The sequence below is a fragment of the Pseudomonas sp. GW458-11-26-14-LB4 genome (genome assembly GCF_059423925.1).
Map to the genome: position 1 here is coordinate 82069 of NZ_JBWKYU010000015.1, position 56808 is coordinate 138876.

A 56808-nucleotide genomic window follows, 5' to 3' on the forward strand; every position below is an offset into this window, starting at 1 on the left:
CCCCATATTCCGAAAGGCGCCAGATTTAACAGTCTGGCGCCTTTTTTGTTTTACGGTTTCGGATTTTGGCGGCTGCAGGTTTCGGGTCGCAGGGCAGGGTGCTTCGTCGTATCAATGTTGCTCGATGATGCTGCACTGCCCGTCGGCCTTGCTTGCGAGGTCGGCTGTCAGGGAGATGATTCAACCGCCTCTATATATAGAAGAGGTTGGCGCAGAGCCCTGGCTTGAATTGGCTGTATTTGCTAACAGGGCGAGGCGCAACCGTTTGTCCCCGCCTTCAAATGGCCTGCTGTTTTTTTACCCGTTTTCAGTAGGGTGACTTCTTGAGTTTGACCTACTAGAATGCTTGCCCTTGATTCTTGGGTCGGAAACGGCCGGCTAACGTCTGTGCAACGAGGAATATCCATGCAAGTTTCTGTTGAAAATACTACTGCTCTTGAGCGCCGCATGAGCATCACCGTGCCGGCTGAGCGCATCGAGACTCAGGTCAACAAGCGTCTGCAGCAGACTGCCCAAAAGGCCAAGATTGCTGGCTTCCGTCCAGGCAAAGTGCCAATGAGCGAAATCAAGCGCCGTTTCGGTGCTGATGCGCGCCAGGAAGCGATCGGCGACGTGATCCAGTCCTCCTTCTACGAAGCTGTGGTTGAGCAGAAGCTGAACCCGGCCGGTTCGCCGTCGATCGAGCCTAAGTCGCTCGAAGCTGGCAAGGACCTGGAATACGTAGCCGTATTCGAAGTGTTCCCCGAGTTCACCGTTGCCGGCTTCGAAGGCATCACCGTCGAGCGCCTGAGCGCTGACGTGGCTGACGCCGATCTGGACAAGATGCTGGACATCCTGCGCAAGCAGAACACCCGTTTTGAAGTAGCCGATCGCGCTGCCCAGAACGAAGACCAGCTGAACATCGATTTCGTTGGCAAGGTTGACGGCGAAGTGTTCGCTGGCGGTTCCGCCAAGGGCACTCAGCTGGTACTGGGTTCCGGCCGCATGATCCCTGGCTTCGAAGAAGGCCTGGTTGGTGCTAAAGCCGGCGAAGAGCGCGTTCTGAACCTGACCTTCCCAGAGGACTATCAGAACCTGGACCTGGCTGGCAAAACCGCCGAGTTCACCGTGACTGTAAATACCGTTTCCGAGCCAAAACTGCCTGAGCTGAACGAAGAGTTCTTCGCTCAATTCGGCATCAAGGAAAGCGGCATCGACGGTTTCCGCACCGAAGTTCGCAAGAACATGGAGCGTGAACTGCGTCAGGCGATCAAATCCAAGGTCAAGAATCAGGTAATGGACGGTCTGCTGGCCACCAACCCGATCGAAGTGCCTAAGGCTCTGCTGTCCAACGAAGTTGATCGTCTGCGCGTGCAGGCTGTTCAGCAGTTCGGTGGCAACATCAAGCCAGACCAACTGCCGGCCGAGCTGTTCGAAGAACAAGCCAAGCGTCGCGTTGTACTGGGTCTGATCGTTGCTGAAGTGGTCAAGCAGTTCGACCTGAAGCCAGACGAAGCCCGCGTTCGCGAAATGATTCAGGAAATGGCTTCGGCTTACCAAGAGCCTGAGCAGGTCGTGTCCTGGTACTACAAGAACGAGCAGCAACTGAACGAAGTCCGTTCGGTTGTGCTGGAAGAACAAGTTGTGGATACTGTTCTGCAGAAAGCTAGCGTGACCGACAAATCGGTCTCTTACGAAGAAGCGGTCAAGCCGGTAGAAGCTCCAAAAGCCGACTGATTGTTTTTGCGTTAGAAGCACACACCATAAGCCAGCCTTCGAGCTGGCTTATGCGTATTCAAGACATGACTATTTGGGAGTGACTGCAGAGCATGTTCCGTAATTCCTATATTCAGCAGAACTCTGATATCCAGGCCGCCGGCGGCCTGGTCCCGATGGTTGTCGAGCAATCTGCTCGTGGCGAGCGCGCCTATGACATCTACTCGCGTCTTCTCAAGGAACGAGTGATCTTTCTGGTGGGTCCTGTAGAGGACTACATGGCCAACCTGATTTGCGCGCAATTGCTGTTCCTTGAAGCGGAAAACCCGGACAAGGACATCCATCTTTACATCAACTCCCCGGGCGGTTCGGTGACAGCGGGCATGTCGATCTACGACACCATGCAGTTCATCAAGCCAAACGTATCGACTACCTGTATCGGTCAGGCGTGCAGCATGGGCGCATTCCTGCTGACGGCCGGTGCACCTGGCAAGCGTTTCTGCCTGCCGAACTCGCGCGTGATGATTCACCAGCCACTGGGCGGTTTCCAGGGCCAGGCATCGGACATCGAAATCCATGCCAAGGAAATCCTCTTCATCCGCGAGCGTCTGAACACGCTGATGGCCAAGCACAGCGGCCGTACGCTTGAAGAAATCGAGCGCGACACCAACCGCGACAACTTCATGAGTGCAGAAGCTGCGAAGGAATACGGTCTGATCGACGAAGTGATCAACCAGCGCCCAGCTTAAAAATAAGCAGCTCAAAATAGGCTTGGTCGGCGCGTCTGATCAGCGGCGGGCTTGAAAAAGCCCGCAATAGCCTTCATCTTGTGTTGCAAGCCTATCGGATTTGGATCGAACGAATGACTGACACCCGCAACGGCGAGGACAACGGCAAGCTGCTCTATTGCTCCTTCTGTGGCAAAAGCCAGCATGAAGTGCGCAAATTGATTGCCGGCCCCTCGGTCTTTATCTGCGACGAGTGCGTCGACCTGTGCAATGACATCATCCGCGAGGAGGTGCAGGAAGCACAGGCCGAAAGCAGCGCGCATAAATTGCCTTCGCCTAAAGAAATCAGCGGCATCCTTGATCAGTATGTAATTGGTCAGGAACGTGCCAAAAAGGTTCTGGCAGTAGCGGTGTACAACCACTACAAGCGTCTGAACCAGCGTGACAAAAAGGCTGACGACGTCGAACTCGGCAAGAGCAACATCCTGCTGATCGGCCCGACAGGCTCCGGTAAAACCCTGCTGGCCGAAACCCTGGCCCGCTTGCTGAACGTTCCGTTCACCATCGCCGACGCAACCACCCTCACCGAGGCGGGTTATGTGGGTGAAGACGTCGAGAACATCATTCAGAAGCTGCTGCAGAAGTGTGATTACGACGTAGAGAAAGCCCAGATGGGCATTGTCTACATCGACGAAATCGACAAGATTTCCCGCAAGTCCGACAACCCGTCGATTACCCGGGACGTTTCCGGGGAAGGCGTGCAGCAGGCCTTGCTCAAACTGATCGAAGGCACGGTCGCTTCGGTTCCGCCGCAAGGTGGCCGCAAGCATCCGCAGCAGGAATTCCTTCAGGTTGATACCCGCAACATCCTGTTCATCTGCGGTGGCGCATTCTCCGGTCTGGAGAAGGTCATTCAGAACCGTTCCACCAAGGGTGGCATCGGTTTCAACGCAGAAGTGCGCAGCAAGGAAGAAGGCAAGAAAGTCGGTGAGTCCCTGCGTGAAGTCGAGCCTGACGACCTGGTCAAGTTCGGTCTGATCCCGGAATTCGTCGGTCGTCTGCCGGTCCTCGCGACGCTGGACGAGCTGGATGAGGCTGCGCTGATGCAGATTCTCACCGAGCCGAAAAATGCCCTGACCAAACAGTATGCCAAGCTGTTCGAGATGGAAGGCGTGGATCTGGAGTTCCGTTCCGACGCGCTGAAATCGGTCGCCAAGCGTGCCCTGGAACGTAAAACCGGTGCCCGTGGCCTGCGTTCGATTCTCGAAGGTGTGCTGCTCGACACGATGTATGAAATCCCCTCGCAGTCCGAGGTGAGCAAAGTCGTGATCGATGAAAGCGTGATCGAAGGCAAGTCCAAGCCACTGTATATCTACGAAAACAGTGAGCCGGCTGCCAAGGCTGCACCTGACGCGTAAGCGCCCGGTCTGCCGGTACAAAGAAGGGGCCTTCGGGCCTCTTTTTTTTTATGTCGTTTTTTACATCCGCTTTGCGCTTGTTTTTTTTCAAGGCAGCCCCCATCTTGGTTTCAAGCTTAATTCCATCTGATTACGGCCATATGGCCGCCGTAGAGGCGAAATCATGAAGACCACCATCGAATTGCCTCTCCTGCCATTGCGTGATGTCGTTGTGTATCCGCACATGGTTATCCCGCTGTTCGTGGGGCGCGAGAAATCCATCGAAGCCCTCGAGGCCGCGATGACGGGCGACAAGCAGATCCTGCTGCTGGCCCAGAGAAACCCGGCTGACGACGATCCCGGTGAAGAAGCTCTCTATCGCGTAGGTACCATCGCCACTGTTCTGCAGCTGCTCAAGCTGCCTGACGGCACCGTCAAGGTTCTGGTCGAGGGCGAGCAGCGTGGCGCTGTCGAGCGCTTCAGCGAAGTCGATGGCCACTGCCGTGCCGAAGTCTCGCTGATCGAGGAAGTCGACGCCGCCGAGCGCGAATCCGAAGTGTTCGTGCGCAGCCTGCTGTCGCAGTTCGAACAATATGTGCAGTTGGGCAAGAAAGTCCCGGCTGAAGTCCTGTCGTCGCTCAACAGCATCGACGAGCCTGGCCGCCTGGTAGACACCATGGCCGCGCACATGGCGCTGAAGATCGAGCAGAAGCAGGAAATCCTCGAAATCATCGATTTGTCGGCCCGGGTCGAGCACGTTCTGGCCTTGCTGGACGCCGAGATCGACCTGCTGCAAGTCGAAAAACGCATTCGTGGCCGCGTCAAAAAGCAAATGGAGCGCAGTCAGCGCGAGTACTACCTGAACGAGCAGATGAAGGCCATTCAGAAGGAGCTCGGCGACAGCGACGAAGGCCACAACGAAATCGAAGACCTGAAAAAGCGTATCGACGCTGCCGGTCTGCCGAAAGATGCTCTGGCCAAGGCCACTGCCGAGCTGAACAAGCTCAAGCAGATGTCGCCGATGTCTGCCGAAGCCACCGTGGTGCGCTCGTACATCGACTGGCTGGTTCAGGTGCCGTGGAAGGCTCAGAGCAAGGTGCGTCTGGACCTGGCCCGTGCCGAAGACATTCTCGACGCCGATCACTACGGCCTCGAAGAGGTCAAGGAACGCATCCTTGAATACCTCGCCGTGCAGAAGCGCGTGAAGAAAATCCGTGGCCCGGTGTTGTGCCTGGTCGGTCCTCCGGGCGTGGGTAAAACCTCGCTGGCCGAGTCGATCGCCCATGCCACCAACCGCAAATTCGTGCGCATGGCCCTCGGTGGCGTGCGTGATGAAGCGGAAATCCGTGGTCACCGTCGGACTTACATCGGTTCGATGCCAGGAAGATTGATTCAAAAGATGACAAAAGTGGGTGTGCGCAACCCGCTGTTCCTGCTCGATGAAATCGACAAAATGGGCAGCGACATGCGTGGCGACCCGGCGTCGGCGTTGCTGGAAGTGCTCGATCCTGAGCAGAACCACAACTTCAACGACCACTATCTGGAAGTCGATTACGACCTTTCGGATGTGATGTTCCTGTGCACCTCGAACTCGATGAACATTCCGCCGGCGCTGCTGGACCGGATGGAAGTGATCCGTCTGCCGGGTTACACCGAAGACGAGAAGATCAACATTGCGGTCAAGTACCTGTCGCCGAAGCAGATTGCAGCCAACGGCCTGAAGAAGGGCGAGCTGGAATTCGACGAAGAAGCGATCCGCGACATCATCCGTTACTACACCCGCGAAGCCGGTGTGCGTGGCCTCGAGCGGCAGATTGCCAAGGTCTGCCGCAAGGCGGTCAAAGAGCACGCACTGGAAAAACGCTTCTCGGTAAAAGTGACAGCTGATCTGCTGGAGCATTTCCTCGGCGTTCGCAAGTTCCGATACGGTCTGGCCGAGCAACAGGATCAGATCGGTCAAGTGACCGGCCTGGCCTGGACTCAGGTGGGCGGCGAACTGCTGACCATCGAAGCCGCCGTAGTGCCGGGTAAAGGTCAACTGATCAAGACCGGTTCGCTGGGTGACGTAATGGTCGAATCGATCACTGCGGCCCTGACCGTGGTGCGCAGCCGTGCCAAGAGCCTGGGCATTCCGCTGGACTTCCACGAGAAGCGTGACACGCACATCCACATGCCGGAAGGCGCTACGCCGAAAGACGGCCCGAGCGCCGGTGTAGGCATGTGTACTGCGCTGGTGTCGGCTTTGACGGGTATTCCTGTGCGCGCCGATGTTGCCATGACCGGCGAGATCACCCTGCGTGGTCAAGTCCTTGCCATTGGCGGTCTGAAGGAAAAACTGCTGGCCGCTCACCGTGGCGGAATCAAGACAGTGATTATTCCGGAAGAGAACGTGCGCGATCTGAAGGAGATTCCTGACAATATCAAGCAGGATCTGCAGATCAAACCGGTTAAATGGATTGACGAGGTCCTGCAAATTGCGCTGCAATACGCGCCGGAGCCCTTGCCGGATGTGGCTCCGGAGATAGTTGCCAAGGACGAAAAACGTGAGTCTGACTCTAAGGAAAGAATTAGCACGCATTAATACGCTTTTGCCTGGGGGGCTTCCTTGACAGCTTTTTAGAGCCCTTGTTATAAAGCGGCTCTTAAGTGTCTGTAGGCCATTCAGCACTCGTTTTTGCTTTCACCAAAAAACTTAGAATCATACTCAAATAGATATAAGGGGACTTAGAGTGAACAAGTCGGAACTGATTGATGCTATCGCTGCATCCGCTGATATCCCGAAAGCTGCTGCTGGCCGTGCGCTGGACGCTGTAATCGAATCCGTCACTGGCGCTCTCAAGGCTGGCGACTCCGTTGTTCTGGTTGGTTTCGGTACTTTCTCCGTGACTGATCGTCCAGCTCGCATTGGTCGTAACCCACAGACCGGCAAGACTCTGGAAATCGCGGCAGCCAAAAAGCCAGGTTTCAAAGCCGGTAAAGCCCTGAAAGAAGCCGTCAACTAAGTTTGATTCAGGTTTTTACCCATCCGGGTCGGGGTCATGCCTGACTTGGCAGCGGAGCGGTAGAGCAGGCGGTTGGAATAGCTGCCTGTCACACCGGGATCGAGGGTTCGAGCCCTGTCCGCTCCGCCAGTTACGAGAAGGCGCATCCTCGGATGCGCCTTTCTTCTATCCGGATTCTACCCACGCTCCACGGTTGCCTAATTTTGAAGTTCAACCGTTTCTGGGGGACGCATGCTGCAGAATATCAGGGACAATTCACAAGGCTGGATTGCCAAGACCATTATCGGAGTCATCGTTGCACTGATGGCTCTGACCGGTTTCGACGCCATTTTCCAGGCCACGACTCACAAGAATGAGGCGGCCAAGGTCAACGGTGAAGAAATCAGCCAGAACGAGCTGAGCCAGGCGGTGGATATGCAACGCCGTCAGCTGATGCAACAACTGGGCAAGGACTTCGACGCTTCCTTGCTGGACGAAAAAATGCTGCGCGAATCGGCCCTCAAGGGTCTGATCGATCGCAAGCTGCTGCTGCAAGGCGCAGAACAATCGAAATTCGCTTTCTCCGAAGCGGCCCTGGATCAAGTGATCCTGCAGACGCCTGAATTTCAGGTCGACGGCAAGTTCAGCTCCGACCGTTTCGATCAGGTGATCCGTCAACTGGGCTACAGCCGCATGCAGTTCCGCCAGATGCTGGCTCAGGAAATGCTGATCGGCCAACTGCGCGCCGGTGTGGCAGGCAGCGGTTTCGTGACCGATGCTCAGGTGCTGGCCTTCGCCCGTCTGGAAAAACAGACCCGCGATTTCGCCACGCTGAACATCAAGGCTGACCCTTCGGCCGTGAAGCTGACCGATGACGAGGTCAAGGCTTACTACGACGAGCACGCCAAGGAATTCATGACCCCGGATCAAGTGGTCATCGATTACCTGGAGCTGAAGAAGGCTTCGTTCTTCGATCAGGTCGCCGTCAAGGACGAAGACCTGCAGGCGGCGTATCAGAAAGAGATCGCCAACCTGTCGGAACAGCGTCGTGCGGCGCACATTCTGATCGAAGTCAACGACAAGACTACCGAAGCTCAGGCCAAGGCGAAGATCGAAGAAGTCCAGGCGCGTCTGGCCAAGGGCGAGAAATTCGAAGCGCTGGCCAAGGAGTTCTCGCAGGATCCGGGTTCGGCCAACAACGGCGGTGACCTGGGTTATGCCGGTCCTGGCGTTTACGATGCAGCCTTCGAGAAAGCCCTGTACTCGCTGAACAAGGATCAGGTGTCCGAGCCGGTTCGCACCGACTTCGGTTTCCATCTGATCAAGCTGCTGGGTATCGAGGCGCCTGAAGTGCCGACGCTGGCCAGCCTGAAAGACAAGCTGACCCGCGAGCTGAAAACCCAGCAAGTCGAGCAGCGTTTCGTCGAGGCGACCAAGCAACTGGAAGACTCTTCGTTCGAAGCATCCGACCTGGCCCAGCCAGCGCAGGATCTGAAACTGACCGTGCACACCTCCAAGCCGTTCGGCCGTGAAGGTGGCGAAGGCGTTGCAGCCAACCGTGCTGTAGTGACTGCCGCGTTCAGCACCGAAGTGCTGGAAGAGGGTGCCAACAGCACAGCTATCGAGCTGGATCCGGAAACCGTGATCGTGCTGCGCGCCAAGGAGCACCTGAAGCCTGCTCAATTGCCGCTGGAAAGCGTGGCCACCGCCATTCGCGCCCAGTTGACCAAAGAGCACGCCAGCGCGGCTGCCAAGACCAAGGCGGAGCAACTGATCGCCAGTCTGCGTGATGGCAAGACCCCGCTGGACAAGGCGGTGGACGGTCAGAGCTGGAAAGTTACCGAAGCAGCAAACCGCGCTCAGGAAGGCGTTGATCCGGCGGTGCTGCAAGCGTTGTTCCGCATGCCGAAACCGGCCGCGAAGGACAAGCCGACCTTCACCAGCGTAACGCTGGCGGACGGCAGCCTGACCATCGTGCGCCTGAACGGCGTGAACGAAGCAGCGGCTCCGACCGATGAAGAGAAAGCGCAATACCGTCGCTTCCTCGCATCGCGTGTGGGCCAGCAAGACTTCGCGGCGTACCGCAAACAGCTGGAAGCCGAAGCCGACATCAAGCGTTTCTGATGCCTGGCTGAGCCGCAAGACCCGAGCCCCGGATGCAAATCCGGGGCTTTTTTATGCACGCTATCCGGCGTTCGGGAAACCATGGCTCCGGGCATTGGTGGTCGCATACAGAGTCAGCAGCAACAGACCCGCGACAATCCACGGGTAACTCCCGACGCCCAGGTTGTTCAGCAGCAGACCGCCCGCAAGCCCGCCGCCGGCAATGCCGACATTCCATAGAGTCACCAGCATCGATTGCGCGGTATCGGCAGCCTCCTTGGCAGTTTTCGCCAGGGCTGTCTGCAACAGCGAGGGCATCGCGCCGAACGCCAGACCCCAGACGGCGGTGGCGGTGTAGACCACGCCCGGCGATTCGCGCCACAGGCCCAGTGCGATCGCTGACAGCAGGAACAGCATTGCACTGACCAGCGCCAACTGACGCAGCCAGCGATCAATCAGACTGCCGACGATCCACAGGCTCAGTACTGACGCCAGGCCGAATACCAGCAACACTCGGTCGATTTCTCCGCCAAGTCCCGATGGCTCCAGAAATGGCGCGATGTAGGTGTACAGCAGGTTGTGCGCGACGACGTAGGACAAGGTTACAAACAACACGGATCGCACGCCCGGCAGGGTAAACACCTGGCGCAGTGGCAGGCGTTTGCCGGCGCGTTCACCGGCGAAGTCCGGTACTTGCCAACGCACCCAGATCACCAGCAGCACGGTCAGCCCGGTCATGATCGCGAAGCTCAGGCGCCAGCCGACCGCCGTGCCCAGCAGCGTCCCGGCCGGAATGCCCAGCGACAGCGCAAGGGGTGCCCCGAGCATGGCCACCGTAATGGCCCGGCCTTGCAAGTGGGGTGCGACCATCCGGCTTGCGTAGCCGGCCAGCAACGCCCACAGCAGCCCCGCGAATACGCCCGCGATCAAGCGTGCAATCAGGGTCAGCCAGTACAGCTCCGACAGCGCAGTGATGCTGTTGGCAATGGCGAACCCACCAATGGCCGACAGCAGCAGCGGGCGTCGACGCCAACCCCGGGTGGCAATGGTGAGTGGAATGGCCGCCAGCATCGAACCAATGGCGTACAGCGTGACCAGTTGCCCGATCAGGGCCTGAGAGACATCAAGCCCCGCGCTCATCTGTGGCAACAGGCCGGCGGGCATCGCCTCGGTCAGCACGGTGATAAATCCGGCGGTGGCCAGTGCGAGCAATGCACCCAGCGGTAATCGTTCTGCGGGCTCGACGGTGCCGGCGAGCGTGGGGGAAGTGAGTGGCGCATCGTTCATGGGCGGGTTTCCATTTTGCCAAAGGAGACGAAGGCCATAGGGTAGGGCGCTGCACATTCGGGAAAAACAGGTTAGGGTTCCGAACATCTCGGACAAGAATGTCGTGAATCAGGGAGGGATAAATGGACAGCCTGGGCAGTATTTCGGTGTTCGTGCAGGTGGCGGAAACCCGCAGTTTTACCGAGGCCGTTCGCTTGCAGGGCGTGTCTTCGTCGGCGGTCGGCAAAAGCATCGCCCGCCTGGAGGCACGGCTCAATGTGCGGTTGTTTTACCGCACCACTCGCAGCATCACGCTGACCAGCGAAGGCGCGCTGTTTCTTGAACGTTGCCGCAAGATCCTCGCGGAGGTCGAAGCGGCTGAATTTGAAATGTGCGATGCCGCAGCGGCGCCTCACGGCAAGTTGCGGGTCAGCCTGCCGCAGGTGCATGACCTGGTGATGCCGGTCATGAACGAGTTCATGGCGCTGTATCCGCAGATCGAGCTGGATCTGGACCTGACCGATCGCATGGTGGATGTGGTGGACGAAGGTTTCGATGCGGTGATCCGAACGGGTAAACCGCGAGACTCGCGACTGATGGCACGACCGTTGGGCGAGTTTCATATGGTGTTGGTGGCCAGTCCCGCGTATCTGCGCGAGTGCGGCGAACCTCAGACCCCGGCCGAACTGACGCAGCACGCCTGCCTGCGCCATACGTTTCACGCCACGGGCAAACTGGAGTCCTGGCCGCTCAAACGCGAGGAGGGCGCGCCCGAGCCGACCCTGCCGACACGTCTGGTCAGTACCTCGATCGAAGCCGTGCGGCATGCGGCGCTGGCGGGCATGGGCATCGCCTGTCTGCCGGACTTCATGATCCATGAATCTCAGCAACAGGGTCGCCTGCAGCGCGTACTGGAGGAGCATCTGCAGCACGTCGGGCAGTTCTGGGTTTTGTGGCCGTCGAGCCGGCACGCAACTGCCAAATTGCGGGTGTTCATCGATCATTTATCGGCGCGACTTTTTCCTGTCGCTCATGACCGGTAGAGTTGTAACTGTTTTAAGACACTAATCCATACGCCGCGGGGCAGCGATCTGTTGCACAATACGCCCCGGACCGTTTTCCCTCAGGATGTTTAATGTTGAATTCTATTCCCGTGCGTTTCATCGGGTTGGCGTTGTTGCTGACCGCCGCTGCCGGCTGCTCCAAGGACAAGCCCATCTACGAGCATGAGAATTTCGACGACTCCGGCACCTTTTCGCGCAATTACCCGGTGACCGACACCGCCAGTTGCGAAGCGGCCCGCCGAGCGTTGCTCAGCCAGGGCTATATCATTACCAGCAACGACCCGAAACTGGTCAGCGGGCACAAGAGCTTCCAGCAGACCGGCGAAACCCACCTTGAGATCAGCTTCAACGTGGTGTGCGCCGATGATGGCAGCGCCGGCCATCACGCCACCGTGTTCGCCAACGCCCTGCAGGACCGCTACGCGCTGAAGAAGACCAACAACTCGGCCAGCCTCGGTGTCGGCGTGCTGGGCTCGGTGTCGATGCCGATCGGCTCGTCTGACGATTCGATGGTCAAGGTGGCCAGCGAAACGGTGTCGTCGCAGAAGTTCTACGAGCGTTTCTTCACCCTGGTTGAGCTGTTCCTGCCGGCCGATGCGAAGAAAGCTGCGCACATCACCGAAAAACCCAAGACTGACCTGGGTGTGCCGGAAGCCAAAGCGGCACCGGCTCCGCTGGCTCCAGCCCCTGCGGCTGAACCGACCACGGCCCCAGCGCCGGCCGCTGAGCCCGCTGCGGCACCAGCGCCTGCAGAAGCGGCCCCGGCCAGCTCCGAACCTGTAGCACCGCCGGCCGAAGCTGCACCGATCACCCCGGCACCGGTTGCCGAGCCTGCGCCCGCCACGGAAACCATCACGCCGCCGGCCAACCCGACGGACATACCGCCGCCCTCCGAGCCGATTCCGGCCATGCCTGCCTCCGGGCAGTGAACTTCACGCCACGCCTCCGACCGCTGTCGGACGCGTGGCGTTTTGTTGTTTCCCTTGAGCTTCTTCCTGCAAGCCCCGTCGAAAAATTTCCCGCGATAAATTCCTGACCGCCTGCTACGTTTATTTCATGAAGGACGCGTTTCATTTTTCCTTCACACGGGCACTTTATGCTCGAGGCACTGGTCATTTGTTCCAGGCCATTTCAAGCAAGCAGTAGGGGGATTACGCAATGGATGACTATCAAGAAGAACTGCTCGAATTCCAGGCCTTTGAGCTGGATTCACCAGAGCCTGCGGAAGACGCCACCGAGCTGTGAGGCGTCAGCCTGTCTTGCGGTGACTGCGGCGAAATTCGCCCGGTGTCTGGCCGTTCCAGCGCTTGAAGGCGCGCTGGAAAGCTTCGGCCGAGGCAAAGCCCAGCAGGTAGGCAATTTCACCGAATGCCAGTTCGGTGTCGCGGATGTAGGTCATCGCCAGATCACGGCGGGTGTCATTGAGGATCGCGCGAAACTGCGTGCCTTCCTCGGCCAGCTTTCGCCGTAACGTCCAGGTCGGCAGCTTCAGGCGTGCCGCCACTTCTTCCAGGTCCGGTTCCCGGCCGCCATTGAGCAATGGCCCGAGCAATTGCGTGATGCGTTCACGCAGGCTGCGGGTGCGGGTCAATTGCTCCAGTTCCCGTTCGCACAGACCGAGCAAATGTTTCCAGGTGCTGGGGCAATGCTCCGGGTTGCGTTGGGCCAGGCTGGTGAGGCTCAGACGCAATTGATTGTGTTCGGCGCCGAACTGTATCGGGCAATCGCCCAGCACCGCATAAGCGTCGCGATAATCCGGGCTATCGAATTCGATCTCGATCCGCTCGGTGCGCAAGGGCTCGGGGCTGACGCTGGACAACTGCTGCAGCCAGCCGGCGATGATCGAATCCACCACAAAGCGGTTGTAGGCGTTGTACGGGCTGATCGAGTAGAAGCGCAGCCACGCACCGCTGGCGTCTTCGTGGAAACTCGACTGGCCGCGATAGTTGGAGCCGTACAAGGGTTCGAAGCGAGTCAGGCAGCGAGCGGCTTCGCGCACGGTTGGCGCCTGCGCGGCGGTCACACCGGCCAGCCCGGCCTGACTCAGGCGACTGAGCCGGCCCATGCGCAAACCCAGTGCCGGATCGCCGGTAAGCTGAATCGCGCCATGCCCCAGGCGCATGTAGCGCGGGATCGACAGGCGCGCCCCGGCTTCGGCCAGTCGTGCGGCATCCAGGCCGTACTGCTCGAGCAATGGCAGCGGATCGACGTCATGGCTGCGCACGGCATCGGCCAGGCTGTGGACGAAGCCCACCGACAGATCCCCGAGACGCATGGGCTGCGGTTTCATGGGTTACAACCAGAGGTTCAGCAGGCGCGCGCCACGGGCTTCGCTGTCAGCGAATTGCTGGCCGTTGCTGCTGAGGAAACTTTGCCCGGAACTCGGTTTGTCCCAGAACTGCCCGCGCAGAAACACACTCATGCCGGCCAGCGCCTTGCTGGCCGACGGTTGCGCGGTCAGGGTCAATTGGTGCCAGGCCTGGCCCTCGCTGACGGCTCCCGGTTTCAGGCTGACCGAGTCCGGCACGCTCAAGCCTTTGTAACCCTTCCACGGTTGATCCCACACGCCATGACCTGTGATCAGCGCCGGGACCGCAATCAGTTGCGCGCCTTGCTCATCCAGTTTGCGGTAGTTGTCCGGATACCAGCTGTCTCTGCCGATGAGCACGCCGAGGCGCCCGGCCGGGGTATCGACCACATTGATCCGGGAAGCCTCGCCGGAGCTGTCGTCCTGATCGAAGATCGGGCGCATCTGCCGTTGTGGCTGGCCGAGCGGGGCACCGTCGCGGCCAAACACTACGGTGCTGTTGTACAGCTCACCACTGCCGGTCTTGAGCCGGCCATCGATGATGTTCGGTTCAGGCAATACGATCGAGCCGGCCACCAGGGTGATGTGGAATTCCTTGGCCAGGCCACCGAACAGCGCCTGATAGTTCTTGGCCATGTCCCGAGATTTCATCCGCAGGTGCGCGTCATCCAGACGGCTGCTGCCCTTGGCGGCGAGCCAGGCGCGAGCAAACTGCACCGGATTGCTCGCGGCCAGCCAGTTCATCGCTTCGGCGAGGGTGGCGGCCTGGTACAGCTCGTCTTTCTCGCCGCTGATCATCAGCCAGGTGCCGACATGCTCGGGCAGGATGACCACGGTTTTATCATTCAACAGCCCCTGATCCTGCGCCTGCTGCAAATAGGCGGCGAGCTTGCGGTGCAGGCGTTCGGGGCTTTGGTAGTCGGTGGGGAACAGCTCGGGCTGGATGCCCAGCAGGTTGCCGCGATCGGCGGGCGTGCCCTGATCGACCGCCAGTTTGATCCGCAGGTCCGACAGGTAATGACCGGCCGGGCGGTCAGCCGCCCACATGGCGTAGAAGGTGAGCGCGGCGATGAGCGCCATGGAAAAAGTCAGGTACAGAAGTTTGCGCATGAAATCCAACAACAACCGGGTACAGGGTGTGCGGACAGGGTAGGGCGCCAGCCCCGGCTTGCCAAGGGGCGCTGCGCATTTGGATCAATAACTTGTCAGTTTCGGTCATTGAGTGACAGCGATGCGACTCCTAATCTGTCGAGCATGACTGACGGGGGACGCAGAGCTCCCGCATTTTCCGTGATCGCTGCTGTGGAGTTAACGATGACCGCCACTCAATACCCGCACCTGTTGGCCCCGCTGGACCTGGGATTCACCACGCTGCGCAACCGCACCCTGATGGGCTCGATGCACACCGGCCTTGAAGAGAAGCCGGGTGGTTTCGAACGCATGGCGGCGTATTTTGCCGAGCGTGCCCGTGGCGGTGTCGGCCTGATGGTCACCGGCGGTATCGGCCCGAACGACGAGGGCGGTGTGTACTCCGGCGCAGCCAAGCTGACCACCGAGGAAGAAGCGCTCAAGCACCGCATCGTCACTCGCGCTGTGCATGATGCGGGCGGCAAGATCTGCATGCAGATCCTCCACGCCGGCCGTTATGCCTACAGCCCGAAACAGGTCGCGCCGAGCGCCATCCAGGCGCCGATCAACCCGTTCAAGCCCAAAGAGCTGGACGAGGAAGGCATCGAGAAGCAGATCAGCGATTTCGTCACCTGCTCGGTACTGGCCCAGACCGCCGAGTACGACGGCGTGGAAATCATGGGCTCGGAAGGTTATTTCATTAACCAGTTCCTCGCCGCCCACACCAACCACCGCACCGACCGTTGGGGCGGCAGCTACGAAAACCGCATGCGCCTGCCGGTGGAAATCGTACGCCGCGTACGTGAAGCGGTCGGCCCGAACTTCATCATCATCTTCCGTCTGTCGATGCTCGATCTGGTGGAAGGCGGCAGCACCTGGGAAGAAATCGTCACCCTGGCCAAAGCCATCGAGCAGGCCGGCGCGACCCTCATCAACACCGGTATCGGCTGGCACGAAGCGCGGATCCCGACCATCGCCACCAAAGTGCCGCGTGCGGCGTTCAGCAAGGTCACCGCCAAGCTGCGTGGCTCGGTGAGTATTCCGCTGATCACCACCAACCGTATCAACACCCCGGAAGTCGCCGAGCAGATCCTCGCCGAAGGCGATGCCGACATGGTCTCGATGGCGCGGCCGTTCCTCGCCGATCCGGACTTCGTCAACAAGGCAGCTGAAGGCCGCGCCGACGAAATTAACACCTGCATTGGTTGCAACCAGGCCTGCCTCGATCACACCTTCGGCGGCAAGCTCACCAGTTGCCTGGTCAACCCGCGTGCCTGCCACGAGACCGAACTCAACTACCTGCCGGTCAAGCAGATCAAGAAGATCGCCGTGGTCGGTGCCGGTCCTGCCGGTCTGTCCGCTGCCACCGTGGCCGCCGAGCGCGGGCATCAGGTGACCTTGTTTGATTCGGCCAGCGAAATCGGTGGCCAGTTCAACGTCGCGAAACGTGTGCCGGGCAAGGAAGAGTTCTACGAAACCCTGCGCTACTTCAAAAGCAAACTGCAGACCACCAACGTCGAGGTGTGCCTGAACACCCGCGTCGACGTGGCGAAACTGGTCGAGGGCGGTTACGACGAAGTCATCCTGGCGACCGGCATTGCGCCGCGTCTGCCGGCGATTCCGGGTGTCGAGAACGCCAAGGTGCTGAGCTACCTGGATGTGTTGCTTGAGCGCAAACCGGTCGGCAAGCGTGTGGCGGTGATCGGTGCCGGCGGTATCGGTTTTGACGTCTCGGAATTCCTCGTCCATGAAGGCGTGGCCACCAGTCAGGATCGCGCCGCGTTCTGGAAAGAGTGGGGCATCGACACGAATCTGGAAGCCCGTGGTGGCGTGGCCGGGATCAAGGCTGCACCGCACGCACCGGCGCGCGACGTGTTCCTGCTGCAACGCAAGAAATCCAAGGTCGGCGACGGTCTGGGCAAGACCACCGGCTGGATTCACCGCACCGGTCTCAAGAACAAGCAGGTGCAGATGCTCAACAGCGTCGAATACCTGAAGATCGACGACGAAGGCCTGCACATCCGCATCGGCGAAACCGGCGAGCCGCAAGTGCTGCCGGTGGACAACATCGTCATCTGCGCCGGCCAGGATCCGCTGCGCGAGCTGCACGACGGTCTGGTCGAAGCCGGGCAGAACGTGCACCTGATCGGCGGCGCCGATGTGGCGGCCGAACTGGATGCCAAACGTGCGATCAATCAGGGTTCGCGTCTGGCCGCCGAGCTCTGATCCACCCTAGAATGCCGGCTCTTTGCACAGAGCCGGCCTTCATGTTTCTGCCTCCCACCGACTGGCTACCTCAAGCCCCCCTCGAAGCGCTTCATCTGGACTGGCTCACCGCCGCCGGCGTTGAAGTCGCGATCCTGCGTCTCGACCGGATCGATCCGCTGATCAGCGGCAACAAGTGGTTCAAACTCGTCGAACATCTCAAAGCTGCCGACCGTGCGGGCGCCGAAGGCATCATCAGCCTGGGCGGTGCGCACTCCAATCATCTGCATGCGCTGGCGGCTGCGGGCAAACGCCTGGGATTCGCAACGGTCGGGCTGTTGCGCGGGCATCAGCAGGACACGCCGACGGTGAGGGATCTGCGGGATTTCGGCATGCAGCTGCACTGGCTCGGTTACGGCGGCTATAGGGCGCGGCACGAGCCGGGGTTCTGGCAGCCGTGGCTGGCGCAGTATCCGACGCTGCATCCGGTGCCTGAAGGGGGCGGCGGGTTGCCGGGCGCGCAGGGCTGCGCGGCACTGAAGGATCAGGTCAGTCAACAACTCGGTAAGCTCGGCTGGGACGACTACCACGGTTGGTGGCTGGCCTGCGGCACGGGCACCACGCTCGCGGGATTGGTGTTGGCCGAGTCCGGACAACATGCGGTGTACGGCGCAATGGCCGTGCCCGACGATCACGGCGTCGCGGCCAATCTCGAGGCAATTGTGGGCAAGGCTGGAGGCTACGAACTGATCGACGCCAGTCGTGGCGGTTTCGCCAAGGTCGATCCGGCGTTGCTTGAATTCATCGCGCAAACCGAACAGGCCAGCGGCATTCCCCTCGAACCGCTGTACACCGGCAAAGCCTTGCTGGCGCTCAAACAACAGATCGAGGCGGGTCGCTTTGCCCGCGGTTCACGCTTGATCTTCGTCCACACCGGCGGCTTGCAGGGTCGGCGTGGATTCGACGGTTAACCCTGGCTGCGCTTGGGCATCATCCGCAGCAGCGTGTTATCGCGCACCACGTAATGGTGATAGATCCCCGCCAGCGCATGCAGGCCGATCAGCCAGTAGCCGATGGTGCTGATCAGCACATGCCAGTGCTCGACGTCTTTGGCGAACACCTTGTCTTCATTCACCAGCAACGGCAGGTCGAAACCGTAGAACATCACCTGATGACCTTCGGCGCTGGTGATCAGCCAGCCGAGAATCGGCATGCTGATCATGAACAGGTACAAGGCCCAATGCATCAAGCGTGCGAGGGTGGTTTGCCACTGTGGCGAGGCCGGGAAGATTTTCGGCGCCGGGCCCAGGCTGCGGGCGAACAGGCGAAACCAGACCAGCACGAACACGGTCAGCCCGAGCATGTAATGCACTTCGCGGATCAGCGTGCGACCGCCGCTGCCCTTGGGAAACAGCCCGCGCAATTCCATGCTGGCGTACACCAGCACCAACAGCACCAGCATCAGCCAGTGCAACAGGATCGACACGGTGCTGTAACGGGATTCGGAATTTGTCCACGGCATACGGCGTTCCTCACGGTTCAGGGCTCAAGCGTGCCGTTCTGCGACGGCATGCCTTAACTGTAATCCCCTTTGACGCGTTTGCCCGAGGCTAAAAAAGCTTTCACTGAGCTGAGTCAGCGATTTGACTGAAAACGCCCATGAAAAAACGCCAGTGTCGGGCAGACACTGGCGTTTTTGTTTGCGGCAGACGGCGCTATCAGCTGCTTTGCGGCATCTCGCCGTTGGCCAGGCGCTTGTTGATGTCGGCAATCACTTCCGGCAGATCGGTGATGGTGTCGATCATGTAGTGCGGGCGCGAACCTTCGAACAGCGCGTGAATGCGCTTGCGCTCACTGGCCAAGGCGTCGCTGCCCAGTGCGCGATAGCCTTCGTAATCCAGGCCCAGCGCGTTGCCGGAGCAGATCAGCGCCACGGTCCACATGCCGGCGCGACGGCCTTCGAGAATCCCCGGCACGGTGTCGTCGATCTTCACGCAGGCGGCGACATCGTCGATGCCCAGCGCAATCACGTTGGCCAGCGCCTGGGCTGGCCATGGGCGGCCGTTCGGCACTTCGTCGGTGGCGACGACGTGGTCGGCGACGTAGCCGTTGGTGGCGGCGAGTGCCACAACCTTGTCCATCACCTGCTTCGGATAACCCGAGCAGGAACCGATCTTGATCCCTTGCTGACGCAGGTTGGCGATGGTCTCCAGCGCGCCGGGAATCAGCGCCGAATGCTCGGCGATTTTCTCGATCTGCAGCGGCATGAAGCGGTTGTAGATCGCGGTCACGTCATCGTCGGTCGGGGTGCGGCCGAACGCCTTGCGATAGCGCTCGGCAACCTGCGGCTGATCGCACAGGGTGCGGATGTGATCCCACTTGCCCATGCCCATCGGGCCACGGGCCTCTTCGATGGAAACCTGGACGTCGAACTCGGCGAAGGCTTCGACGAAGATCTGGGTCGGTGCGAAAGAACCGAAGTCGACCACGGTGCCGGCCCAGTCGAGGATGGCGGCTTGCAGCTGGGTTGGGTTGTTGTAGTTCATGTTGGTCAGAATCCTGTGTGGGCAATGCAATTCAAATGAGGGAGCGGGCCGGGTGAATCAGATGTCGAGCACTTCCATCTCGCGCAGCACTTCACCCACCGCCGCGACGGCTTCGCGCATCTGCGCGGGGGTGACGTGGCCGATGCAGCCGACGCGGAAGGTTTCGACCTGGGTCAGCTTGCCGGGGTAGAGGATGTAACCCTTGGCCTTGACCCGTTCGTAGAAGTCCTTGAACTGGTAGCGCGGATCTTTCGGTGCGTGGAAGGTCGCGATGATCGGCGCCTGAATCGCAGCAGGCAGGAAGCTGCGCAAGCCGAGTTTGCCCATCTCTTCCATCAGTGCCTGGCAGTTGGCGGCGTAACGCGCATGCCGCGCCGGCAGGCCGCCTTCTTCGTTGTATTGCAGCAGGGCTTCATGCAACGCGGCGACCACATGGGTCGGCGGGGTGAAGCGCCATTGGCCGGTCTTCTTCATGTAGCTGTGCTGGTCGAACAGGTCCATCGCCAGCGAATGCGAATTGCCGGCGGCTGCGGCCAGAGATTCCTTGCGTGCAAACACGAAGCCCATGCCCGGCACGCCTTCCAGGCATTTGCCGGAGGCGGCAATCAGCGCGTCGAACGGGACTTTTTGCGCATCCACCGGCAGTGCGCCGAAGGAGCTCATGGCATCGATGATCAGGCGTTTGCCGTGTTGCTCGACGACCTGGGCGATCTCCGGCAGCGGGTTGAGGATGCCGGTGCTGGTTTCGCAGTGGATCAGCGCGACGTGGGTAATGTCGCTGTCGGCACGCAGCAGGCGGTCGACGTCGGCGGCGGTGGTCGGTTCGTCTTCAGCGGTTTCAAAGGTGCTGAACGAGCGGCCGAGCACTTCGCAGATTTTCGCCAGACGTTTGCCGTAGGCGCCGTTGATCAACACCAGTACCTTGCCGTCGCGGGGGACGAGGGTGCCGATCGCGGCTTCGACAGCGAAGGTGCCGCTGCCCTGCAAAGGTACGCAGTGATGGCTGTCGGCGCCGTTGAGGATCGCCAGCAGTTGTTCGCACAGGCTGGCGGTCAGTTGGTTGAAGCGGTCATCCCATGAACCCCAGTCGACCATCATCGCCTGGCGGGTGCGGGCCGAGGTGGTCAACGGGCCGGGAGTGAGCAGGATGGGTGCGGCAGTACTCATTCGTGTGTCCTCGCGATAGCGCTGTGGGATGAAGCTACGGGGCCTACGTTGCAATTCGGCGGATCATCAATCAAATTGTTTGTTGTTATGCCAGCCATCAGTGAGGGTTATTCATGAACCTGTTCCAGCTCCGCGCCTTCGACGCCGTGGCCCGGGAAGGCAGCTTCACCCGTGCCGCCGCACGCTTGTTCATCAGCCAGCCGGCGGTCACCGGGCACATCAAGGCGCTGGAGGAGCATTACCAGATCACGCTGTTGCGACGGACGGCGCGCCGGGTCGAGCTGACAGAAGAGGGCATCAAACTGGCGGCGATCACCCGGGCGATGTTCGGTATGGCCGAAGAGGCGCAGGCGCTGCTTGAGGCTAATCGGCAATTGCTGACCGGACGCCTTGAGGTGGCGGCGGACGGTCCGCACATGGTCATGCCGATGCTTGCCAGCCTGCGGGCGTGTTATCCGGGGATCACGGTGAATCTGCGGTTGGGCAATGCCCAGGAAACGTTGGCGGCGTTGTTGTCCGAGCATGCCGATGTGGCGGTGCTGACCGAGGTCGAGCCGCGCAAAGGGCTGCATCTGCAAGCACTGAGTGAATCGCGGATCTGCGCACTGGTGCCGGCCGCGCATCCGTGGGCGACGCGTTCCGGCGAGGTCAGGCTCAAGGAACTGGATCAGGTGATCATGGTGTTGCGCGAGCCGAGTTCGATTACCCGGCGTACGTTTGATCAGGCCTGTGCGCAGGCGTCGGTCAGCCCACGGGTTTTGCTGGAGCTCGACAGCCGCGAGGCAGTGACGGAGGCGGTAGCGGCTGAATTGGGGGTGGGGGTGGTGTCATCGGTGGAGGTCAGTCATGACCCCCGTGTCGTCGCAATTCCCATCGCGGGAGAAGGGCTGGTGAACCGGCACATGATTGGCTGCGTGGAGCGGCGGCGAGAGTTGCGGTTGATTCAGGCGTTTTTCGGGTTGGCGCCGGTCTGAACAAGACTTTCGCGAACCATCTCGAGAAACGTCGCCACTACCCGCCGCGAGCTCTGCTCCCGCAGGCACACCAGTGTCTCGGTCAGTCGCCGGGTGCAATCGGTGATCGGCAACGCGCAAACCCGCGAGTCCGCACCAAACTCCGCCGCCGACACCACGCCCACCCCAATCCCCACGACCACTGCCTCCCGCGCCGCTTCCCGGCCTTCGACCTGAATCGCCGGGCGGATGCGGAAACCGGCGCGGGCCATTTCCTCTTCCAGGGTCTGGCGGGTCACCGAGCCGTGTTCACGCAGCACCAGCGGCGTGTCGTCCAGATCCTCCAGGCAGATCGATTCACGCTCGGCCCATGGATGATGGCGCGAGACGAACGCCACCATCGGATCGTTGCGCAGCGGCACGCACAGCAGGCGTTCATCGCTGACATCGCGCCCGAGCAACGCCAGATCAGCCTGATAGTTGAACAGTCGAAACAGCGATTCATCGGTGTTACCGGTCTCGATCTTCACGCTGATCCCCGGATAGCGCTCACAAAACCGGGCAATCTGCGGCAGCACATGCACCGGTGCATCCACCGCCAGAATCAGGCTGCCGGTCTGCAAGGCCTGGGATTCCTGCAGCAACTCCTGGGCTTCGGCTTCGACCACGAACAAGCGCTGGGTGATCGCCAGCAAGCGTTCCCCCAGATCCGTCAGGCGCACCGAGCGCTTGTTGCGATGGAACAGCAACACACCGAAGCGTTCTTCCAGCTTGCGCACCTGGTCGGAAATCGCCGGTTGCGTCAGATAAAGCCGCTCGGCGGCCTTGGTGAAGCTTCCGTGCACGGCCACGGCGTGAAAGGCTTTGAGCTGGGCGTGGGAAACCGACATGGCTGATTCCTCGTTTACAGGCGAACTTCAGTAACAAGCTGAGCTTATGTGTGAAATACGATAAATCGATTTTATTTATTAAACAGTAATTGCTTTGATCGGCTCACGCCAACGCTGACTGCCCGGTCGGGCAGCGACGCTGGCCATGAGCCTGTGCGTGCAACACCAGGACTCATCTGACCGGTATCGCCGAAGGGACGGGGTGATATCGCAGTGCTCAACAATAAAAAACACAGGCGTTTACTCATCGATTCTGCCGGCACACTCACACCCTGAGGTCAGAACCACAATGAACAAGCACATCGGCACCATTGCGCGTTGGCGCATGCAGATCTTCGCTGTCACCTGGCTCGCTTACGCCGCGTTCTATTTCACCCGCAAAGCCTTTTCGGTGGCCAAACTGGGCATCGCCGAAGACCCAAGCTTCACCCTCGACAAAATGGCCATGGCCAACCTCGACGCGATTTACCTGGCGGCCTACGCCATCGGCCAGTTCACCTGGGGCATGCTCGCCGACCGCTTCGGCCCGCGGGTTGTGGTGCTCGGTGGTTTGCTGATTTCCGCCGCGGCGGCGCTGGTGATGGGCAGCTTCGCAACCTTGCCGATCTTCGCCACCTGCATGCTGATTCAGGGGCTGGCGCAGTCCACCGGCTGGTCGGGGCTGTGCAAGAACCTCGGCAGTTTCTTCCCCTCCGAACAACGCGGGCGAGTGCTCGGGTTGTGGAGTTCCTGCTATGCATTCGGCGGTCTGGTGGCGTCGCCGTTCGCCGGCTGGTGGGCGTACACGCTGATCGGTTCGTGGCACGCGGCGTTCATTTCCAGCGCGGCGGTGGTCGCGGTGGTGGCGGTTTTGTTCTTCATCTTTCAGCGTGACAAACCAGAAGACGTTGGCCTGCCCGCCGTGGAGCCGGAGCCGGTCATCAGCGCCGAAGAGGCCGAAGCCAACAGCAAACTCAGCGTCTGGGAGCCACTCAAGGAAATCCTGCGCAACCGCACGGTGCTGGTGCTGGGGCTGGCGTATTTCCTGTTGAAACCGGCGCGTTACGCGATTTTGCTGTGGGGGCCGGTGATCGTGTTCGAACAGATGCCTTCGGTCGGCAAGGTCGGCGCGGCGATCATTCCCACCGCGTTTGAACTGGCCGGACTGCTGGGGCCGATCATGATTGGCCTGGCCTCGGACAAACTGTTCGGTGCCCGACGCATGCCGGCCTGCGTGTTGAGTCTGCTGGCGCTGACCGTGACCCTTGCGCTGTTCATGGGCGCCTTGCACACCGGCAGCGTGATGCTGGTGGTCGCACTGTTGTTCGTCATGGGCCTGACCCTGTACGGCCCGGACTCGATGATCAGCGGCGCGGCTGCGATCGATTTCGGCAAGGCCAAGGCTGGCGCCACGGCGGCGGGATTCGTCAACGGCTGCGGCTCGGTCGGTGCAGTGCTCGGAGGTTTGCTGCCGGGCTACTTCGACTCAGTGACGGTGTTCATCGTGTTCGCCGGTTGTGCGCTGTTCTCGGCGCTGGTGCTGATTCCGCACTGGAACAGCCGCCCGGTCGGCGTCATGGAGCCACGTGCCTACGTGCCCAATCGTGCCCTGACCATCAAACCCCTGCGTAACTGAATAAACCCTGCCTCGCGGCCTGCTGCGGCATTCGCGGCAGGCTGTGCCGTGGCCGACTGACTGGAGAACTTTCATGAGACCGTTTTGGCTGGAGCAGGCTTTGCAGCTCGACACGTCCGAACCTTGCCCGCCGCTGCAAGGCGATGTGCGCACCGACGTGTGCATCGTTGGCGGCGGTTACACCGGGTTGTGGACGGCGATCATGCTCAAGCAGCAGAACCCCGAACTCGATGTGGTGCTGATCGAAGCCGACATCTGCGGTGCCGGCGCCAGTGGGCGCAACGGCGGTTGTGCGTTGTCGTGGTCGGCGAAGTATTTCACCCTCGAGCGGCTGTTCGGCGTCGAAGAGGCGGTGCGGCTGGTCAAGGAGTCGGAGCGCAGCATCCACGCCATCGGCGAGTTCTGCGAGCAGTACGGCGTCGATGCCGATTACCGACTTGATGGCACGCTTTACACCGCCACCAACCGCGCGCAATGCGGCTCCACCGACGCGGTGATTGCGGCGCTGGAGCGCAATGGCATCAACTCGTTTACCCAACGGCCGGTCGCCGATGTACAGCGCATGGCCGGTTCGGAAAAACATCTGGAGGGCTGGTTCTCGCCGGCCGCCGCCAGTGTGCAGCCGGGCAAACTGGTGCGCGGCTTGCGCCGGGTGGCGTTGCAACTGGGCGTGCGAATTCATGAAGGCACGGCGATGACCGGGCTGGAGGAGGGCCGCCCGGCGCGCCTTCACACGGCGAACGGCCGGGTGACCTCCGACCGCGTGGTGCTGGCGATGAATGCGTGGATGGCCCGTGCTTTTCCGCAGTTCGAGCGTAGCGTGGCGATCGTTTCCAGCGACATGCTGATCACCGAACCGCGTCCGGATCTGTTGCAGGAAATCGGTTTGACCAGCGGCGTCACGGTGCTCGACTCGCGGATTTTCGTGCATTACTACCACAACACCCCGGACGGCCGGATCATGCTCGGCAAGGGTGGCAATACCTTCGCTTACGGCGGGCGGATGCTGCCGGTGTTCGACCAGCCATCGCCCTATACCGGATTGCTCAAGCGCAGTCTCGATGACTTCTTCCCGGCGTTCGCCGATGTGAAGGTCGACGCCACCTGGAACGGCCCTTCGGATCGCTCGGTCACCGGCCTGCCGTTCTTCGGCCAGATGAGTGCCAGCGGCAACGTCTTTTACGGTTTCGGTTATTCCGGCAGTGGCGTCGGGCCGTGCCACATGGGCGGGCAGATTCTCGCTTCGCTGGTGCAGGGCCTCGACAACCCGTGGACGCGTTCGCCGCTGGTCAACGGGCCGCTGGGTTACTTTCCGCCGGAGCCGATCCGCTACCTCGGCTCGCTGATGGTGCGCAACGCCATTCGCCGCAAGGAGCGCGCCGAGGATCACGGTCGGCGGCCCCGGCACTTCGATGTGCGTCTGGCGAAATTCGCGGCGGCGGCGGGCAAGGCCGACAAAGGTTGATCGTCAACGCGGCGGGGCGGAGCGGTTGAGCAGCCAGTCGAGCAAGAGGTCGTCGTCGGGCTCGGTTTCTTTCGGCTGTGCCGGTCGGGGTCGGCAGACGTCGAGGCAGAGGATCGGCCGGTCGGGATCGCTGTCGAGAAAACTCACCCAGACCTCGCTGCCGGCGCAGGGCAGATCTTCCCGAGGCAGGCCGCCGCCGACGTGGGGCATGACCACTGGCAACCACAGTCCTTCGCTGGCGCTGGCATCAGGTTGGTCAGGCCATAACCGCACGGCGATCCGTCCCTGATCGTCCACCTGCGCCGGTTGCCCCGGCGCGCCAAGCACTTGCGCCGGCTGATACCCCGGAATGCCCGGGCGCGGTTGTTTCGGCGGCGGGCGAAACGGGGTCGACCAGGGCAGCGCGGTGAAGTCGTTGTGATAGCGACGAACCGTCGGCACGGGATCGAGAATCGAAGGTTGCTGGCCCTGATGACGCAAATCGGTGATCAGCCACTGCTCGTTGAACGCGTTTACCGGGTGCTCCATGACTTGCAACAGACGCCCGCTGAGCAGTCGCGGACAATCGCTGCGGCCCTGAATCGAGCGCGACCGGCAGCGTTGGCGTTCCAGCAGTCGACGACTGCGCTGGGCCGCGTGACGTTGTGCAGTCGGCAGAAATCCCGGTGGGGCGACGGGACTGCCCAGCGTGTGATTGGCGGCCTCCTGGCCCGTAATCGAATGCCCTCGCTCACGCACGCCGGCAGGAATCTGAGGCAGCACCGCCTCATGGCGCTGGAACAGGCTGCTGAGGCCGGTTGCCGGCGCATCGATCTGCGTGTTGAAAGCAATCGCCGTCGGTTGCTGCGGCAGGCTCAGACTGTCATCGGCGAACACCACCACATGGCCGTCCGGCTGATGTTCGAAGTGATAGTGGATGCCTTCCTCCTCACAAAGCCGTTGCACAAAGGCCAGATCGGTTTCCTCGTACTGAATGCAGAACGGCCGCGGCGGGTAGTGGCCGACGGTCATCTCGATCCGGTAGCTGTGGGCAGGCAGGTGATGTTCGCTGAGCAGTTGCTCAAGGATGGCCGGCACGTTCAGTTGCGTGAAGACCCGGCGTACGGGATGTTGCTCCAGCGCTTGCAGATGCGGCATCAGCACCAGTTGGTAGGCGATCCGGTGCGTCGCGCGGTGTTCGCAACTGGCGCTTTGGATGATGCCGTGAATCCCGTGGTCGTCATCCAGATGCAGAAACGCCGCCTGATGCAGCAGCGTGCCGGGTGACCAGGCGGGTGCCAGGCCCATGACTTCGATTTCAAACCGAAAGGGCTGATTCAGCGCTTCATGACCGCTGAAGCGCAGGACCGGCAGGCTTATCCCGCCTTCGGCCAGGGTCAGCGAAAACGGACTTTCCTTGTCATTGAGCATTCGGGCGGGCTCTGTTCAGGCAATACGGGCCACAGAGGGTACGAAAACACGACGTTGAATGGACGTGGCAAACCGGTTTTTCAGAATCGCCCTACAAGGCGCGTAGAAGATGTCGATGCGCATCGGAATTTTTGGTCGATTGCCGACTTTAGGCCGTATAAACTTGGCGCCATGCGTCGGCCAATAGATGTCTCGGCGCCACAGATCAAGAGAGTGAGTAATGGGCGCACAGTGGAAGGTTAAACACAAAGAAGCGGCAGCCAACGCCAAGGGCAAGATCTTCGGCAAACTGGTGAAGGAAATCACCATTGCTGCGCGTAACGGTGCCGATACCGCCACCAACGCACACCTGCGTCTGGTGGTCGAACAGGCCAAGAAAGCCTCGATGCCCAAGGAAACCCTGGACCGCGCCATCAAGAAGGGTGCTGGCCTGCTGGGCGAAACCGTTCAATACCATCGCGTGACCTACGAAGGTTTCGCACCGCATCAGGTGCCGCTGATCGTCGAGTGCGTGACCGACAACATCAACCGCACCGTGGCGGAAATCCGCGTGGCGTTCCGCAAGGGCCAACTGGGTGCTTCCGGTTCCGTTGCCTGGGACTTCAACCATGTCGGCATGATCGAAGCGTCGCCGGACACCCCGGACGCCGATCCTGAGATGGCCGCGATCGAAGCCGGCGCCCAGGATTTCGAGCCGGGCGAAGAGGGCGCGACCCTGTTCCTGACCGATCCGACCGACCTCGATGCCGTGCAGAAAGCCCTGCCGGAACAAGGCTTCACCGTGCTGTCGGCCAAACTGGGCTACCAGCCGAAGAACCCGGTCAGCGGCCTGAGCGACGAGCAGATGGCTGAAGTCGAGGCGTTCCTCGAAGGCCTGGACAACCATGACGACGTGCAGGACATGTTCGTCGGTCTGGCCGGCTGACACACCAGAAAATCGCAGCCCTCGGGCTGCGATTTTTTTCAGGCGTGTTGCAACGCCAGACTGATCTCGCCAAACCCCGGCCGCGCCAGCACTTGCGGCTGACAGCAGCGCTGTTCCAGGTCTTCCAGCACCTGACGCTGTTCATCGCTCAACCCCGAGTCAGTGCGCGCCAGCAGTTCCCCCAGCAGAATCCCGAACGCCCGCACTTCGAGGCGTTGCAGTGCACGGGTTTCAGGCGTGTCCGCCGTGGCATGGAACGACGCCGCACCAAAATCCCCCAGCAGACAGTCGCCCTGATCGTTCAACAGAATGTTGTGTCCGTAGAGATCACCGTGGGTGATGCCGTGACGATGCAGATGCCCGGCGACCGACGCAATGCCCCGGGCGATGCGCAGGGCAACATCGGCACTGAAACGGCAATCCTCGGCATACACATCCCGTGAACAGGACGCCAGGCTCGGCAACCCGGCGAGGTTGCGGTAACTCGGATCGATCAACTGCATCACCAGGCCTTGCTGGTCATCGGGATGCTGGTCGATGCGGCCTTCGACGCGGATCAGGTTCGGGTGCAGCCCGGCGGTGATACACGCGTTCATTTCATGCAGCGGCGAGCCGTCGCTGGTCATTTCACCCTTGTACAGCTTGACCGCCACTGGCGTGGCCTGCTGATCCGCAGGCTGCCACTGCGCCCGGTAAATGACCCCGGAAGCGCCTTCGCCCAGCCGTTGCTCCAGCTGCAGCGCCGACCAGTCTATCAGGGGCGCTTTGTCGAGGGCGGCGGCATCGGCTTCGGTTTCCAGCGGATTGCCGGCGTAGGCCAGCCAGGTCAGGCTTGGCAGGGTCAGCAGCCATTGCGGCAACTCGGTCAACTGATTGGCGGCGATGCGGATCAGCTCCAGCCGATGGCACTGACTCAGTGACGGCGGCAGGGTGCGCAGGCGATTGCCGGCAAGCATGAGTTTTTGCAGCAACGGGCGCTCGCCCAGTTCCGTGGGCAGGGTTTCGATGGCGTTGTCGGTCAAGATCAGCCAGCGCAACTGCGGCGGCAGCGCCGCGCCGGGTATCTGAGTGATGCGGTTGGCCTTGAAACCGATCATCGACAGCGTCTGGCACTGGCCCAGGCACGCCGGCAATTGGGTGAACCGATTGTCGGAGCAGAACAGCACGCGCAGGCGCGTCAGACGATGCAAGTCGTCCGGCAGGCTGCTCAGGGCATTGCCGCTGAGGTTGAGCACTTCCAGCGTGTCGGCCAGGTTGAAAATCTCCGGCGGAAATTCAGTCAGGCCTTCGGCCAGATCCAGCCGGGTGATGCCCGACAGTTCGCCAGCGCGCAGTTGTGCAAGGGTGTGCATGAAAAGGATCGCTTTCGAGAAGGCGCGGGGCGCCGGAAATGGGCCGCATGATAACGGCAAATCAGCCCCGTTCGTGCACTTCGCGCAATTGCCCGAGCCGGCTGCGGGTGCGGGCCAGATCGATGGCCTGGCCGCCGAGGCTTTCGTGTAAGGGGAGTTGGCCGAGCAGGGTCAGGTGTTTGTCCTGGTCGTAGAGTACGTCGATCAGGTTGATAAAGCGCTGCTGGGCGGCGATCGAACATTCGCCCAGCTCCGGCAGTTCGTCGATGATCCAGTGGTCGAAGCGTCGACACAGTTCCAGATAATCCATCACCGCCGTGGGCTGTTCGCAGAGGTCGTTGAAGGTGAAACCGATGCGCCGGTCTTCGCACAGCCGCGCCTGCAAATGCCGGCTGCCGACCGCCAGAGGCAACGGCGTGGCGTCGAGTGGCGGCAGGTTCAAGGCCTGGCGCTGCGCCGGGCTGGCCGGCCAGACGTAATGGCCCTGAGTGAACACCTGATGCGCGTGACGACGCGCCTGGCTGCGGTAATCGTGCGGGCCACCGACTTCAATGACCTGCATGCGCGCATTGATCAGGTCGATTACCGGTTTGAACCGCGCGTGGTACAGCGGGTTGGGCAGCAAACCTTCGGGCGGGTAGTTGGAGGTCACCAGCAACAGGATTCCGCGCTTGAACAGCGCCTTGAACAGACGGGTGATGAGCATCGCATCGCCGATGTCATGTACATGAAATTCGTCGAAACACAGCACCCGACAGTCCGTCAGCAACGTATCGAGAGTGACGGCGAGGGCGTCATCGCGGTCGCGGTGCTCGAACATGCCCTGATGCAACTGGGCAAAGAACCCGTGGAAGTGCAGGCGGCGTTTTTGCTCGATCGGCAACGCCTGGAAAAATCCGTCCAGCAACCAGCTCTTGCCGCGCCCGACCGCTCCGTGCAGATACAGGCTGGGCGGGGTTTGCGCAGGGGTGCCGAACAACAGACCGGCCTGATGAGCCATGCAGTCGATGACCCGCTGCTGGCTGTGGCTGAGGGTGTAGCCCTGGCCGTGGGCCTTTTGCCGGAAATAGTCACGCACCGATTGCGCGCTGGCGGCGCACTGGCCCGCGTTTGTGACGGAGCGTTTGCCGAAGAAATGGCGCAAGGCTGACCAGCGCTGGGTCAGACGCGAACGTTCGGGCGGTCGGGCGGGCACTGCATTCACTCCGTCATCATCGGGCCGGCTCCCCGCGAGCGCGGCGGGGTAGTTTAACCAGACGGATAGTTTTGCTTCCACTGCGCCTTGTCGTTTTTCCGCAGAGCAATCTGCGGCGTGTACAGGATTTTTCAACACTTTAAATCGACGTGTTGCCAACCTTTCGAAACAAATCCCGGCGGGTAACTGGATCCAATCGACTGGCGCAATCGGCGTGCGTTGCTAACCTGAAACACTGTAACGACAGAGACGCTGTCGCCATCAAGGAACGGGCGGTGAATGCAGGGATGGTCTGGGCATTGCTGGGCGGGCTCGCGATACCGGTCCACGCCGCCGACCTTCAGGTCGAGGTGCGGGTCGATGTGCAGCGCGGTTGCCAGTTGATCGGCCAGCAACGCGAGGCCGGTATCGAGCAACTGGGCGTGCTCGATTTCGGCACCACGGCGCGGCTCGGCGACCGGGACGGGCCACTCGGTGCGGCGCTGACCAATTCGCGCCTGCCGCGTCTGGAATGCAATCCGGACACCCCGTACCAGTTGCGCGTCGATGGCGGCCTGCACGGTGGCGTTGGCGAGGTGCGTTATATGGCGGGGGAGGCCGGCAGCAAGCCGATTCCTTATCGCCTGTATCAGGACGCCGCACGGCGGGTGCCGCTGGTGGTAGACGTGCCGGTCAGCGGCCGGGTGCCGGATAGCGGCACGGTGGACTTGCCGTTATACGGGCGGATCGAGCGGATGGCGGAGGTGCCACGGGTCAGCCGGTATTCGGATCTGGTGAAGGTGACGGTCACCTGGTGATCGGGGAGTTTTTTCAGCCATCCGGTTGAGCCGGGTGGCGCAGGGAAGGGCGTTCAATGACGAGCGCAGTGGTCGAGTGATCCTGAAGGAGTAGGGGCTCAATGATGGGCAGACACGGGCGGGTAATCGCCGCAGCCACATTGCTGTTGTTCACCGAGACCGCGGCAGCGGCAGTCAGTGGGCAGATCCTTGCGCGGCTGACGCTGATTGCCGGCTGCGAAGTGACCAACGCAACCAGCCCCGCCAGCCCGGTGGATGGGCTGGGCTCTCTCGATTTCGGCCAGCAGGGCCCGACCTGGAACGCACCGATCAAGGCCAGTCTCAGCGAAGCGGGCAGCGGCCAGCTGAATGTCGCCTGCAATCCTTCGGTCACCGGGTTTACCGTGACCATCGACGGTGGCGCCCATGGCGACGGCACCACACGCCGCCTGAGCAACGGGCGCCAGACGCTCCCTTACCAGCTGTTCCTCGATGCCTCGGGCAGCCAGAGCTACAGCATCGGTCAACAACACAATTTCGCTGTCACCAGCGGCGCACAGATACCCATCCCGGTATTTGGCTCGGTGGTGGCGAACACCCGTGCGGTACCGGCCGGTGTCTATACCGACACCCTGACGGTGACGCTCGACTGGTAACCCCGTAGAGGACGGACACCATGCGTACGATTGCATCAAGGATAGGTTTGTCGTTGCTCGGCCTGACGCTCGCTTCCAGCGTCAATGCCGCCACCACGGTCACCGGCCAGATCACCTCCAGCCTGATCCTGATCAGCAGTTGCCAGGTCAACGGTTCCGGCGGTTCTACCGGGCTGAACTTCGGTGCGTTGAACTTCGGCACCGCCAACAGCCTGTTCACCACAGCCACCGGGCAGGTGCTGGGCGGCGGGGGCGGGGCGTTGTCGATCCTGTGCTCGGCCGGCACCACGCCGACGGTCAAGGTCCGGGCCGGCGCCCATGACGGGCTCTCGCCGGGTGGTACCCGCGCGTTGTACGACGGGGTTGCCAACTATGTGCCGTACGATCTGTACACCGACGCCGGGCACTCGCAATTGCTGGCCATCGACGGGGTGATCAACCTCGCCGCCAGCACCGGTGTGGCGCAGACCGTGAACATCTACGGTCAGGCGGTGGGCAAGGCCGGGCTGCCGGCGGGCACCTACACCGACACGATTTCCGTTGAACTGACGTTCTAGTGTCATGGGCCGACATCGCTGTGCGGCGCTGCTTCTGCTGTGTGCGGGCAGCTTGCCGCTGCCGTTGGCGGCGGTGACCAGCCAGAGCTTCCAGGTCAGTGCCACGGTGACACCGGGTTGTCTGGTGGTGGGGGGCGTATCGAACTATGGCGGGCTGAATTTCGGTTCGCGTTCGGCGCTGGCCACCGGCACGGTGCAGGTCGCGTTGACCGGTGGCGTCACGCTGCAATGCACGCCGGGGGTGGCGCTGAACATGACGGTCGATGGCGGCCAGTACAACAGCGGCGGGCGACGCATGCAGATCAGTGGAGGCAGCGCGAAGGTGGCGTATGCGCTGTTTCGCGATGCGGCGTACAGCCAGAGCCTGGGCATTGGCCAGAGTGTGGCGGTGGCCTACAGCGACGCGAACAACATCAGTCTGCCGATCTACGGTCAGGTGCAATTGCCGGGCAATCAGCCCGGGGGGACATACAGCGATGTGTTGCAGGTGCAGCTGTCGTGGTGATGTGAAATGACAAGGAGCAGGTTTATGGGGTTTTTCACGTCACGCTATTCGTCCGTTTGTTGCGCCGTGCTGGCGCTGGTCATGTTCGGGACGCTCAAGGCCCAGGCCGCCAGTTCGGTGCTGATCTGGCCGATCGATCCGGTGCTGGAGGCCGATCAGCAGGCCAGTGCGCTGTGGCTGGAAAATCGCGGCACGGAAACCGCCAACCTGCAGATCCGCGTGTTCGGCTGGAGCCAGAGCGGTTTCGAAGAGCAATACCGCAATCAGCGCGAGGTGATCGGCAGCCCGCCGGTGGCGAAGATCGAGCCGGGCCAGAAGCAACTGGTGCGCCTGACCCGCACTAAGGACGTGCCGCTAGGCCAGGAACTGGCGTACCGGATCATCATCGATGAAATCCCCTCGGCTCAGCCCCCCGTTGCCGAAGACGGCAAGACCGCTGCGGCGATCCGCTTCCAGATGCGCTACTCGGTGCCGCTGTTCGCCTATGGCGCGGGTTTGTGGAGCAAGGAAGACAGCGCCCGTCAGCGTGACCCCAAAGGTATCGGCCTGCCGCAACTGAGCTGGCGCACGGTGGCGGTGGAGGGCCATCCATACGTGGAAGTGCGCAATCAGGGCGCAGTTCATGCGCGGCTGACCGATGTGGCCGTCACACAGGGCGGTCAAAGCAAACCGCTGGCCGAGGGATTGCTCGGCTACGTATTGCCCGGTGCGGTAATGCGCTGGCCGGCACCGGGACCGGTGACGGGGGAACTGGCCGGGCGGATCAATGGCGCGGCAAAGGTGCAGAGCATTCCGCCGGCGCGATAGCCGTAGCGAGTCATCTCGAAGTGATCAGGCTTCGGCGCCAGCGGTTTCAGGAGGAATCAGTCCATTGACGGACGTAACACGCTAATGAGTCCAGGATGGGCTCGCCGTATTCAGCGTCCGTTGTGGCTCATGACCGGCGCGTGGTGCCTGATGTTCATTCATCCATCCGGGGCCGGCGAACTGCCGCCGCCTCCCAGCGGCATGGAGGCCGTCAGCGATGCACAGTTGTTTCTGGAACTGGTGGTCAACCAGATGAATACCGGTCGGGTGGTGGCGGTGGAGCAGCGCGGCGGGCGCCTGTTCCTGCCGGCCAGCGTATTGCGCGACACCGGCATGAAGCTGCCGGAAGAGGCCGGTGCCGAAGTCGATCTAGACGGCCTGCCGGGCCTGCACAGCGATTACGACAGCGTCAGCCAGCGACTGCTGCTCGACGTGCCACCGGACTGGCTGCCGGAGCAGTTCATCGGCAACCGTGAAGTCTATCCGCGCACCCCGGCGCTGAGCAGTTTCGGCGCGTTGTTCAACTATGACCTGTACCTCAATGACACCGACGACGCCGGCACCTATCTGGCGGCGTGGAACGAAGTGCGGGTGTTCGACAGTTGGGGCACGTTGTCGAACACCGGGCAATATCGCCGTACGTTGTCGGGAGATGCGGTCAGCACGCTGGACAATGGTTATCTGCGTTACGACACCACCTGGCGTTACTCCGATGACGAACGGATGCTGACCTACGAGGCCGGGGACGTGGTCAGCGGCGCCTTGCCCTGGAGCAGTTCGGTGCGGCTGGGCGGTGTGCAGTTCTCAAGGGATTTTGCAGTGCGTCCGGATCTGGTGACCTATCCGCTACCGCAATTTGCCGGGGAAGCGGCGGTGCCGTCCTCGGTGGATCTGTTCATCAACGGCTACAAATCCAGCAGCACCGACCTGCAACCGGGGCCGTACACCCTGACCAACATTCCGTTTATCAACGGCGCGGGTGAGGCGGTGGTGGTGACCACCGATGCGCTGGGCCGGCAGGTGTCGACCACGGTGCCGTTCTATGTCACCAGCAGCCTGCTGCAAAAGGGCCTGAGCGATTTTTCGGTGGCCGCCGGTACGCTACGCCGGAATTACGGCCTGAAGGATTTCAGCTATGGGCCGGGCGTCACCTCGGGCAGTTTGCGTTATGGCGTCAGCGACACCTTTACTCTGGAGAGTCACGCCGAGGCGGCGGATACCCTGACGCTCGGCGGGCTGGGCGGTAACTTGCGGCTGGGCAATTTCGGGGTGCTCAACAGCGCGATCAGCCAGAGTCGTTTCGACGGCGATGGCGGTCAGCAATTGAGCCTCGGTTATCAATACAGCGGCCAACGCTACAGCTTTTCCTATCAGCGTTTGCAACGCCGCGACCGTTACGCCGACCTGACCGTGGTCGACAGCCCTTACACCACACTCAGCAAGCGCAGTGAGCAGGCGACCCTGAGCCTCAACCTCGAACGCTGGGGCAGTCTCGGCGTCGGGTATTTCGACATTCGTGCGGCAGACGAAACGCGCACACGGTTGCTCAACCTGAGCTGGAGCAAACCGCTGTGGCGCAACAGCAGTTTCTACCTGTCGGCCAACCGCGAAATCGGCGACAGCAACTGGGCGGTGCAGGCGCAACTGGTGATTCCGTTCGACCTGCGCGGCAGCCTGGCCATCAGCAGCGAACGCAGCAAGACCGGGCAGACGCAGCAGCGGGTCAACTACAGCCGCGCCGTACCGTCCGAGGGCGGGGTGGGCTTCAATCTCGGCTACGCCAAGGGCGACGGCGCCGATTACCGCCAGGCCGACGTGACCTGGCGCCTGCAATCGGTGCAATTGCAGGCGGGCGTCTACGGCACGTCCGACGCCGAAACCCGTTGGGCCGATGCCAGCGGTTCGCTGGTGTGGATGGATGATCAAGTGTTCGCTGCCAATCGCATCGACGATGCGTTCGTGGTGGTCAGCACCGACGGCTACGCGGACATTCCGGTGCGTTACGAGAACCAGCAGGTCGGCCAGACCGACCGTAACGGCCACTTGCTGGTGCCGTGGAGCAGCGCCTATTACCGCGGCAAGTACGAAATCGATCCGCTGAACCTTCCGGCCAACGTACGCAGCCCGAATGTCGAACAGCGTGTAGCGGTGCGCCGGGGCAGTGGCTATCTGCTGGAGTTTCCGCTGAGCCGGGTGATCGCCGCGAGTATCGTGCTGGTGGACGCGCAACAAAAGGAATTGCCGCTGGGCTGCGGCGTGCTGCACGAGCAGAGCGGTATGCGGACGGTGGTCGGCTGGGATGGGCTGGTCTATCTGGAAAATCTTCAGGCGCAGAATTCGCTGCGGGTGACTCTCGCGGACGGCAAGACCTGCAAGGCGCAATTCAGCGTCGACCTGCAGCAGGATGAAGTGCCGCTGATCGGCCCGCTGGTGTGCCAATGATCCGGGCGCGGTTTGTTTTGTGGCTGCTGTTGCTGTTGCCGGGACTGGCGCAGGCGCTGTGTTCGGTGGTCACCACCACACCGGCCGGGTTCGGGAACATCAGTTCGATCGCCGTGCGCACCACCTCGCAACCCAGTTCTACCCTGAACGGAGGCTTGAGTTGCACCGGTTCGCTGCTGTCTCTGTTGACCAACAATGACCATTTCTGGGCCACCGTTACCTCGACCCAGAGCGGTTTGCTCGGGCCCACCGGCGACGTGATCGGTTACACGATCTACGCCAACAACAGCACCAGTTACCCGCTGACGCGTGGCACCGCCTATGACTTCGCCCGCAACGGCATTATCGATGCCTTGGGTTTGCTGGGCGGTACGGTGCCGAAAACCGTTCCGCTGTACTTCGGTACCACCATCGGCAGCAATGTGGCGGCGGGGGTGTATACCGAGACCCTGAGCATTTTCTGGAACTGGAATTATTGTTCGGGCATCGGTGTCGGCGGGCTTTGCCTGGGCCGCGACATCAACAGCGGTACCACGACACTGACGGTCAACCTGACGGTGTCCAACGACTGCACCATCACTGCCCCGAACATCGCTTTCGGCAGCGCGCCGGTGGTCAGTGCGTTCACCCCGGTGACCGGGCAGACCATCAACCTCGCCTGCACCAAGGGCAGTGCCTACACCGTGGGGCTGAACGACGGGCAGAATGCGCTGAGTGTCGGCGGACGGCGGCGGATGATTTCCGGCAGCAACTATCTGGCCTACGACATTTTCAAGAGCGCCGGGACCACCCGTTGGGGCAGTGTCGGCGCGGCCCGTCGGGCCAGCAGCGATGCCGAGGTCAACCCCGGCAACGGGCTGGGCACCGGCAGCCAGATCTTCAATTACAACGCGAAAATCTACACCGACCAGACCACACCGCCCGCTGGAACCTATCTGGACAATGTGGTGCTGGATGTGGGGTTCTGAACCGGCTAGAAACTCACGGATTGCTTGAGCATTTTCGCCGCCGGGGTATCGGTCGGGCTGACCATTGCGTAGTTGTAGCCCTTGCCGGACCAGTACTCGGCCTGCAGATCCCCGTCCTGGCGGCTGCCCCGGGGCAGAAAGGTATTTTTAGGTCCCGGTGGGCGCACGTAGAAACTCACCTTGTGCCCGCTCTGGTCTTCATACATCACCATCGCCGCCGGGCCTTCATCGGTGCTCAGCAGACGGCCGCTGACCGGTGCAAAACCGGCCGACGTCAGGTCCGGCAGGCGATTGGCCTGAGTGAAATAACGGTCGAGCCAACGCTGGATGTCGCCGTCACCATCGACCTTGTAGTCCGCCGGCAGAAGCCCTTGCTGGGCGATCAAACGGTACGCCTGCAAGGCATCCGTCATCGGTGCCGGGGGATGAAACACAGTCATGTCCCGGGCCTTCCAGCCTCCGACACCGCCGAGGCTGACGGCAATCAGCAGCACCGCCGCGCTGGCCCACTGGCGGCGTGACTGGCGTTTGAGTCGCTGGCGAATCAGCGACGGATCAAGGTCCGGATTGGCCGGTTGTTGCAAGGCACCGCCGAGGGCGGCGCGCAGGTGCTGGGCGTCCTGTTGCCAGGCGCGAACCTGCGCCGCTTCGTCCGGATGGCTGGCGAGCCAGGTTTCCAGCACATGCCGGTCGGCCTCGCTGAGCTGGTGGTCGACGTAGGCGTGCAGGTCACGTTCGTTGGGGGGCAGACTGATCATTTGAGTATCCGCAAGGAAGGGCTGCTGATTTCCCCGTCGCTGAGCTGGCGCAGGGCCTGGCGAGCACGGGACAGGCGCGACATCACGGTGCCGGTGGGGACGTCGAGAATCTCGGCGACCTCCTTATAAGTCAGGCCTTCCACCGACACCATCAGCAGCAGCGCGCGCTGTTCGGTGGGCAGTCGGTCGAAAGCCTGCAAGGTCGATTGGGCAATCACGGTGCGTTCCACCGAGGGCTCGGCGTCATCGCGGCCGGTGAAGAATTCGAGCATCCGCGCATAACGCCGCGAGCGCCGATGCGCATCGAGAAACTGCCGGTACAGGATCGAAAACAGCCAGGCGCGCAGATCGCCGTCGGCGCGCTTCTCGCCCCAAGCCGACAGTGCCCGCTCGAGGCTGGCCTGTACCAGGTCGTCGGCGCTGCTGCTGTTGCGTGTCAGCGAAAGCGCGAAGCGGCGCAATCTGGGAATCAGATCGCGTAATTGCTCGTCGAGTGTATTCATGACAGGGACATGCTCTGGGCCAGAAGCGCGGTAGTGGTAGGAAAGACGCCTCTCGACACAGCTTATTCCATTCCAGGAGTTGAAAGATTTCATTACTGGCGACGTAGGAAAGTTCGCCGCGTTCTGTAGTGCGTGTAATGGATTCAAATCTCCCGGCTCAACCCGTCCGACAAGCGCAAGCAGCCATCGATGTCGCCAACAGGCAATCGATGGACGAAGCGGCTGAAACGATGATTTGAGCAAAAGGGATGTTTGAGATGCATGCAATCGTAATGAATACCCCAGCCACACCGAGCGAAGGTTATGACGCCTGGCGGACATTCGGCTGCGGCCCGGTGGCCGAGCCCGAGTTCTCGTTGATCCACCGTGCGATCGAAGCGCGGGCGGCGACTCATCCGCAGCATGTGGCCGCGCGTTTTCAGGGGCAGAGCCTTACCTATGGCGAATTGAACCGCCAGGCCAACCGGTTGGCCAGATTGTTGTCGAGTCATGGCGTAGCCCCGGGCGATCACGTGGCGCTGTTTGTCGAACGTTCGATCCCGATGCTGGTGGGCATGCTCGCGACCTTGAAGGTGGGGGCCGCCTATATTCCCCAGCATGTCGGCATTACTCCGGCCACGCAGTTGAGCCACATCATGTCGGTTGCTTCGACGCAGGTGGTGTTGACGCTTTCAACACTGGCCCACGGGATTCCGCTGACAGCCGGGCAGCATTGCATTCATCTGGATACGTTCATCGACTCACCGGGCTCGGCTGCCGATGACGTGAATGTGGGGGAGGACATTTCGTCACCGGATGCCCTGTGTTTTGTGTTGTTTACGTCCGGTACGACCGGCCAGCCCAACGGTGTCAGGGTGACCCAGCGCAATGTCTGCAACATTCTGCTGACCGGCCCCGGCAATCTCGGCATGCGGCCGGGCATGAACGTCGGGCAGATTCTCAATATCGCCTTCGACATGGCCGCCTGGGAAATCCTCGGCTGTCTGGCCCATGGCGCGACGCTGCTGATCCGGGGCAAGGACATTGCCGAAACCGCCGAGCAGTGTGACGTGCTGATCGCGACCCCATCGATTCTCGCCACGCTGGATCCGGAGCGCTGCAGTCAGGTGAAGGTGGTGGCCCTGGCCGGCGAACCGTGCCCGCAGCCCCTGGCTGATCGCTGGGCGTCCTTTTGCGATTTCTACAATGCTTGCGGCCCCACAGAAACCACCATCGTCAACACCATGCAGCATTACCGAGGCACGGGCCCGTTGACGATCGGCAAGCCAACGCCGAACAACACCGTGTATGTACTGGATGAAACGGGCCAACTGTGCGCGCCGGGTGAGCAGGGCGAAATGTGGGCCGGTGGCGACTGTGTGACGGCCGGGTATCTGGGCAATCCTGCCCTGACTGCCGAGCGTTACCGCCTCGATCCGTTTCTGGGACAGGGCCGCATGATGTTTCGCACCCGTGATCTGGGGCGCTGGACTGCTGACGGCGATCTGGAGCACCTGGGCCGGGTGGACGATCAGGTGAAAGTCCGGGGCTTTCGCGTTGAACTGGACTCGGTGTCGGCTGCGCTGGAGTCCGCACCGGGCTGCGAGCGCGCGGTGACCTTGAAGTTCGATAACCGTCATCTGGTGGCTTTCGTCTTCCCTGCATCCACGGACACCGATGTGGCGCGACGCCGTTGCGAAGAACGACTGGCCTATTACTGCGTGCCTTCGATGATTCTGCCGGTGGACGACATCCCGCTGACTTCAAGGGGCAAGGTCGACAAACGCTTGTTGCTTGAGCGGGCACAGGCGCATCAGGCGCAGCTCGCTGCCGCCCGGCAGGAGGCGGGGCAATGAGTCAGGTCGACGACGCTTTTGCCCTGCCACCGCGACGTCCGCTCTGGCGGCGCCTGGGAACGCTGCCGCTGTTTTCACATTACAACCGCCTGGTTGCGCTGGTGTTGCTGGCGAACCTCGGGGCGCTGGTGTACGGGATCACCGTCGGACAGTGGTGGTCGGCCTCGGAGGTTGCGTTGGAGGCATTGTCGCAGCTGGTGTTGGCGAACCTGTCGATGGCGATCCTGATTCGTCAGCAATACTTGATCAATCTGCTGTTCTGGCTGGCGACCCGGGCTCCCACGTGTTGGCCGCTGGCGATTCGTCGCTCGCTGGCCAAGGTTTATCACTTCGGCGGTTTGCACAGTGGCGGGGCGATGGCCGCGATTGTCTGGTTCATTGCGCTGCTCGGCTCGATGATCTGGCAAAGGACCGACGGGGCAGGTGGGGTTTCGCTGACGCTGCTGGCCATCAGCGCCGCGCTTCTGGGGTTGTTGCTGCTGATGGCGATCATGGCGTTGCCGGGGATTCGCTCACGGTTTCACAACGCTTTCGAACGCACACATCGGTTCGCCGGTTGGGCGGCGCTGCTGCTGTTCTGGGGCATGACGCTGGTGTTTGCCCGGGATCGTCATCCTGGCGCCGACTTGGCGCAAGTACTGTTGACGTCCGTTTCATTCTGGATGCTGCCGCTCCTGACACTCAGCATTGCCTTGCCCTGGCTGCGCCTGCGCAAGGTGCCAGTGACGCTGGTCAAACCGTCGTCGCATGCGGTGATTGCCCGGTTCAATCACCACACACCGTTCGCCGGATCCTCTACCGCAATCAGTCGCCATCCGCTGTGGGAATGGCACTCGTTTGCCAACATTCCTGCACCGGACGAACAGGGTTTTCGCCTGATCATTTCCCGTGCCGGCGACTGGACCGGTGAACTGATCGAGCAGCCGCCGAGCCATGTCTGGGTCAAGGGCATCACCACGGCAGGCGTCGCCCATATCGAAACCCTGTTCAAGTCAGTGGTGTACGTCGCCACCGGCAGTGGCATTGGGCCGGTGCTGCCGCATCTGCTGGCGCGGCAGGTGCCGATCCACCTGATCTGGTCCACCCGCAGCCCGCGCGAGACCTATGGTGATGCGCTGGTGGAGGAAATCCTGCAGGCACAACCCGATGCCCATATCTGGGACACCGACCGGTTGGGCAAACCAGATCTGGTGGCGCTGGCGTATGCCGCCGTTCGAGCCCGCGGTGCGGAGGCGGTGATCTGTATTTCCAATCAGAAGCTGACCGAGCGAGTGGTCGAGGAAATGGAATCCCGGGGTATTCCGGCCTACGGCGCGATCTGGGATTCCTGACGGCGCGTCGGTGTTTTTCCACTCACTCCGCTATTCAAAGAGATTGCGATGAACCTATTGATTGAACGACACGGCCCCGTGGTACTGATCCGCCTCAACCGCCCGCACGCACGAAATGCGCTGGATACATCACTGATGCGCGAATTGCTGGAGGCCTTGCAACCGCTGGACAGTGATCCGGGTGTCGGATGTTTCCTCATCACCGGTACCCGGGATTATTTCGCTGCCGGAGCCGACATCAAGGAGATGTACGAAAAGTCCTGCCTGGAAATGATCAAGGAAGACCATTTCGCCGGCTGGGATGCGTTTGCCGCTCTGCGCACGCCAAAAGTCGCGGCGGTGGCGGGCTTCGCATTCGGAGGAGGCTGTGAATTGGCAATGATGTGCGACGTGATCGTGGCGGCCGAGTCCGCGAAGTTCGCATTGCCGGAAATCACTCTGGGCGTGATGCCGGGCATGGGCGGTACGCAACGCCTGACCCGGTTGATTGGCCGCGCCAAAGCCATGGACATGATACTGACCGGTCGCACCATGTCCGCCCGTGAGGCCGAGCAGGCAGGGTTGGTGTCGCGGGTGACAGACGCCGATCACCTGTTGGAGCAGGCCATGGACATTGCACAGCGCATCGGCGGATTTCCCCGCACGGCGACACGGGCTGCCCGGGAAGCGGTGGACCGGGCGTCAGAGTCGGGATTGCGCGAGGGCATACTGTTTGAACGACGCTCGTTTCACGGCCTGTTCGCGACACCTGGACAGAAGGAGGGCATGCAGGCGTTTCTGGAAAAACGCGCGCCGCGTTTCGATCAGATTTAGCCGGCCGCGATTGGACTCCGACGCCACTCCATGAAAGAAACTACAGTTCAGAGGGAATAATCCTACGAGGCGTGCGTCTCATAGCACCTTTCCCTATGGCCGATGGCCCTGGAGTCTTTCATGGTTGATCGCAGCTCACCGCCCGGCGGGCCTCAACGCCCGCCACTGAGTGCCGCGAACCTGATGTTGCGTCTTGGCGGAATCGCCGTAGTGGTCGCAGCCCTGGCCGGGGCGTTTGCCTACGTCCATGGTTCATTTGACCCACAACGCCTGACGCCAAAAGCGTTGGTCGATGTGCTGGAAAAGAACAACGGTGTGCATCCCGGCTTTCGTCGCAATCACGCCAAAGGTGTTTGCGTGATCGGACATTTCGAGAGCAGCGGCGAGGCTCGCGCGTATTCTGTCGCGCAAGTGTTCAATGAGCCGCGCACGCCGGTGGTCGGGCGCTTTGCGTTGCCGGCCGGCAGTCCGTATGCGCCGGACAGCGCCGTACCGATCCGCAGTCTGGCGCTGCGTTTCACTCAGGCAAACGGCCAGCAGTGGCGCACCGGGATGAACAGCATGCCGGTGTTCCCGGTCGGCACGCCCGAGGCGTTCTATCAGTTGCAGCAGGCGCAATCGCCGGATCCCGCCACCGGTAAACCGGATCCGACCAAAGTGCCGGCATTTTTTGCCTCACACCCGGAAGCCGTGCCGTTTCTGACCTGGATAAAAACCGCCAAACCCTCGGCCAGTTACGCGACGGAAACCTACAACAGCGTCAACGCGTTCTATCTGGTGGATGCCAGCGGCAAGAAGCAAGCAGTGCGCTGGAGCATGACGCCTCTGGCCCAGGATGCTGCCGGTGCGACTGCGCCCGAAGGTAGCGATTTCCTTGAGAAGGATCTGGTGCAGCGCCTGGCCGAAGGGCCGCTGCGCTTTCAGTTGAACATCACCTTGGCCAACGCCGACGATCCGGTGAACGATGCGAGCAAGACCTGGCCCGCCGGTCGCAAGGTGTTGAACGCCGGCACCCTGGTGCTGGAAAAGACCCAGCCGCAACTCAGCGGCGAATGCCGTGACATCAACTACGATCCGCTGGTGCTGCCGGCCGGCATTCAGGGTTCCGACGATCCGTTGCTGGCCGCGCGTTCGGCCGGTTACGCCGATTCCTACCTGCGTCGCACCAGCGAAGTCAGCCAACTGCCAACCGGCAAAAAGGAGGCTCGCCCATGAGCACGCAACCGACTCATTTCAATCCGCTGGCGCGGTTGCTGCACTGGCTGATGGCGTTGATGATCATCGCGATGTTGTTCATCGGCGCCGGCATGGTGACCTCGGTGTCGGCGCGGCATGAATGGTTGATCAATCTGCACAAACCATTGGGCATCGCGATACTCGCTTTGGTGATCGTGCGCATTCTGGTGCGGCTCGGCACCCGTCAGCCGCCGCTGCCGGCGGATCTGCCGGGCTGGCAGGTGATGGCGGCCAAGGCTTCTCATCTGTTGTTGTATGCGCTGATGTTGGTGTTGCCACTGCTGGGCTGGGCGATGATCAGCGCGGCGGGGGATCCGGTGATGCTTGGCACGTCGCTGCAATTGCCGTCGATCGTGCCGGCGGATGCGCAGGTATTTGCGTTGCTGCGCAAGGCTCACGGGTATCTGGCGTATCTGCTGTTCCTGACCGTGCTGCTGCATTTGGCGGCGGCGCTGTTCCATGGCTGGGTGCGCCGCGACGAGGTGCTCGACAGCATGCTGCGGGGACGCAATCGCGGTTGATCGTGTGTCAGTCCGACGTGGCGAGGGCGCAAGCAGCCTCGCCACGTTTCTGTTTGGCCACGGTGCTCCACCAATAAAGCAGCGCGACCGTGTTGATTGCGGCACCCAGCCAGCACACGCCCGGCCATCCTGCCCAGGCGTACATGGCCGTCGAGGCGATTGAGCCCAAGGCGCTGCCAATTGAGTAAAACAGCATGTAGCCGGCGGTCAGTCGGCTCTGCGCCTCCGGGCGGACGCTGTAGATCATGCTCTGGCTGGTGACGTGCACGGCCTGCAAGCCCAGATCCAGGGTGATGACGCCAAGCAGCAGTGCCCATAATGAAGACTGGGTGAGTGCGATTGGCAGCCACGAGCCCAGCATCAGCAGCAGCGACAGGCCGCTGACCCATTGCCCCCATCCTCGATCCGCCAGATGTCCGGCTCTGGCCGCGGCCAGTGCGCCTGCCGCGCCAGCGAGTCCGAACAATCCGATTTCACTATGGGAAAGTGACAGCGGCGGGGCGGCCAGCGGCAACACCATCGGCGTCCACAACACCATGGCGCTGGCGAAGGTGAGCATGGCGAGGATTGCTCGTTGGCGCAGCACCGGTTCCTCACGAAACAGGCTGAACACTGAGGCGATCAGTGCCACGTAACGCGTGGTCGATCGTGCGTCTTCATCTTTGGGTAACACCCGAAACAGCAGCGCGGCCATCACCAGCGTCAACCCCGCCGACAGCAGATAGATCGAGCGCCAGCCGGCCAGATCAGCCATCCCCCCAGCCACCGTTCGCGCGAGCAAAATGCCGACGACGATACCGCTGGTGATCACGCCCACAACCTTTCCGCGTTGTGCCGGGACGGCCAGGGTAGCGGCGTAGGCGACCAGCACCTGGGTGACCACGGCAAGCAGGCCGGTCAGGGTGACGCCGATCAGTAGCCAGGCGCTGTTCGAGGCCAGAGCGATCATCAGCAAGGCTGCGGCGGACAATAGCGTTTGCGTGACGATCAACCGGCGGCGGTTGAGCATGTCGCCGAGGGGCACGAGCAATAACAGCCCGAGGCCGTAACCGACCTGGGTCAGCGTCATGACGATACCGATGCTGCCCGGCGACAGGCCGAAGGCGTCGGCCATCGCATCCAGCAGCGGCTGGGCGTAATACACGTTGCCCACCGCGAGGCCGCAAGCGATGGCGAAAAGCAGTACGACACCTTTATCGAGTGTTGCAGTTTTCATGTCCCGGATCCTTTCAGGTTTCAAATTGAAACTTGATTGACGGTAAGTAATCCGGTTTTGATTTGCAACCTGATTGGGTAAAAGTCGGCGCAAAAAAAAGATCGCAGACAGGCTGCGATCTTTCGTGAAGCGAAAATCCGAGGGGATTAGCGCAGGGTGTCGACCATGTCTGCGATGGTGGTCAGCACGTCTTTGCCCAGTTGCTTCGAGCGTTTGCCCGACCAGCCGGTGAGCGGATTCGGCGCGTCATCGTGATCCTTGAATGGCATTTCCAGGGTCAGCGACAGGCAGTCGAACTTCTGGCCGACGCTGTTGCAAGCCAGAGTCATGTTGGCCTGACCCGGCTCGTCGCGGGTGTAGCCGTACTTGGTCTGGAAATCTTTGGTGGTGTGCTTCAGGTGGCTGCGGAAGTGCTCTTCGAGCTTCTCCAGGCGCGGGGTGTAACCCGGGTTGCCTTCGCAACCGGCAGTGAACACGTGGGGGATTTCTTCGTCGCCGTGTACGTCGAGGAACAGATCGACGCCGTACTTTTCCATCTGCTGTTGTACGAAAAGTACTTCGGGGCTGACTTCCTGACTGGCGTTCTGCCAGGCGCGGTTCAGGTCCTGGCCCATGGCATTGGTGCGCAGGTGACCGTGGAAGGCGCCGTCCGGGTTCATGTTCGGCACCAGGTACAAATCGGCGCTGGCCAGCAGTTTGTTCAGTACCGGATCGTCATGATGCTCCAGGCGTTCGATCACGCCTTCCATGAACCACTCGGCCATGTGCTCGCCGGGATGCTGCTGGGCGATGATCCAGATCTTGCGGCGACCTTCGGCGCCAGTGCCTTTGCGCAGCAACTGGATGTCGCGGCCTTCGACGCTTTTGCCGGTGGCCAGCAGTTCGGTGCCGGCCTTGGTCAGTGCTTGCTCGATCAGCCAGTCATGACGGCCACGGCTGTAAGGTTCGAAATAGGCGAACCAGGCGTGGGTCTGCTCGGCTTCGAGGCAGAAGCGCAGGCTGTCGCCTTCGAATTGAGTCGGGATACGGAACCAGTTGACGTGGTCGTAGGAAGCGACCGCCTGATAGCCGGTCCAGGCTTTGTTGTAGGAAGACTGGCTGGCGTTGACCAGGCGGAACCAGTGTTCCTGATGAACATGCAGGCCGCTGGCCTTGAAGTGGAACCACTGGAAATGAGCGCTGCGGGTATCTGGCCGAATTGCCAGAACCGGGTTGAGCGGATTGCTGATGTCGATGACTTGGATGTTGCCGCTGTCGAAGTTGGCGCTGATGTCGAACGAAGATTTGGCCACGGTCATAATCGGTTCCTGAATATGATTTTTATGGCGGCTACTTTACACGCAAGACAGGGGTGAAACCGAGGGAAATTGCGGGTTGCGGCGGGGGGCGTCTTCCGTGACGCGGATGCAGCTTAGTGGCTGTGCGATTGATTCTCAAGTGCTAATTGGCGTTACTTTGCCCCAATGTGGCCGGGCTCCGCTTGCCAAGCAATATTCTTTTGATATTATCCGCGCCATCGAATTTGCGGCATCCAAAGACTTCATTAGCCTGAAGCCACAAGCCAGAAAACTGGCAAAAAAAAGACCCGGCAAAAAGCCGGGTCAAAAACCGTGATTAGCCTGATGAGGAGATAGTCCAGAAGACCGACCTAAGGTCTCTGGTCCATCGACTGATCTCGCGACCAGTTGCTTGCAATAATAATCATTATCATTTGCAAGTCAAATGTTTTTATCTGCGCGATTGGAAAATTCTTTCCCGTCCGTCCGAACTCCCGTGTTCAGCGAACTGCGCCATCGAGCGAGTGATCAACCATCGCCCGCGCCATGTCCACCATGTGCACGACCGAAAACGCCAGATCCCGATTGACGCCCTGCAGGCCGTCCGCCGCCTTGAACGCCGTCGCTGCTGCACATCGCAGCAGATCGGAGGCGTGGACCAGGGATTCTTCGCCGCTCAGATTGCTGTTTACGCCGAAAAAGCGCTCATCCACTTCCGGTTCTGACACAGCTGGTTTCAAGTAATAGTCCAACGCCCGTTGCGCAGCGGCGCACCCTTGCGGGGACGTGAAGGTGGTGTCCATTTGCAGGTCGGGCAAGTCTTTGCTGGTGATATTCATGGTGAAAGGTCACTCCTTGGTCGATTCAAATCCGTGACTCAAGCATAGTACTATCAGTATTTGTGACCAGAATTTAAATACTACAATATGTGTTTTGCCGGCCGCAGGCGTCCACGTATGGTGCCGCACATGGATAAATGGATTGAGTTGGTCAAGGCCAAAATGAGTGAACTCAACGTCACTCAAGTCGAGCTCGGCGAGCGTGTCGGCATGTCTCAGGGCGGTATCGGCCATTGGCTGAACAAGCGCCGCGAGCCCGGCATCACGCAGATGAACCGCGTGCTGAAAGCGCTGGGCATGGAGTATCTCGAGGTCGCGGTGGTGATTCGCGAACCGCAGATCGATGCGGATGACGAAATGCCTCTGGCGCAGAAGTACAACCCTTACTTTCGCTACCCGGTCAGCGAGTGGAATGCGCCGGTCGAGGCCCGTGAGAGCCAGCCAGCGTATTCGAGTGCCAAGGACAAGCGGCGTTTCGAACTGACGGATTACCACGCCCGTGGCCCGGCGTTCTGGCTTACCGTGATGGGGAATGCGATGACTGCGCCCACGGGGCAGAGCATCGGCGAAGGGATGATGATTCTGGTGGACCCGGCGCTGGAAGCCGAGCCCGGAAAACTGGTGATCGCCCAGTGGCCTGACAGCGACGAGGCGATTTTCCGCAAACTGATCGAAGAGGGCGGCCAGCGTTACCTGGTGCCGCTCAATCCGACCTGGCCGAAAGCCTTGTTGACCGACGAGTGCCGCATTATTGGTGTCGTGGTTCAGGCAACGGCCAAATACTAGTCAGATCGATCCTCGCCAGGCGTAGGATCGATCCACCTTTCACGCTACTTCCAGTTCGACCAGCGCACTGCCTTCGCTGACCATTTCGCCTTCCTGGCAATACAGCGCCTTGATCACGCCAGCATGGGGCGCGCGGATGCTGTGCTCCATCTTCATCGCTTCCAGCACCACCAATTGAGCGCCGGCTTCAACCGATTGCCCGGCCTCCACCAACACTCGGACGATGCTGCCGTTCATCGGCGCCGTCAGACCACCCTGATGGCTGTGACTGGCTTCGACAGCGCTGATCGGGTCGTACGTTTCAACGCGCCGCAACTCGCCGTCCCATTGCAGAAACAGAACCTCTCCACGGCGAATCGCCCGCAGCTGTCGACGCAGCCCATCGTGCTCGACCACCAGTTGTTCACCGATCAGTTTTGCATTGCCGCCAGCGCCGAGCGTCAACGCCCGATCCTGCCCCTCGCAGCTCAGATGCAGAGTAATTTCACGTGGCAACCCGGCGCGCAAACCGCTGTGAAGCGCCCAAGGCGAGGCCGGATCATCTGCCCGAGCCATCCCCGGCAGACTCTGCGCAAAAGCCTGCGCCGCCACACTCCAGAACTCATCGCTCAGCGCCGCAGGCGCTGGAAGCAGTTGCTCCTGATAGCGCGGAATGAACCCAGTATCCAGCTCGGTTGCCGCAAACGCCGGATGACCGATGATCCGCCGCAGGAAGTTGATGTTGGTCTTCAGCCCGCCAATCGCAAACTCGTCGAGCATGCTCAGCAGCCGCAAACGCGCCTGTTCACGGTCTTCGCCCCAGGCAATCAGCTTGCCGAGCATCGGGTCATAGAACGGCGAAATCTCATCGCCTTCCTCAACGCCGCTGTCCACACGGCGCCCCGGCCCTGCGGCGGATTCGCGATACAGATCCAGACGCCCGGTCGCCGGCAGGAAATCATTCGAAGGATCTTCCGCGTACAGCCGAACCTCAATTGCATGCCCGTTCAACGGCACCTGATCCTGAGTGATCGGCAGCGCTTCGCCACGGGCGACGCGAATCTGCCAGGCCACCAGATCGAGCCCGGTGATGGCTTCGGTGACCGGGTGTTCGACCTGCAGTCGCGTGTTCATCTCCATGAAGAAAAACTCGCCGCGAGCGTCCAGCAGAAACTCCACCGTGCCGGCGCCGACGTAGCCGATGGCCTGCGCCGAACGCACCGCCGCTTCGCCCATCGCTCGACGCAGTTCCGGGCTCAAACCCGGTGCCGGCGCTTCTTCGACGACCTTCTGGTGCCGGCGCTGGATCGAGCAGTCGCGCTCGTTCAGGTACAGGCAATTGCCATGCTGATCGGCGAATACCTGGATTTCCACGTGGCGCGGCTTGAGCAGGTATTTTTCCACCAGCATCCGCGAATCGCCGAACGATGACTGCGCTTCACGCTGGGCCGAGGCCAGCGCTTCAGCCAACTGGCTGACGTCCTCGACAACTTTCATACCTTTACCGCCACCGCCAGCGGTGGCCTTGAGCAGCACTGGATAACCAATGCGCTCGCAAGCATCGCGGAAGGTGTCCAGATCCTGAGCTTCGCCGTGATATCCCGGAACCAGCGGCACGCCAGCAGTTTCCATCAGGGCCTTGGCGGCGGATTTGCTGCCCATCGCGTCGATGGCCGAGGCGGGCGGGCCAAGGAAAATCAGGCCGGCGGCTTCAATGGCGCGAGCAAAACCAGCGTTCTCCGACAGAAAGCCATAACCCGGATGAATCGCCTGAGCACCGCTGGCCTTGGCCGCTGCGATCAATTTATCGATTTGCAGATAGCTGTCGGCCGCTTTGCTGCCGCCCAGATCGACGCGGATATCCGCTTCGCGGCTGTGCCGCGCTTCGCGGTCGGTGGCGCTGTGCACGGCGACGGTGGTCAGGCCCAAAGCCTTGGCGGTACGCATGACCCGGCAAGCGATTTCGCCACGGTTGGCCACCAGCAGGGTGGTGAGAACAGGTGCGCTCATCAACGCGGCTCCTTGGTGGTGGTTGCGGCTTGCCAGCTCGGCGGACGCTTCTGCAGAAAGGCCCGCAGACCTTCCTGGCCTTCCGGACTGACGCGGATGCGGGCGATGGCGTTTTCGGTGTAGCGGCGCAGGGCCGGCGTCAGCGCGCCGTTGCCGACTTCACGCAGCAGATCCTTGCTGGCGCGCATGGCGGCGGGGCTGTTGAGCAGGAGGTTGTCGATCCATTGTTCGACTTTCTGTTCAAGCTCGGTCGCCGGATAGCTTTCCGACAACAAACCGATTTCCCGCGCCCGCTGCCCGCCAAAACGCTCGGCCGTCAGCGCATAACGCCGCGCCGCGCGCTCGCCAATGGCTTGCACCACGAACGGACTGATCACCGCCGGCGCCAGGCCGATGCGCACTTCCGACAGACAGAACTGCGCGTCATCGGCGCCAATCGCCATGTCGCAGCAACTGATCAGACCCAGCGCGCCACCGAACGCCGCGCCTTGCACCACGGCCACGGTCGGGATTTTCAGTTTGGCGAGGTTGTACATCAGCTCCGCCAGTTCCCGGGCGTCGTCGAGGTTGGTGTGGTAATCGAGTTCGGCCGATTGCTGCATCCAGGCCAGATCCGCGCCAGCGCTGAAGTGTTTGCCGCGTCCGCGTACCAGTAAAAAGCGCAGGCTGGCATCACTGGCGATCTTGTCCAGCGCCAGGATCAGTTCGCGGATCATTTCGGCGTTGAACGCGTTGTTCTTTTCTTCGCGGCTCAGCCACAGGGTTGCGAAACCCCGTGGATCGCTGTGCAATTCGAGGGTGTTGAAGTCGCTCATGAGGTTCTCCCGATCACATCCGGAACACGCCGAAGCGGCTCGGTTCGATAGGCGCGTTCAACGACGCGGACAAGGCCAGGGCCAGTACATCGCGGGTCTGCGCCGGGTCGATGACACCGTCGTCCCACAGTCGTGCGCTGGAGTAGTAGGGGTGACCCTGTTCTTCGTACTGGTCGAGAATCGGTTGCTTGATCTCGCTTTCCTGTTCCGCACTGAACGCCTGACCGCTGCGTTCGGCCTGCTCGCGCTTGACCTGAACCAGCACGCCGGCCGCCTGTTCGGCGCCCATCACGCCGATCCGCGCGTTCGGCCACATCCACAGGAAACGCGGATCGTAGGCCCGCCCGCACATGCCGTAGTTGCCTGCGCCGAAGCTGCCGCCGATGATCACGGTGAATTTTGGCAACTTGGCGCACGCCACCGCGGTCACCAGTTTGGCGCCGTGTTTGGCGATGCCGCCGGCTTCGTATTTCTGGCCGACCATGAAGCCGGTGATGTTCTGCAGGAACAGCAGCGGGATGCCGCGCTGGCAGGCCAGTTCGATGAAGTGCGCGCCTTTCTGCGCGGCTTCGGCGAACAGGATGCCGTTGTTGGCGAGGATCGCGATCGGGTAGCCGTGCAGGTGAGCGAAACCGCACACCAGCGTGGTGCCGAACAGGGCTTTGAATTCATCGAACACCGAACCGTCGACCAGTCGCGCAATCACTTCGCGCACATCGAACGGCTGCTTGGCATCTGCCGACACCACGCCGTACAACTCGTCGCTGGCGTACAGCGGCGCAATCGGCGCGCGCTGCTGCACTTCGCCGAGCTTGCGCCAGTTGAGGTTGGCGACGCTGCGGCGGGCGAGGGCGAGGGCATGCTCATCGCTTTCGGCGTAGTGGTCGGCAACCCCGGACGTCTTGCAATGCACATCGGCCCCGCCGAGTTCTTCGGCGCTGACCACTTCACCGGTCGCGGCTTTTACCAATGGCGGGCCGGCGAGGAAGATCGTTGCCTGATTGCGCACCATGATCGCTTCGTCGGCCATCGCCGGCACATAGGCGCCGCCGGCGGTGCAGGAACCCATGACCACGGCAATCTGCGGAATGCCCATGGCGCTCATGTTGGCCTGGTTGAAGAAGATTCGCCCGAAGTGCTCGCGATCCGGGAACACTTCGTCCTGACGCGGCAGGTTGGCGCCGCCCGAATCCACCAGATAAATGCACGGCAGACGGTTTTGCTGGGCGATGGTTTGGGCGCGCAGGTGTTTCTTCACGGTCAGCGGATAGTACGAACCACCTTTCACGGTCGCGTCGTTGGCGACGATCATGCACTCGACGCCTTCCACGCGACCGATCCCGGCAATCACGCCAGCGGCCGGCACGTCTTCGCCATACACAGCGTGGGCGGCCAACTGACTGATTTCCAGAAACGGCGAGCCCGGATCGAGCAAGCGGTTGATCCGCTCACGCGGCAGCAGTTTGCCGCGCGAGGTGTGACGTTCCTGAGCTTTCGCGCCGCCGCCCTGGGCCACTTGGGCGAGCAGGGTGTGCAGGGCGTCGACCTGTTCGAGCATCGCCGCGCTGTTGGCGGCGAACTCCGCTGAACGAGGGTTGAGCTGGGTATGCAGGATAGCCATGGACAGCTCCGTTTAGCGGGTTTCGTTGAACAGTTCGCGACCGATCAGCATGCGACGGATCTCACTGGTACCGGCACCGATTTCGTACAGCTTGGCGTCACGTAGCAGACGGCCGGCCGGGAATTCGTTGATGTAGCCGTTGCCGCCGAGAATCTGGATCGCATCCAGGGCCATTTGCGTGGCGCGTTCGGCGGTGTAGAGGATCACGCCGGCAGCGTCCTTGCGCGTGGTTTCGTTGCGCTCGCAGGCCTGGGCCACGGCGTAAAGGTAAGCGCGGCTGGCGTTGAGTTGGGTGTACATGTCGGCGACTTTGCCCTGGATCAGCTGGAATTCGCCGATGCTCTGGCCGAACTGCTTGCGGTCATGGATGTACGGCACGATCAGGTCCATGCACGACTGCATGATCCCGGTCGGGCCACCGGACAGCACGACGCGCTCGTAATCGAGGCCACTCATCAGCACTTTCACGCCGCCGTTGAGCACGCCGAGGATGTTTTCCTCCGGTACTTCGACGTCATCGAAGAACAGCTCGCAAGTGTTGGAGCCGCGCATGCCGAGCTTGTCGAACTTGTTGCTGCGGCTGAAGCCTTTCCAGTCGCGCTCGACGATGAACGCGGTGATGCCGTGCGGACCTTTTTCCAGGTCGGTCTTGGCGTAGATCACGTAGGTGTTGGCGTCGGGGCCGTTGGTGATCCAGGTCTTGCTGCCGTTGAGCACGAAACGGTCGCCGCGTTTATCGGCGCGCAATTTCATCGAGACCACGTCGGAACCGGCGTTCGGCTCGCTCATCGCCAGAGCGCCGACGTGTTCGCCGCTGATCAGCTTCGGCAGGTATTTGGTTTTCTGTTCGTGGTTGCCATTGCGGTTGATCTGGTTGACGCAGAGATTGGAGTGGGCGCCGTAGGACAACGCCACGGAAGCCGATCCACGGCTGATTTCTTCCATCGCCACCACGTGCGCCAGGTAGCCCAGACCAGCGCCGCCGTACTCTTCCGGCACGGTGATCCCGAGCAGGCCCATGTCACCAAACTTGCACCACAGATCGGCAGGGAACAGGTTGTCGCTGTCGATCTGCGCGGCACGGGGGGCGATCTCCTTGGCGACAAAGGACTGAACCTGATCGCGCAGCATGTCGATGGTTTCGCCGAGGGCAAAGTTCAGGGATGGGTAGCTCATGGGTCACCTTTTGGCTTTTTTGTAGGGTGGGGAGAAGGGCGTTTCAGTTCTCACCTTTACGTTAACGTAAGCCTGTGACGAATGGCTGTCAATCACCCTTTACGTTAACGTCAACTTGAGCGAGAGTAGAGCCAGTTCTGAATGGTCGGAGCTCATATGGCTCCGTTCCAACACCCACTAATAAAGACAATAGGGGTCGTCATGGATCAACCCAGTGCAAACCCGCAGCGCAGCTACACCCGTGGTTCCCAGGACAAAGCCTTGCTGGCGATGACCATCGGGCAGAAGTTCGACGAGACCGTCGCGCAGTACCCGGACGGTGAGGCGCTGGTGGTGCGCCATCAGCAGCAGCGTTACACCTGGCGGCAACTGGCCGACGCGGTGGACGTGCATGCCAGAGCCCTGCGGGCGTTGGGTTTGCAGGCCGGTGACCGGCTCGGCATCTGGGCACCGAATTGCGCTCAGTGGTGCATCACTCAGTTCGCCACCGCGAAGCTCGGCGTAATCCTGGTCAACATCAACCCGGCCTACCGCAGCTCCGAACTCGAATACGTGCTCAAGCAATCCGGCTGCCAATGGTTGGTCTGCGCCGGGGCGTTCAAGAGCTCCAACTATCACGGCATGTTGCAAGGCTTGCTGCCGGAACTGGCCGAGCAATCCATCGGCGAACTGCGCAGCGAGCGCCTGCCGGAGCTGCGCGGCTTGATCAGCCTCGATTCACAGCCGCCTTCGGGTTTTCTCCCGTGGTCGCAACTGGCAGATCTGGCCGCCAGTGTCTCTCCAGAACAATTGCGTGAACGCAGCGACAGCCTGCACTTCGACCAACCCGTCAACATCCAGTACACCTCCGGCACCACCGGTTTCCCCAAGGGCGCGACCCTCAGTCACTACAACATCCTCAACAACGGTTACATGGTCGGCGAAAGCCTCGGCCTGACCGCTGCTGATCGCCTGGTGATCCCGGTGCCGCTGTATCACTGCTTCGGCATGGTCATGGGCAACCTCGGCTGCATCACCCACGGCAGCACGATGATTTATCCCAACGATGCCTTCGATCCACTGCTGACCCTGAGCACCGTCGCCGAAGAAAAAGCTACCGCGCTGTACGGCGTGCCGACCATGTTCATCGCCATGCTCGATCAGCCGCAGCGCGCCGAATTCGACCTGTCGACCCTGCGCACCGGGATCATGGCCGGCGCCACTTGCCCGATCGAAGTGATGCGCCGGGTCATCAACGAAATGCACATGAGCGAAGTGCAGATCGCCTACGGCATGACCGAAACCAGCCCTGTCTCGCTACAGACCGGCCCATCCGACGAACTGGAGCTGCGCGTCACCACCGTCGGCCGCACCCAGCCGCAACTCGAAAGCAAGATCATCGATGAGGCCGGCAATCCGGTGCCACGCGGCACCATCGGCGAGCTGTGCACCCGTGGCTACAGCGTGATGCTCGGCTACTGGAACAACCCGAATGCCACCGCCGAAGCCATCGACGCGGCAGGCTGGATGCACACCGGCGACCTGGCGAGCATGAACGACGAGGGTTATGTGTGCATCGCCGGGCGTAACAAGGACATGATCATCCGTGGCGGCGAGAACATTTACCCGCGTGAACTGGAAGAGTTCTTCTTCACCCACCCGGCGGTGGCGGACGTGCAGGTGATCGGCATTCCATGCTCGCGTTACGGCGAGGAAATCGTCGCCTGGATCAAATTCCACCCCGGCCACAGCGCGACCGAACAAGAGCTGCAAGCGTGGTGCAAGGAGCGCATCGCTCACTTCAAGACGCCGCGTCATTTCAAGTTCGTCGAGGAGTTTCCGATGACGGTGACGGGCAAGATCCAGAAATTCCGGATGCGCGAGATCAGTATCGAGGAGTTACGTAGCAACGAGGGCTGACGATTAGAGCTTTCGAAGCCAGGGCGCGGATCCTGGCTTCGAAAGCGGCGCTTATTGCTTTACTTCTACATTTTCCAACGCCTGATTAACCGCTAACTCCCCCAACATTACCACTTGCACAATGCCCAACAGGGTCTTGCGGTTCGGCCCTTCCAGCAGGCCGGCAAAGTCACCGAGCATGACCGTGGCTGAAGCCAGGGATTCGCAGGCGTTGGCCAGCAAGGACTCCGTGTCGGTTTGCGGGTTGACCATGAACATGTCGTTGGGGGTGTAAGGCGTGGCCATAATCTGGGCTGCGGGGGTCAAGTTATAGTCGAGGGCGCGTTCGGCGGCGTCGTGGAGCTTTCTTGAATCGGGAAATTCGTAGGGGGACACCGGATCTTCTAACGGTGGAATGACGGTCTTGGACATCAGCTGGAACTCCGGAAAAGAGTCGCTTGAGGATTTTTATCGACGGCTGCCAGGCCGTGAGGGGACAAGCCCCTCACCGGGGCGGCAACTACCGCGAGACGTGATGGTTGTCCAGCACACGATTGACCAGCAGCTCACTCAGCATGATGACCTGCTGCAGTATCTGCATCGCCTTGCGCTGCGACGGATCGACGGTGTTGCCGAGATCCCGGGCCATGTCACTGGCCGACGACAGCGTTTCGCACGCTTCGACCAGCAGCGTTTCGTCATCCATCGTTGGATTGACCAGGTAGATCTTGCCCGGCTTGCGCGATGGCTTGGACGTCTTCTGCGCCCCAGGATCGAGGTAATGATTGATCGCCCGCTCGGTGGCCGATTTTATGTTTTCGGCTTCCAGTGCGGCGTCGTAGGGGATTGAATCGGTATCTGGTGGGTTTGGTGTGGCTTTGAACATACGTGTAACTCCTATCGCAGATCTCAAGGAGCCATCACCCACGCTACCAAACGATGGGTGGCGGCCATACGCGGGTTGGTAGACCGGCTGCAATAGGAACCCGGCGCTCACGAATGAGCCCCACGCATGACCACCATAAGACAGAGCCCCCAAAAGGGCCTGCATACGGTGTTGCCATACAGCTATTACAGACGGGCTACCAAACCCGATCACTGTTTTTCAGT

General features: G+C 61.3%; 50 protein-coding genes. 29 read left to right on the forward strand and 21 right to left on the reverse strand.

Going from position 1 to position 56808, the window contains the following annotated elements; all coding sequences use genetic code 11:
- Positions 1–405: 405 nt before the first annotated feature.
- From tig to AC07XZ_RS20000, 6 genes are all read left to right on the forward strand, one after another.
- Positions 406–1716: a trigger factor gene (gene tig, locus AC07XZ_RS19975; RefSeq protein ID WP_011335037.1), complete on the forward strand. Its 1311-nt coding sequence runs from the start codon at positions 406–408 to the stop codon at positions 1714–1716.
- Between the two features lie 92 nt (positions 1717–1808).
- Complete coding sequence (clpP, locus tag AC07XZ_RS19980; protein ID WP_007951559.1) at positions 1809–2444, forward strand: ATP-dependent Clp endopeptidase proteolytic subunit ClpP; 636 nt, start codon at positions 1809–1811, stop codon at positions 2442–2444.
- 113 nt (positions 2445–2557) lie between these two features.
- The gene (gene clpX / locus AC07XZ_RS19985; protein WP_007951558.1) at positions 2558–3841 is read left to right on the forward strand and encodes an ATP-dependent Clp protease ATP-binding subunit ClpX; all 1284 of its coding nucleotides are present in this window, start codon (positions 2558–2560) and stop codon (positions 3839–3841) included.
- A gap of 163 nt (positions 3842–4004) precedes the next feature.
- A complete protein-coding gene (gene lon / locus AC07XZ_RS19990; RefSeq protein ID WP_085745914.1) occupies positions 4005–6401 on the forward strand; it encodes an endopeptidase La in 2397 nt (798 codons plus the stop codon).
- Positions 6402–6549: 148 nt separating this feature from the next.
- Positions 6550–6822, forward strand: a complete 273-nt coding sequence (locus tag AC07XZ_RS19995) for an HU family DNA-binding protein (RefSeq protein WP_002552737.1) — start codon at positions 6550–6552, stop codon at positions 6820–6822.
- A 231-nt stretch (positions 6823–7053) separates the two neighbouring features.
- Entirely contained in the window at positions 7054–8925 is a 1872-nt protein-coding gene (locus AC07XZ_RS20000) for a SurA N-terminal domain-containing protein (RefSeq protein ID WP_102687135.1), read from the forward strand.
- Between the two features lie 60 nt (positions 8926–8985).
- Here AC07XZ_RS20000 and AC07XZ_RS20005 read toward each other — a convergent pair whose 3' ends face one another.
- Positions 8986–10191, reverse strand: coding sequence for an MFS transporter (locus AC07XZ_RS20005; RefSeq protein WP_102687136.1), 1206 nt, complete (start codon positions 10189–10191; stop codon positions 8986–8988).
- Positions 10192–10313: 122 nt separating this feature from the next.
- On the opposite strand from AC07XZ_RS20005, the gene AC07XZ_RS20010 reads away from it, so the two are divergent.
- Both AC07XZ_RS20010 and AC07XZ_RS20015 read left to right on the forward strand, forming a co-directional pair.
- The gene (locus AC07XZ_RS20010; protein ID WP_102687137.1) at positions 10314–11213 is read left to right on the forward strand and encodes a LysR family transcriptional regulator; all 900 of its coding nucleotides are present in this window, start codon (positions 10314–10316) and stop codon (positions 11211–11213) included.
- 92 nt (positions 11214–11305) lie between these two features.
- Entirely contained in the window at positions 11306–12163 is an 858-nt protein-coding gene (locus AC07XZ_RS20015) for a DUF2242 domain-containing protein (protein WP_102719551.1), read from the forward strand.
- Between the two features lie 320 nt (positions 12164–12483).
- Here the strand turns inward: AC07XZ_RS20015 and AC07XZ_RS20020 are convergent, their stop codons facing one another.
- Both AC07XZ_RS20020 and AC07XZ_RS20025 read right to left on the reverse strand, forming a co-directional pair.
- A complete protein-coding gene (locus tag AC07XZ_RS20020; RefSeq protein ID WP_102687139.1) occupies positions 12484–13524 on the reverse strand; it encodes an AraC family transcriptional regulator in 1041 nt (346 codons plus the stop codon).
- Positions 13525–13527: 3 nt separating this feature from the next.
- Entirely contained in the window at positions 13528–14652 is a 1125-nt protein-coding gene (locus AC07XZ_RS20025) for a nitrilase-related carbon-nitrogen hydrolase (RefSeq protein WP_102687140.1), read from the reverse strand.
- Positions 14653–14856: 204 nt separating this feature from the next.
- On the opposite strand from AC07XZ_RS20025, the gene AC07XZ_RS20030 reads away from it, so the two are divergent.
- A complete protein-coding gene (locus AC07XZ_RS20030; protein ID WP_102687141.1) occupies positions 14857–16896 on the forward strand; it encodes an NADPH-dependent 2,4-dienoyl-CoA reductase in 2040 nt (679 codons plus the stop codon).
- A 41-nt stretch (positions 16897–16937) separates the two neighbouring features.
- A complete protein-coding gene (locus AC07XZ_RS20035; RefSeq protein ID WP_085745921.1) occupies positions 16938–17846 on the forward strand; it encodes a 1-aminocyclopropane-1-carboxylate deaminase/D-cysteine desulfhydrase in 909 nt (302 codons plus the stop codon).
- Here the strand turns inward: AC07XZ_RS20035 and AC07XZ_RS20040 are convergent.
- The 3 genes from AC07XZ_RS20040 to AC07XZ_RS20050 all read right to left on the reverse strand — a co-directional run bounded on the left by AC07XZ_RS20040 (position 17843) and on the right by AC07XZ_RS20050 (position 20588).
- Positions 17843–18397, reverse strand: a complete 555-nt coding sequence (locus AC07XZ_RS20040; protein WP_102687142.1) for a cytochrome b — start codon at positions 18395–18397, stop codon at positions 17843–17845. The two genes, AC07XZ_RS20035 and AC07XZ_RS20040, sit on opposite strands and share 4 nt — an antisense overlap.
- Positions 18398–18593: 196 nt before the next feature.
- Entirely contained in the window at positions 18594–19421 is an 828-nt protein-coding gene (phnX, locus tag AC07XZ_RS20045; RefSeq protein WP_085745923.1) for a phosphonoacetaldehyde hydrolase, read from the reverse strand.
- Positions 19422–19478: 57 nt separating this feature from the next.
- Positions 19479–20588 (reverse strand): 2-aminoethylphosphonate--pyruvate transaminase, encoded by a 1110-nt coding sequence (locus AC07XZ_RS20050; protein WP_102687143.1) that lies wholly within the window; start codon positions 20586–20588, stop codon positions 19479–19481.
- Positions 20589–20701: 113 nt separating this feature from the next.
- Here AC07XZ_RS20050 and AC07XZ_RS20055 point away from each other — a divergent pair, with 113 nt between their 5' ends.
- Positions 20702–21562, forward strand: coding sequence for a LysR substrate-binding domain-containing protein (locus tag AC07XZ_RS20055; RefSeq protein ID WP_102719552.1), 861 nt, complete (start codon positions 20702–20704; stop codon positions 21560–21562).
- Here AC07XZ_RS20055 and AC07XZ_RS20060 read toward each other — a convergent pair.
- A complete protein-coding gene (locus tag AC07XZ_RS20060; protein ID WP_007951543.1) occupies positions 21532–22431 on the reverse strand; it encodes a LysR family transcriptional regulator in 900 nt (299 codons plus the stop codon). The two genes, AC07XZ_RS20055 and AC07XZ_RS20060, sit on opposite strands and share 31 nt — an antisense overlap.
- 289 nt (positions 22432–22720) lie before the next feature.
- Between AC07XZ_RS20060 and AC07XZ_RS20065 the strand changes: the two genes are divergently transcribed.
- On the forward strand, positions 22721–24046 hold the full coding sequence (locus AC07XZ_RS20065) for an MFS transporter (RefSeq protein WP_007951542.1): 1326 nt from the start codon (positions 22721–22723) through the stop codon (positions 24044–24046).
- Positions 24047–24119: 73 nt separating this feature from the next.
- A complete protein-coding gene (locus tag AC07XZ_RS20070; RefSeq protein ID WP_085745926.1) occupies positions 24120–25511 on the forward strand; it encodes an FAD-dependent oxidoreductase in 1392 nt (463 codons plus the stop codon).
- Positions 25512–25514: 3 nt separating this feature from the next.
- Here AC07XZ_RS20070 and AC07XZ_RS20075 read toward each other — a convergent pair whose 3' ends face one another.
- A complete protein-coding gene (locus AC07XZ_RS20075) occupies positions 25515–26921 on the reverse strand; it encodes a type VI secretion system Vgr family protein (RefSeq protein WP_102687145.1) in 1407 nt (468 codons plus the stop codon).
- Between the two features lie 220 nt (positions 26922–27141).
- Between AC07XZ_RS20075 and AC07XZ_RS20080 the strand changes: the two genes are divergently transcribed.
- Positions 27142–27846, forward strand: coding sequence for a YebC/PmpR family DNA-binding transcriptional regulator (locus AC07XZ_RS20080; RefSeq protein ID WP_007961154.1), 705 nt, complete (start codon positions 27142–27144; stop codon positions 27844–27846).
- A gap of 38 nt (positions 27847–27884) precedes the next feature.
- Here the strand turns inward: AC07XZ_RS20080 and AC07XZ_RS20085 are convergent, their stop codons facing one another.
- Together AC07XZ_RS20085 and zapE are read right to left on the reverse strand one after the other, a co-directional pair.
- A complete protein-coding gene (locus tag AC07XZ_RS20085) occupies positions 27885–29198 on the reverse strand; it encodes a leucine-rich repeat-containing protein kinase family protein (RefSeq protein ID WP_102687146.1) in 1314 nt (437 codons plus the stop codon).
- 61 nt (positions 29199–29259) lie between these two features.
- A complete protein-coding gene (gene zapE / locus AC07XZ_RS20090; protein WP_102687147.1) occupies positions 29260–30393 on the reverse strand; it encodes a cell division protein ZapE in 1134 nt (377 codons plus the stop codon).
- Positions 30394–30680: 287 nt separating this feature from the next.
- On the opposite strand from zapE, the gene AC07XZ_RS20095 reads away from it, so the two are divergent.
- The 7 genes from AC07XZ_RS20095 to AC07XZ_RS20125 all read left to right on the forward strand — a co-directional run bounded on the left by AC07XZ_RS20095 (position 30681) and on the right by AC07XZ_RS20125 (position 37104).
- A complete protein-coding gene (locus AC07XZ_RS20095) occupies positions 30681–31190 on the forward strand; it encodes a Csu type fimbrial protein (RefSeq protein ID WP_102687148.1) in 510 nt (169 codons plus the stop codon).
- Positions 31191–31291: 101 nt separating this feature from the next.
- Positions 31292–31825, forward strand: a complete 534-nt coding sequence (locus AC07XZ_RS20100) for a Csu type fimbrial protein (protein WP_085745931.1) — start codon at positions 31292–31294, stop codon at positions 31823–31825.
- A 20-nt stretch (positions 31826–31845) separates the two neighbouring features.
- Positions 31846–32382 carry a Csu type fimbrial protein gene (locus tag AC07XZ_RS20105; RefSeq protein WP_007951533.1) on the forward strand — a complete coding sequence of 179 codons (537 nt, stop codon included), beginning with the start codon at positions 31846–31848 and terminating at the stop codon, positions 32380–32382.
- Between the two features lie 4 nt (positions 32383–32386).
- Positions 32387–32887, forward strand: coding sequence for a Csu type fimbrial protein (locus AC07XZ_RS20110; protein ID WP_085745932.1), 501 nt, complete (start codon positions 32387–32389; stop codon positions 32885–32887).
- Between the two features lie 24 nt (positions 32888–32911).
- Positions 32912–33694, forward strand: coding sequence for a fimbrial biogenesis chaperone (locus AC07XZ_RS20115; RefSeq protein ID WP_102687149.1), 783 nt, complete (start codon positions 32912–32914; stop codon positions 33692–33694).
- An 84-nt stretch (positions 33695–33778) separates the two neighbouring features.
- On the forward strand, positions 33779–36136 hold the full coding sequence (locus AC07XZ_RS20120) for a fimbria/pilus outer membrane usher protein (protein WP_102687150.1): 2358 nt from the start codon (positions 33779–33781) through the stop codon (positions 36134–36136).
- Positions 36133–37104: a Csu type fimbrial protein gene (locus AC07XZ_RS20125; protein WP_011335013.1), complete on the forward strand. Its 972-nt coding sequence runs from the start codon at positions 36133–36135 to the stop codon at positions 37102–37104. The genes AC07XZ_RS20120 and AC07XZ_RS20125 overlap by 4 nt, the downstream gene beginning before the upstream one ends.
- A gap of 5 nt (positions 37105–37109) precedes the next feature.
- Here AC07XZ_RS20125 and AC07XZ_RS20130 read toward each other — a convergent pair whose 3' ends face one another.
- Together AC07XZ_RS20130 and AC07XZ_RS20135 are read right to left on the reverse strand one after the other, a co-directional pair.
- Positions 37110–37862, reverse strand: a complete 753-nt coding sequence (locus AC07XZ_RS20130) for an anti-sigma factor family protein (RefSeq protein WP_102687151.1) — start codon at positions 37860–37862, stop codon at positions 37110–37112.
- A complete protein-coding gene (locus AC07XZ_RS20135) occupies positions 37859–38365 on the reverse strand; it encodes an RNA polymerase sigma factor (RefSeq protein WP_085745937.1) in 507 nt (168 codons plus the stop codon). Before AC07XZ_RS20135 ends, AC07XZ_RS20130 begins: the two co-directional genes overlap by 4 nt.
- A 272-nt stretch (positions 38366–38637) precedes the next feature.
- Here AC07XZ_RS20135 and AC07XZ_RS20140 point away from each other — a divergent pair, with 272 nt between their 5' ends.
- From AC07XZ_RS20140 to AC07XZ_RS20160, 5 genes are all read left to right on the forward strand, one after another.
- The gene (locus tag AC07XZ_RS20140) at positions 38638–40200 is read left to right on the forward strand and encodes an amino acid adenylation domain-containing protein (protein ID WP_102687179.1); all 1563 of its coding nucleotides are present in this window, start codon (positions 38638–38640) and stop codon (positions 40198–40200) included.
- A complete protein-coding gene (locus AC07XZ_RS20145; protein WP_102687152.1) occupies positions 40197–41531 on the forward strand; it encodes a hypothetical protein in 1335 nt (444 codons plus the stop codon). The genes AC07XZ_RS20140 and AC07XZ_RS20145 overlap by 4 nt, the downstream gene beginning before the upstream one ends.
- Before the next feature lie 48 nt (positions 41532–41579).
- The gene (locus AC07XZ_RS20150; protein WP_102687153.1) at positions 41580–42344 is read left to right on the forward strand and encodes an enoyl-CoA hydratase-related protein; all 765 of its coding nucleotides are present in this window, start codon (positions 41580–41582) and stop codon (positions 42342–42344) included.
- A 120-nt stretch (positions 42345–42464) separates the two neighbouring features.
- Complete coding sequence (locus tag AC07XZ_RS20155; RefSeq protein WP_102687154.1) at positions 42465–43559, forward strand: catalase family peroxidase; 1095 nt, start codon at positions 42465–42467, stop codon at positions 43557–43559.
- Positions 43556–44101, forward strand: coding sequence for a cytochrome b (locus tag AC07XZ_RS20160; protein WP_011335009.1), 546 nt, complete (start codon positions 43556–43558; stop codon positions 44099–44101). Before AC07XZ_RS20155 ends, AC07XZ_RS20160 begins: the two co-directional genes overlap by 4 nt.
- 7 nt (positions 44102–44108) lie before the next feature.
- On the opposite strand, the gene AC07XZ_RS20165 is transcribed toward AC07XZ_RS20160, so the two are convergent.
- The gene (locus AC07XZ_RS20165; RefSeq protein ID WP_102687155.1) at positions 44109–45317 is read right to left on the reverse strand and encodes an MFS transporter; all 1209 of its coding nucleotides are present in this window, start codon (positions 45315–45317) and stop codon (positions 44109–44111) included.
- A gap of 146 nt (positions 45318–45463) precedes the next feature.
- Positions 45464–46615: a M14 family metallopeptidase gene (locus AC07XZ_RS20170; RefSeq protein WP_102687156.1), complete on the reverse strand. Its 1152-nt coding sequence runs from the start codon at positions 46613–46615 to the stop codon at positions 45464–45466.
- Positions 46616–46712: 97 nt separating this feature from the next.
- Between AC07XZ_RS20170 and AC07XZ_RS20175 the strand changes: the two genes are divergently transcribed.
- On the forward strand, positions 46713–46931 hold the full coding sequence (locus AC07XZ_RS20175; protein ID WP_146024017.1) for a hypothetical protein: 219 nt from the start codon (positions 46713–46715) through the stop codon (positions 46929–46931).
- Between the two features lie 163 nt (positions 46932–47094).
- Here the strand turns inward: AC07XZ_RS20175 and AC07XZ_RS20180 are convergent, their stop codons facing one another.
- Complete coding sequence (locus tag AC07XZ_RS20180) at positions 47095–47433, reverse strand: DUF6124 family protein (protein WP_102687157.1); 339 nt, start codon at positions 47431–47433, stop codon at positions 47095–47097.
- A 129-nt stretch (positions 47434–47562) separates the two neighbouring features.
- Here AC07XZ_RS20180 and AC07XZ_RS20185 point away from each other — a divergent pair, with 129 nt between their 5' ends.
- Positions 47563–48219 (forward strand): LexA family protein, encoded by a 657-nt coding sequence (locus AC07XZ_RS20185; protein ID WP_085746264.1) that lies wholly within the window; start codon positions 47563–47565, stop codon positions 48217–48219.
- Positions 48220–48258: 39 nt separating this feature from the next.
- Here AC07XZ_RS20185 and AC07XZ_RS20190 read toward each other — a convergent pair whose 3' ends face one another.
- The 4 genes from AC07XZ_RS20190 to AC07XZ_RS20205 are packed head-to-tail and all read right to left on the reverse strand — an operon-like array spanning position 48259 to position 53820.
- Complete coding sequence (locus tag AC07XZ_RS20190) at positions 48259–50208, reverse strand: acetyl/propionyl/methylcrotonyl-CoA carboxylase subunit alpha (protein ID WP_102687158.1); 1950 nt, start codon at positions 50206–50208, stop codon at positions 48259–48261.
- A complete protein-coding gene (locus tag AC07XZ_RS20195; RefSeq protein WP_102687159.1) occupies positions 50208–51023 on the reverse strand; it encodes a gamma-carboxygeranoyl-CoA hydratase in 816 nt (271 codons plus the stop codon). Before AC07XZ_RS20195 ends, AC07XZ_RS20190 begins: the two co-directional genes overlap by 1 nt.
- 13 nt (positions 51024–51036) lie before the next feature.
- A complete protein-coding gene (locus AC07XZ_RS20200) occupies positions 51037–52644 on the reverse strand; it encodes a carboxyl transferase domain-containing protein (protein WP_102687160.1) in 1608 nt (535 codons plus the stop codon).
- Positions 52645–52656: 12 nt separating this feature from the next.
- Positions 52657–53820, reverse strand: coding sequence for an isovaleryl-CoA dehydrogenase (locus AC07XZ_RS20205; RefSeq protein WP_085745949.1), 1164 nt, complete (start codon positions 53818–53820; stop codon positions 52657–52659).
- Positions 53821–54021: 201 nt separating this feature from the next.
- Between AC07XZ_RS20205 and AC07XZ_RS20210 the strand changes: the two genes are divergently transcribed.
- Positions 54022–55719 carry an AMP-binding protein gene (locus AC07XZ_RS20210; protein WP_102687161.1) on the forward strand — a complete coding sequence of 566 codons (1698 nt, stop codon included), beginning with the start codon at positions 54022–54024 and terminating at the stop codon, positions 55717–55719.
- 51 nt (positions 55720–55770) lie between these two features.
- Here AC07XZ_RS20210 and AC07XZ_RS20215 read toward each other — a convergent pair whose 3' ends face one another.
- Positions 55771–56130, reverse strand: a complete 360-nt coding sequence (locus AC07XZ_RS20215; protein ID WP_102687162.1) for a DUF6124 family protein — start codon at positions 56128–56130, stop codon at positions 55771–55773.
- Positions 56131–56218: 88 nt separating this feature from the next.
- Positions 56219–56584: a DUF6124 family protein gene (locus tag AC07XZ_RS20220; protein WP_102687163.1), complete on the reverse strand. Its 366-nt coding sequence runs from the start codon at positions 56582–56584 to the stop codon at positions 56219–56221.
- Positions 56585–56808 lie beyond the last annotated feature (224 nt).

Excerpts from the sequence above, each read along its gene's own strand:
- tig (WP_011335037.1), top strand. The coding sequence starts at position 406 with ATGCAAGTTTCTGTTGAAAATACTACTGCTCTTGAGCGCCGCATGAGC.
- clpP (WP_007951559.1), top strand. The coding sequence starts at position 1,809 with ATGTTCCGTAATTCCTATATTCAGCAGAACTCTGATATCCAGGCCGCC.
- clpX (WP_007951558.1), top strand. The coding sequence starts at position 2,558 with ATGACTGACACCCGCAACGGCGAGGACAACGGCAAGCTGCTCTATTGC.
- lon (WP_085745914.1), top strand. The coding sequence starts at position 4,005 with ATGAAGACCACCATCGAATTGCCTCTCCTGCCATTGCGTGATGTCGTT.
- AC07XZ_RS20000 (WP_102687135.1), top strand. The coding sequence starts at position 7,054 with ATGCTGCAGAATATCAGGGACAATTCACAAGGCTGGATTGCCAAGACC.
- AC07XZ_RS20005 (WP_102687136.1), bottom strand. The coding sequence starts at position 10,191 with ATGAACGATGCGCCACTCACTTCCCCCACGCTCGCCGGCACCGTCGAG.
- AC07XZ_RS20010 (WP_102687137.1), top strand. The coding sequence starts at position 10,314 with ATGGACAGCCTGGGCAGTATTTCGGTGTTCGTGCAGGTGGCGGAAACC.
- AC07XZ_RS20015 (WP_102719551.1), top strand. The coding sequence starts at position 11,306 with ATGTTGAATTCTATTCCCGTGCGTTTCATCGGGTTGGCGTTGTTGCTG.
- AC07XZ_RS20020 (WP_102687139.1), bottom strand. The coding sequence starts at position 13,524 with ATGAAACCGCAGCCCATGCGTCTCGGGGATCTGTCGGTGGGCTTCGTC.
- AC07XZ_RS20025 (WP_102687140.1), bottom strand. The coding sequence starts at position 14,652 with ATGCGCAAACTTCTGTACCTGACTTTTTCCATGGCGCTCATCGCCGCG.
- AC07XZ_RS20030 (WP_102687141.1), top strand. The coding sequence starts at position 14,857 with ATGACCGCCACTCAATACCCGCACCTGTTGGCCCCGCTGGACCTGGGA.
- AC07XZ_RS20035 (WP_085745921.1), top strand. The coding sequence starts at position 16,938 with ATGTTTCTGCCTCCCACCGACTGGCTACCTCAAGCCCCCCTCGAAGCG.
- AC07XZ_RS20040 (WP_102687142.1), bottom strand. The coding sequence starts at position 18,397 with ATGCCGTGGACAAATTCCGAATCCCGTTACAGCACCGTGTCGATCCTG.
- phnX (WP_085745923.1), bottom strand. The coding sequence starts at position 19,421 with ATGAACTACAACAACCCAACCCAGCTGCAAGCCGCCATCCTCGACTGG.
- AC07XZ_RS20050 (WP_102687143.1), bottom strand. The coding sequence starts at position 20,588 with ATGAGTACTGCCGCACCCATCCTGCTCACTCCCGGCCCGTTGACCACC.
- AC07XZ_RS20055 (WP_102719552.1), top strand. The coding sequence starts at position 20,702 with ATGAACCTGTTCCAGCTCCGCGCCTTCGACGCCGTGGCCCGGGAAGGC.
- AC07XZ_RS20060 (WP_007951543.1), bottom strand. The coding sequence starts at position 22,431 with ATGTCGGTTTCCCACGCCCAGCTCAAAGCCTTTCACGCCGTGGCCGTG.
- AC07XZ_RS20065 (WP_007951542.1), top strand. The coding sequence starts at position 22,721 with ATGAACAAGCACATCGGCACCATTGCGCGTTGGCGCATGCAGATCTTC.
- AC07XZ_RS20070 (WP_085745926.1), top strand. The coding sequence starts at position 24,120 with ATGAGACCGTTTTGGCTGGAGCAGGCTTTGCAGCTCGACACGTCCGAA.
- AC07XZ_RS20075 (WP_102687145.1), bottom strand. The coding sequence starts at position 26,921 with ATGCTCAATGACAAGGAAAGTCCGTTTTCGCTGACCCTGGCCGAAGGC.
- AC07XZ_RS20080 (WP_007961154.1), top strand. The coding sequence starts at position 27,142 with ATGGGCGCACAGTGGAAGGTTAAACACAAAGAAGCGGCAGCCAACGCC.
- AC07XZ_RS20085 (WP_102687146.1), bottom strand. The coding sequence starts at position 29,198 with ATGCACACCCTTGCACAACTGCGCGCTGGCGAACTGTCGGGCATCACC.
- AC07XZ_RS20095 (WP_102687148.1), top strand. The coding sequence starts at position 30,681 with ATGGTCTGGGCATTGCTGGGCGGGCTCGCGATACCGGTCCACGCCGCC.
- AC07XZ_RS20100 (WP_085745931.1), top strand. The coding sequence starts at position 31,292 with ATGATGGGCAGACACGGGCGGGTAATCGCCGCAGCCACATTGCTGTTG.
- AC07XZ_RS20105 (WP_007951533.1), top strand. The coding sequence starts at position 31,846 with ATGCGTACGATTGCATCAAGGATAGGTTTGTCGTTGCTCGGCCTGACG.
- AC07XZ_RS20110 (WP_085745932.1), top strand. The coding sequence starts at position 32,387 with ATGGGCCGACATCGCTGTGCGGCGCTGCTTCTGCTGTGTGCGGGCAGC.
- AC07XZ_RS20115 (WP_102687149.1), top strand. The coding sequence starts at position 32,912 with ATGGGGTTTTTCACGTCACGCTATTCGTCCGTTTGTTGCGCCGTGCTG.
- AC07XZ_RS20120 (WP_102687150.1), top strand. The coding sequence starts at position 33,779 with ATGAGTCCAGGATGGGCTCGCCGTATTCAGCGTCCGTTGTGGCTCATG.
- AC07XZ_RS20125 (WP_011335013.1), top strand. The coding sequence starts at position 36,133 with ATGATCCGGGCGCGGTTTGTTTTGTGGCTGCTGTTGCTGTTGCCGGGA.
- AC07XZ_RS20130 (WP_102687151.1), bottom strand. The coding sequence starts at position 37,862 with ATGATCAGTCTGCCCCCCAACGAACGTGACCTGCACGCCTACGTCGAC.
- AC07XZ_RS20135 (WP_085745937.1), bottom strand. The coding sequence starts at position 38,365 with ATGAATACACTCGACGAGCAATTACGCGATCTGATTCCCAGATTGCGC.
- AC07XZ_RS20140 (WP_102687179.1), top strand. The coding sequence starts at position 38,638 with ATGAATACCCCAGCCACACCGAGCGAAGGTTATGACGCCTGGCGGACA.
- AC07XZ_RS20145 (WP_102687152.1), top strand. The coding sequence starts at position 40,197 with ATGAGTCAGGTCGACGACGCTTTTGCCCTGCCACCGCGACGTCCGCTC.
- AC07XZ_RS20150 (WP_102687153.1), top strand. The coding sequence starts at position 41,580 with ATGAACCTATTGATTGAACGACACGGCCCCGTGGTACTGATCCGCCTC.
- AC07XZ_RS20155 (WP_102687154.1), top strand. The coding sequence starts at position 42,465 with ATGGTTGATCGCAGCTCACCGCCCGGCGGGCCTCAACGCCCGCCACTG.
- AC07XZ_RS20160 (WP_011335009.1), top strand. The coding sequence starts at position 43,556 with ATGAGCACGCAACCGACTCATTTCAATCCGCTGGCGCGGTTGCTGCAC.
- AC07XZ_RS20165 (WP_102687155.1), bottom strand. The coding sequence starts at position 45,317 with ATGAAAACTGCAACACTCGATAAAGGTGTCGTACTGCTTTTCGCCATC.
- AC07XZ_RS20170 (WP_102687156.1), bottom strand. The coding sequence starts at position 46,615 with ATGACCGTGGCCAAATCTTCGTTCGACATCAGCGCCAACTTCGACAGC.
- AC07XZ_RS20180 (WP_102687157.1), bottom strand. The coding sequence starts at position 47,433 with ATGAATATCACCAGCAAAGACTTGCCCGACCTGCAAATGGACACCACC.
- AC07XZ_RS20185 (WP_085746264.1), top strand. The coding sequence starts at position 47,563 with ATGGATAAATGGATTGAGTTGGTCAAGGCCAAAATGAGTGAACTCAAC.
- AC07XZ_RS20190 (WP_102687158.1), bottom strand. The coding sequence starts at position 50,208 with ATGAGCGCACCTGTTCTCACCACCCTGCTGGTGGCCAACCGTGGCGAA.
- AC07XZ_RS20195 (WP_102687159.1), bottom strand. The coding sequence starts at position 51,023 with ATGAGCGACTTCAACACCCTCGAATTGCACAGCGATCCACGGGGTTTC.
- AC07XZ_RS20200 (WP_102687160.1), bottom strand. The coding sequence starts at position 52,644 with ATGGCTATCCTGCATACCCAGCTCAACCCTCGTTCAGCGGAGTTCGCC.
- AC07XZ_RS20205 (WP_085745949.1), bottom strand. The coding sequence starts at position 53,820 with ATGAGCTACCCATCCCTGAACTTTGCCCTCGGCGAAACCATCGACATG.
- AC07XZ_RS20210 (WP_102687161.1), top strand. The coding sequence starts at position 54,022 with ATGGATCAACCCAGTGCAAACCCGCAGCGCAGCTACACCCGTGGTTCC.
- AC07XZ_RS20215 (WP_102687162.1), bottom strand. The coding sequence starts at position 56,130 with ATGTCCAAGACCGTCATTCCACCGTTAGAAGATCCGGTGTCCCCCTAC.
- AC07XZ_RS20220 (WP_102687163.1), bottom strand. The coding sequence starts at position 56,584 with ATGTTCAAAGCCACACCAAACCCACCAGATACCGATTCAATCCCCTAC.